Origin of the sequence: Kaistella chaponensis (genome assembly GCF_900156725.1) — a bacterium.
Classification (GTDB): Bacteria; Bacteroidota; Bacteroidia; order Flavobacteriales; family Weeksellaceae; genus Kaistella; species Kaistella chaponensis.
Map to the genome: position 1 here is coordinate 1 of NZ_FTOI01000003.1, position 57671 is coordinate 57671.

The following is a 57671-nucleotide window of genomic DNA, read 5'->3' on the forward strand; positions in this document are numbered from 1 at the left end:
AATAAAATAATCCATCTCATTTTTGCAGTACTCAAATCTGGAAAAAAATATGAAAATAATTACCAAAATAGTTTGGCGGTGTCATAGAAATCAAGCCGGGTCGCAAACTCTGCTCTAAAAAAAAATTAGATATAAATATGAATATTCTTGATAAAATAATTGAACAGAAACACGTAGAAGTTGCCGAATCGAAAAAGAAAATTTCGTTGATCGAATTAAAAGATTCCGCATTTTTTCATCGAAATACCTTTTCCCTCAAAGAAACCCTGAAATCAAAAAGCGGAATCATTGCAGAATTTAAAAGAAAGTCGCCAAGTAAAGGAATCATCAATGATAAAGCTGCTGTTTTAGACGTTGCACAATCTTACGAGAAATTTGGAGCAAGCGGAATTTCAATTTTAACAGATCATCAGTTTTTTGGCGGAAATTTAGAAGATCTCTTGAAAGTACGAAATGAAATATCAATTCCCATTTTAAGGAAAGATTTTATGATTGATGAATACCAATTTTATGAAGCAAAAGCCAACGGAGCCGATATTATTTTATTAATCGCAAGTTGCCTTTCTCCATCGCAGGTTCAGGAATTTACCGATTTGGCGCATCAATTGGGATTAGAGGTTTTGTTAGAAATCCACACCGAAGAAGAATTGAATCATTATAATAAAAACATAGATTTAGTGGGGATTAACAATCGAAATTTGAAAGATTTCAAAGTCGATTTGCAACATTCAGTGAACTTAAAAAACCTTTTACCAAGTGAAACTTTATCTGTTGCAGAAAGTGGAATTTATTCCTTGAAAGATTTTCAATTTCTTAAAGAAAAAGGATTCGACGGATTTTTAATGGGCGAATATTTTATGCGAAATGAAAACCCAATGAACAAGTTCAAAGAATTTATTGATGTGATAATGTGATAATATGATCATGGAAAATCAATCTCAAATCTTAAATCTCAAATCTCCAATTAAACTAAAAGTTTGTGGTCTTACAAAACTCGATCAAATTGTTGAATTAATGCAAATAAACATCGATTTTTTGGGGTTTATTTTTTACGAAAAATCACCACGATATGTTCTAAATGCTCTGACTTTAAATGAAATTAAATCAATTCAGCATCGTGGCAAAGTTGGTGTATTTGTAAACGAAAACATTCCTACAATTCTCGAAATCTCCGAAAAAGCAGGCTTAAATTATATTCAGCTTCACGGTGATGAAACCGATGTTTTTATTTCAGAATTAAAAGAAAAGCTAAATCAAAAAATTAAGATTATCAAAGTTTTTAGAATACCTATTGTCATTCCGAGGAACGAGGAATCTCAGAGATTCTTCACTTCGCTACTCGCCGTTCAGAATGACATTGATTATGTATTATTCGACACCGATTCTAAATCTTTTGGCGGAACCGGAAAAACCTTCGATTGGCAAATTTTGAATGAGTTAGAAATCAACATTCCTTATTTTCTAAGTGGCGGAATTTCAGAAGAAAACATTGAAAATATAAAACAATTAGAACTTCAACCTTTTGCGCTCGACATCAATTCTAAGGTTGAAATTGACCCTGGAAATAAAAACATCAACAAAATTAAAATAGTTAAAAACCTTCTCAATTGAAGCATTGAGAAACGATTAAAAAGATACAATGAAAACATATAAAAACCCTGACAAAAATGGATATTACGGCGAATTTGGTGGCGCTTTTGTGCCAGAAATGCTGTATCCAAATGTGGAAGTATTGCAAGGTCAGTATTTAGACATTATCAATTCAGAAGAATTCCAAACCGAGTTTCGTGATTTGTTGAAAAATTATGTAGGTCGCGCAACGCCACTTTATTTTTCTAAAAATTTAAGCGAGAAATACCAAACGCAGGTTTATTTAAAACGCGAAGATTTAAATCACACCGGAGCGCATAAAATAAACAATGCTTTAGGACAGGTTTTACTCGCTAAAAAACTAGGAAAAAAACGAATCATTGCAGAAACAGGAGCCGGTCAACACGGAGTTGCAACCGCGACTGCGTGCGCTTTGATGAATCTGGAATGCATCGTTTATATGGGCGAAGTAGATATCGCAAGACAAGCGCCAAATGTAGGACGAATGAAAATGTTGGGTGCTACTGTAATTCCTGCAACTTCGGGCTCGAAAACATTGAAAGATGCGGTAAATGAAGCGCTGCGTGATTGGATCAACAATGCTGCGACGACGCATTATATCATCGGAAGTGTGGTCGGTCCACATCCTTTTCCGGATTTGGTAGCACGGTTCCAAAGTGTCATTTCGGAAGAAATAAAATGGCAGTTGAAGGAAAAAATCGGGCGCGAAAATCCCGATTACGTAATCGCGTGTGTTGGTGGAGGAAGCAATGCAGCCGGAACATTTTACCATTTTGTTGATGAACCCAGCGTAAAAATTATTGCCGCAGAAGCAGGAGGTTTTGGTTTGGATTCAGGGAAATCTGCAGCGACCACTTTCCTCGGAACTTTAGGGGTTTTGCACGGAAGCAAAAGTTTGGTGATGCAAACAGAAGACGGACAAGTGATCGAGCCTCATTCGATTTCTGCAGGTTTGGATTATCCAGGAATTGGACCGTTTCATGCCCATTTATTTACGGAAAAAAGAACAGAATTTTTTAGTATTACTGATGATGAAGCCCTCAAATCAGCTTTTGAACTCACCAAAATTGAAGGGATTATTCCCGCGTTGGAATCTGCGCATGCTTTGGCAGTTTTGGAAAAGAAAAAATTTGGAAAAGAAGAAGTCGTCGTGATTTGTTTGAGCGGAAGAGGCGACAAAGATATGGAAACCTACTTGTCAAAATTATCAGTTAATTCATCTCAAATTAAATAGAAAATGAAAAAGAAACTCAACATCTATTTCACCGCCGGAATTCCCAGGTTGAATGATACTCAAGATATTTTAAAACTCATTCAAAATTCGGGGGCAGATTTCATAGAAATCGGAATGCCTTATTCTGATCCAGTTGCTGATGGACCTGTGATTCAGAAAGCTCACGAAATTGCGCTGAAAAACGGAATGACCATCGCAGCACTTTTTCACCAGCTAAAAGAGGTGAAATCTGAAATGAATATTCCGATTATTTTGATGGGATATATTAATCCTGTCCTCAGTTTCGGATTCGAAAATTTCTGCCGAGAATGCAAAGATTCCGGTGTTTCTGGTTTGATAATCCCGGATTTACCTGCCGTGGAATTTGAGAAAAATTACAGAACAATTTTAGAGAAATACCAGCAGAATTTTATCTTTTTGGTAACGCCGGAAACCTCTGATGAAAGAATAAAATATTTAGATTCGCTCTCGTCCGGATTTTTATATGCAGTCTCGAGTTCTTCTACCACAGGAAATGATGCCAAAGAAATCAACAATGAAGAATACCTGAACCGACTTGCAAATCTAGGCTTGAAAAATCCTGTGATGATTGGTTTTGGGATTAAAAATAAATCGGATTTCGATAAAGTAACCGAAAAAGCAGATGGTGGAATTATCGGTACCGCTTTTGTGAATATTTTATTGAACAATGAGAATTGGGAAGCGAAAGCTGAAGGTTTTATTCGAAGCATCATCAATTAATTGTATAAATTTGCGCGGGTAAAAAATGAAAAGCTTCTTTCTTCATTTTTAAAACAAAAGTTAAATAGGATGCTGAGTCTCGCAATAGGGATAGAAGTGGAAATCCTTTTTTGAAAAAAAAGATTGGAACGTATAGCCCGACCCGAGCGGCTGGAAAAGCATTGGAGAGGGGATTGCCCAAAAAGTAAAAATAAAATGACAGGCAGAAAGAACAGAACTTTGCATTTTCAAGAATTAGGTTTGATGGATTATGAACCAGCTTTTGAATTTCAGGAAAAATTGATGAAAGAAATCATCGATTTGAAATTGGAGAATCGCACCCGAACTGATGATGATCAGAAGCAAACCCCGAATTATTTATTGTTTGTTGAGCATCCTCATGTTTATACGATTGGGAAATCTGGGGACGAACACAATATGCTTGCGAATGCTAAAAAGTTAGAGGAAATCAATGCGACTTTTGTGAAAACGAATCGCGGTGGAGATATTACGTATCACGGTTTCGGCCAGATTGTAGGATATCCTATTTTGGATCTCGATAATTATAAATCCGACATTTTTCTCTACATGCGGAATTTGGAGGAAGTGATCATTCGCACCATTGCTGAATATGGTTTGAAAGGCGAAAGAAGTGAAGGCGAAACCGGAGTTTGGCTGGATGTCGGTAAACCTTATGCCCGAAAAATTTGTGCGTTGGGTGTGAAGACTTCAAAATGGGTGACCATGCATGGTTTTGGGTTGAATGTGAATACGGATTTGCGCTATTTCGACTATATTATTGCTTGCGGAATCAAAGATAAAGGGGTGACTTCTTTGAAAAGAGAATTAGAACGGGAATTTTCGCCAAGTGAAATGGCTGAAGTTAAAGAGAAAATTAAAAAACATTTCTGCGATGTTTTTGAAGCATCAATTATTTAAAGGATCAGGTTTTATACGCAAAAGTGCTTTTATAAAAGGAAATTCAAAAGGTTGCAAATCTTATTTTTTGCAACCTTTTGATTTTTTTTTGCCTTAATTTTTTGATTCTTTAGAGACGTTTTCCTGTGGATGTTTAACTTTCTATTTTAGTTCTTTATACGCATCTACTTTTTCGAAAGTCTTCAATTTCTGATTTTTTATTTTGTCAGAAATTAAAATTCCGGAGAGATGATCGATTTCGTGTTGCAGGATTACAGCGGTAAAACCTTCGACAATCTCTACCAATTTCTTTCCATTAAGATCAAAATATTCCAATTGAATAACGTGACTTCTATAGAAATCATCTCTGAAAACTTCGATGGATAAATCACCTTCAGGTCCTAAATGTAATACTTCTGACCGCCAAATAATTTTTGGATTAATAAAATATTCCAAAGGAGTGTTTTCTTTGTCAAATCGTTTTGCCCAAATGATATTTCAATTAATCCCCACTTGTGGCGCTGCAATTCCAACTCCGCCGAATGTTGAAATTAATGCCAATTTCATGCGGTTGACTAAAATTTTGGTGTGTTGATCTTTCGGATTTGCATCAGATGACTGGGTAAGTAAAACATGATGCTGTAAAGAATCTGAGGTTTGAAAAATAGGCAATGCTGAATTGATATTTCCCTCATTAATGCGTGAAATTTCTTGCTTTGTATATCTTTGTGAAAAAGCGAAAACAGAAAATAAGATCAATAACAAGGAAACTTTCTTCATGATTTAGAACGTTTTATATCCTTTATAAACTTGTGCAGATTTCTCCAACATTGATGCAGATTGATTTCTGAAATTCATCAAATGATCACTGCCATTGTGTTGATGATGGTGTTCATCACTTTCCCAAAGCTCCATGATAAAGAAAACACCTTTATTGGTATGGTCTTCGATTAAGTCATATTGCAGACAACCTTCTTCTTTTCGGGTTTCAAAAACTAATTTTTTTAACAATTCTAATGCGTCCATCAAATCATTTTCTTTGAATTGAAAGAGGGCGACGATATACAGGTTTTTCATAATTTTAATTTAAAGGTCAAAGATAGAAACTGTATTTTAAATTTTTGAAAAAAAAGCAATAAAATCCCTTAAAAATTCATTTTTTCCTAATGAGAAAAATTTTTATCTTTGTAAAAATCGAAATAAAAAATGGCAGAATATAAATTACTACTTCCATCGATGGGAGAGGGCGTGATGGAAGCAACGATTATCAGTTGGTTGTTCAATGAAGGAGATTCTGTAAAAGAAGATGACTCCGTTGTAGAAATTGCGACCGACAAAGTAGATTCCGACGTTCCGACCCCGGTTTCGGGGAAAATTATCAAAATCCTGAAACAGAAAGACGAAGTTGCAAAAATTGGTGAAGCAATTGCGATTTTAGAAGTAGCCGGAGCTGGTGACGAAGTGGCAAATCAACCGCAGGAACCAAAATCTGTGGAAGAAATAAAAACGGATCTTCCCCATGCAGATCCAGAAGTTGTAAAAGGCTTGGAGGCTGCAATGGAAAGTTCAAAATCATCCGGTGGTTTCGAAGGTTCTGATTTATATCTATCACCATTAGTAAAATCAATCGCACAAAACGAAAATATTTCTGACAGCGAATTGCAATCCATTAAAGGAAGTGGTTTAGAAGGAAGAATTACCAAAGAAGACATCTTGTCTTTCGTAGCAAATAGAACTGCTCCAACACCGCCACAAGCAGTTGTAGCACAAGTTTCTGTAGCAGCAACTCCTGCTCCTGCTTCTGCTGCGATTAAACTGGCGCAAGGTGACGAAATTATCCAAATGGACAGAGTTCGTAAAATCATCGCAGATGCAATGGTGAATTCCAAAAGAACTTCGCCACATGTAACTTCTTTCATTGAAACCGATGTTACCAATGTAGTAAGATGGAGAACGAAACATAAAGACATTTTCGAAAAAAGAGAAGGCGAGAAATTGACGTATATGCCAATTTTTGTTCACGCAATTGTAAAAGCAATTCAGGATTTTCCGTTGATTAATGTTTCTGTAGACGGCGACAAAATCATCAAAAAGAAAAACATCAATATTGGAATGGCAACTGCACTTCCAGATGGAAACTTGATCGTTCCCGTAATTAAAAATGCAGATCAACTGTCTCTTTCCGGCTTAGCAAAAGCGATTAACGATTTGGCGTACCGTGCAAGAAACAAGAAATTGAGACCAGAAGATACGCAAGGTGCAACCTATACCATTTCAAACGTTGGAGGCTTCGGAAACCTAATGGGAACGCCGATTATTCCACAACCTCAAGTTGCAATTTTGGCAGTTGGTGCAATTGTGAAAAAACCCGCAGTTTTAGAAACCAAAGACGGCGATGTGATTGCGATTCGTAACTTGATGTTCATGTCGCATTCTTACGATCACCGTGTAGTAGACGGTTCTTTGGGCGGAATGTTCCTGAAACACGTTCACGATTATCTACAAAACTGGGACATGAATACTGAGATTTAATTTTTAGAAGTCCACTACATAAAAGCAAACCTTTGAGAATTTCTCAAAGGTTTTTTTTAGGAGCTAAATCCCACTTTCCGCTGTATCTTTTCCTCGTCGTTCCTCCTCAAAAAAGGATGCCGCTGCAATCGGGGCTAGTTACAGCAGGATTTTTGAATAAAATTCTACCAAAATTCTTAACTTTGATTTCTAAAATTTTTACCAATATGTTTACCATCCGAAAAGCAAAACCAGAAGATAGTCCCATCATATTTGATTTGATTAAAAAACTGGCTGTTTATGAAAAATTAGGAGATGAAGTAGTGACTTCTGTAGAAGAACTTCGGGAGCAGATCTTTGAAAAAAAATTTGCACACGTCATTATTGGTGAAGAAAACGGAATTCCAGCTGGATTTGCCCTTTATTTCTATAATTTTTCCACTTTTGTGGGGAAACCTGGATTGTATTTAGAAGATCTTTATGTAGAGCCGGAACACCGCGGAAAAGGCTATGGAAAAACCCTTCTCATCGAACTCACCAAAATTGCCAAAGCAGAAAACTGTGGCAGAATGGAGTGGTCGGTTCTTAACTGGAATACCCCCGCAATAGATTTCTACAAATCATTGCAAGCAAAACCAATGGAGGAATGGTCGGTTTACCGTTTAGATCAAAAAGGAATTGCTGACTTGGCTGAATAAAAAACGACTTTTTACACATAAAAAAAGGGTGGAATTATGTTAATTTCACCCTTTTTGCTTTTGTTTAAATTTTTTTACATAATCTTCGCAACTTCTGCACAAAGCCATTCTAGCATTTCACGATCTTCTGCAGTAAATGGGTCTATCTTGTGAGAATCAATATCAATCTGACCGATATTTTCGCCATCTTTGATTATGGGAACTACGATTTCCGCTTTGGTATCTATGGAACAGCTTAAATAGTTGTCTTGTTCATGAACATCAGGAACTACAAACGTTTCATTAGAAACAGCTACTTGACCGCAAATTCCTTTTCCATAAGGGATGATCGTGTGATCAGTTGCAGCTCCAACATAAGGTCCTAAAATTAATTCTTCTTTGTCGCCGTTTTTAAAGTAAAATCCGGTCCAGTTAAAATAGGAAATTTCTTGATCGAGTAACTGACAGATTTTTTGCAGTTTTACTTCTGTATGATGATTTGGACTTTCTAAAATGGAAGAAAGACGTTTTTTTATTTCTGACATTTTTATATTTTTTAGGAAAATTGTTTTAATTTTAATTCTTCTTTGTATCCGAACATTCCTCGTTCTTTAATCATCATAGCGACATCTTCAGGTACTTGCTTTTCCCAACCACTTTCGTGATTCGCAATTTTATTTAAAATTTCACGGGAGTAAATTTCAGAAAAATTAGGATTGTAATTTTTGATATCTACAATTCTTTCGTTGAGTTTAAAATATTTATATAATTCCTTTAAATTATCGCTCACTTTTAGATTAGATGAAGTCAACATTTCATGATTTTCCGGATCTTTGTAAGGATAAAGATATACGGTCATTCCTTTTCTGAAAAATTTCCCGAAAGCTTCTAAGATTCCACCCGAGAGATTTTTGTAATAATTTTCATCAAACACATCTAAAAGATTGTTAACGCCCATTGCTACACCAATTTCTCCACTTGTATAATTGGCAAAATAATCAATCAATCGGAAATATTCGGAGAAATTAGAGATGATAACAGTATAGCCCAACTTCGCCAAAACATCTACTCTGTCTAGGAAATCGCGTTCATCAATATCTCCGGATGCTCTTAAATTGGAAATAGTAATTTCAAAAAGAACTTCTTTCTCATCGATACTGCACTCAGAATCTTTCATAAACATTTCCAGACCTTTCTCGAACATGTCAATGTTTACAAGGGTTACAGGACGAAAGCTACCACGAACAGCGAATATGTTTTTTTTGTAAAGAATATCTGCAGGTAACATATTATTTCCCTGAGGATTAAAAATTACCGCGTCGGTCATTCCATTTTTCACAAGTTGCAAACTCATCAAGCGGTTATCTACATAGGTAAAAGCTGGTCCGCTGAAATCGATCATATCAATTTCAACATTGTCTGTAGAAATATCGTCGTATAAAGATTCGATTAACCTTCTGGGATTGTCTGCATAATTGAAAGCGCCGTAAATTAAGTTAACACCAAGACCTCCAAGAGTTTCCTGCTGAAGCGTGGTGTCATTCTCATTAAATTTTACGTGAAAGACTATTTCACTATAGTCTTCTTTTTCATCGAGCTGAAATCTTAAACCAACCCAACCATGACCTTTCATGGTTTTATCAAAATTAATGGTGGTTACTGTATTGGCGTAAGAAAAGAATTTTCTTCCAGGATTATTTTCTCTCGATAAGCGTTCTTCGATCAAAGAAACTTCATAACGCAGCATTTTTCTGAGGCGATTCTGGGTTACATATCTGTTTTTGGCTTCTTTCCCATAGATCGCATCGCTAAAATCTTTGTCGTACGCGGACATCGCTTTTGCAATGGTTTGTGAAGCGCCACCTGCTCTGAAAAAATGACGAACCGTTTCCTGACCTGCACCAATCTCGGCAAAAGTTCCATAAATATCGGGATCTAAATTAATAGCTAAAGCTTTCTGTTTAGGAGTTAATTTTGGATTAATCACAAGTAATTCTTATTTTTTTGTAAATTTACCAATAATATACCAACCTCAAAAGAAATGAAGTTGAAATTTTTAGGAACAGGTACTTCACAAGGAGTTCCTGTTATTGGTTGCCACTGCGAGGTTTGCAGATCCACAGATCCAAAAGATAATCGGTTTCGGTCGTCGGCTTTGGTAAGCACAGATAACGGAGAAAAAATCCTAATCGACTGCGGTCCGGATTTTCGTACGCAGATGCTTAATAACAAAGAAGATCATGTAGATGCGGTTTTACTCACTCATGAACACAATGATCACGTTATTGGGTTAGATGATTTGCGTCCCCTTATTTTTCGCAGTAAAAAAAATATGGATTTGTACAGCAACAAAAGAGTAGGAGATGAAGTGAAAAATCGCTTTCCTTATGCTTTTGCAGACGTGAAATATCCGGGAGCACCTTCTTTTAACCTCCATGAAATTGAAGGAAATTTTAAATTATTTGATACAGAAATTATTCCGGTGGAGGTGATGCATTATAAGATTTCTGTCTTTGGATTCCGATTTAAAAACCTTGCGTACATTACCGATGCAAGTTACATTTCAGAAAAAGAAAAAGAAAAGCTAAAAAATCTTGATTATTTGATTTTGAACTGTATTCGAAAAGAAGAACTTCATCCTGCTCACTTCATCTTATCTCAGGTTTTAGAACTGTTTGAGGAACTTCAACCCAAAAAAATGTATCTCACCCATATTTCACATCATCTAGGAATTCATGCAGAAACTGAAACTGAATTGCCAAACAATGTACATTTATCTTATGATGGTTTAGAATTGGAGTTTTGATAATCAATTACTTAAAAATTTATGTGCGAAAAAGCTCCAATAATCCGTAGAATTATGGAAAATAATTTTTCTAAAATAAAAAATAATTCTATATTTGCACACCAATTTAAAAAGCCCGGTTGGCGGAATTGGTAGACGCGCTAGACTCAAACTCTAGTATCGCAAGATGTGCCGGTTCGATTCCGGCACCGGGTACCATAAACCTCTATTAATCAATAGAGGTTTTTTTGTGCTTTCTTTTTTCCACAGGTATTTTCGAATTTATTAATTTCTCACCTCACGAAATCGTTTCGGAGAAAATTGTTGATTTCCGAATATTGATTCATTTGACTTAGTATTGGGGGAAATGTAGGGCATTCAATTCCTCATTTTTGATGCATCGAAAAAATCTGCACAAAACAGAACCAAAGCAACCGCTAAAAATTAAATTTTCGATTTATTTTTTTCGTTGCTCTATACGTGAATCGATTTTTTCAAAAAAAAACCATTTACTTGTAATGCTGAAAAATGCCAAAATCACTAGGTGTCCAAAATGCAGCTTTTTGTCCAGCCACAATTAAACCATTATTTGCCCAAGTGTTGCAGGTATTCAGGAAACTATAACTGCCTTTTGCATCATAGAACGAATCGTTCTTACCATAAACGGCATTTGTTTTTATAAGAATTGTTTTGCCGTTCTGGTCATGATCAAATTTGCTTTGAATAAAATGAATCAAGGCCAAATATTGATTATGCGTTAACATTATTTTTTTACAGTCTTTCCCTTCAGTCATTTTTTCGTAAAAAGTACAGTGCATCGCCGATTCATTGAGCCAAAAAGCAGCTTTAAAAGCCGTAGAAAACTTCAAATCTGCCCAAGTTGGTGTATCCAGATAAAATCCCTTATCGCCCCAACCAATTGATAAATAATTAAAATTGGTGCTTTTAGAAATTGTATTTTCAATAGGGATTTCTTTACTCCAATCTATTTCTGCGCTTTTAATGGGAACTACCAAATCGGTGTGAACGCCATTGGTTAAAATGTACGCGGTAATATTTTTCGGCTCTTGTACCACTTTTGCCGGAACTTCAATATAGGGAATCAAAAATCCAAATATGATATAGATGACGATAAAGCCGATGATAACCCAGATTGATTTCAGAATAAGGAGGATAAATTTCTTCATTTTTCAAAAGTAATAAAATTTGTCATTAAACGCTTCGGAAAGGAAATTCCTATGGGTCTTTTAGAATTGAAGGTGTTTTTATTCCTTATTACTTAAAAATGCAATATTCCTTTCTAGGCCGGCAAATTTTGTTCTTTTTACCGGAGATTTTCGGAATATCTCTGAAAACAATTCCTGAGTGAGTTCTTTCCAGTCTTCTTTTTGGTAAGTTTTAAGAAGAGCATTGGGTTTGAATCTTTCTTGGAGATGAGGAGAAGAAAACCGATTCCAGGGACAAACATCTTGACAAATATCGCAACCGAACATCCAGTCCTCCATTTTGTTTGTAAAAGATTCAGGGATTTCATTTTTCAGTTCGATGGTTGCGTAAGAAATGCATTTGCTACCATCAATTATTTTGTCAGAGATAATCGCATTTGTGGGGCACGCTTCGATACATTTCGTACATGTTCCGCAATGATCAGTGGTTTCGTGATCTTCTATCAATTCCAGATCGCAAATGATTTCTGCCAGAAAATAAAAAGAACCGCTTTGTTTGGTGATCAGGTTTGCATTTTTTCCCACCCAACCAATTCCGGATTTTCTTGCCCAACTTCTTTCTAAAATCGGCGCCGAATCTGTAAAAACTCTACATTCAAAATCTCCGATTTCTTCTTTCAGTTCAGCAACCATTTCTTGCAAAATTTCTTTAATGATTACGTGGTAATCTTCTCCATACGCATATTTTGAAATCTTAAAGGCATTTAAAGAGGGCAATTTTTCGTCTGGAAAATAATTATAAGAAAGGGAAATAACCGATCTTGAACCTTCAACCAATACTGTAGGATCAAGTCTTTTATCAAAATGATTTTCCATGTAAGACATCTTTCCATGATAATCATTTTTAAGCCATTTTTCAAGTGCTGCAGCATCACTTTCTAAAAAGCCTGCTTTAGAAATTCCACAATTTTGAAAACCAAATTTTTTTGCTTTGGCTTTAATAAGAGTTGAATATTTTTCTGTGGTTGATTTCATCTTTGATGTTGCAAAATTAACATTATTTCATAAATTTGCTTCTACGGATTCAGAATATACAAGTTCAAATTTTAATAATTTCCAGATCAATAAATCTTAAAAAAAATAATTTATGTCTATAGAAGAAGTACTAAAAGCAGGAAACTACCATTTAATCGACGTTCGTGAACCAATGGAACTCGAAATGGATGGCAATATCGAGGAAGCGCAAAATATTCCTTTAGCCGAATTGGAAGAAAGAAAACAAGAAATCAGCAATTTAGCGGGAAATATCATTTTCTTTTGCAGAAGCGGAAACAGAAGTGGAAAAGCTGTAGAATATTTCAAATCAGAAGGAATGACCGATGTTTACAATGGCGGCGGTTACAATGACATGGTACAGCAACTAGAAAAAATGTAATATCATTTCAGCAATAGTAAAGAGTCAAATTTTCGAATTTGACTCTTTTTTTGTTAAAATTTTCAGAGCATTCATACAAATACAGTTAAAGATGTGGAAATTATTTAAATGCTTGTTTAATAATTTGTTGAATTTATTTTGTTACTAATCAATTAGTTACGCTGTTTTGGTGTTTTTAAATGGCGTTTATTTTGATTTTTGGCACGATTTTGACAAGTGATACCTCTGTAAAATTAAAAATTAAAATTTAGACATTATGAAATCAATGAAGAAAACAATCCTTGCGTTAGGATTAATGACAGTAGGTTTAGTGAGCGCACAAAATTCAGACATGAGAAATATGCTTAAAGTAGGAGTGAACGGAGGTTTTGCAGTTCCTGCTGAAAATGCATCAGCAAATATCGGTGTTGATCTTTCTTATCAAAATTTGATCACTCCAGGTTTCGGTTTAGGGATCGCAACGGGTTACAGCCACTTTTTTGGGAAAGATAACAATGGAGTCAAAAACAATGATTTCGGTGTGGTTCCTGTAGCTGCATTAATCAGAGTTTATCCAAAACAAATGGGTTTCTATTTAGGAACTGATATTGGTTACGGTTTTATCGTAGGTGATAAAAATGTTGCTTCAAATTCAACAGTAGAAAGACCTGATGGTGGTTTATACATCAAACCAGAAATAGGATACCACAACAAAGACTGGAATTTTGCGGTACAATATCAAAAAACATTTACTGGTGACAAAGGTGAGATTTTGAACCAAAAATACAGCGCAGGAGCAATCGGCGTAGGTGTTGGTTATAATATTCCATTAGGAAAATAATTTACGACTGTAAGTTTTTCAGTTTAAACAATATAGAAAACCTTCTTAAATATTTTAGGAAGGTTTTTTACTTTTTCCTACATTTTTTAAAAACAATTATTATCTTTGGTTATTAACATAAAAGAAATGGAAAACAGAAATAAATTCAAACTTTTTTTACCTGCTCTTTCAGCTGAGTGTAACAATAATATTTCGTTAATTTCTGCTGACATTCGTCGTGTCCAGACTTTTGTGGCACTTTTTGGTACCGAAAACGGAAAAGTAATTTCAAAAAAAGAACGCATTTACAATACCCGTGATTTTGCCTCAATTTCAGAAATTCTTCAACATTTTATTGCGGAAAATGACCTTGTCAATATCCAAAAAATTGCGGTGGCTGTTCCGGGACCGGTTATTGGTGGTAAAAGTGAGCCGCCTCGTTTGCCATGGAAAGTTGATGCCGCTGAAATTAGAAGAGATACGCAAATAGAAAAAGTATATCTAATCAACGATTTGGAGGCTTCTGCTTATGGATTAGAAAATGACGCTAACTCTTACCTTACGCTTCACAATTCTGATGATTTTGCTGAGGGAAATGTAGCACTTTTAGCTCCAGGCGATGGTTTAGGGGAAGCTGGATTATTTTATGATGGACAGTCATTGCGACCATTTGCAACAGAAGGTGGTCATTGTGAATTTTCTCCCCGCACCGCAGATGAGGTAGAATTTTATCAATTTCTTCAGAAAATTTATGGCATTGTAAGTTGGGAATCCGTACTTTCAGCTTCTGGCTTATTCAATATTTATCGATTTTTACGAGATGTTAAGCAACAGAAGCAACCTGAATGGTTAACTCAGGAAATAGATGCAGGCAACTTTACTGAAGCGATTATCAATGGCGCTTTGGAGCAGAGAGATCGCATTTGTAACATGACGATTGATACTTTTATTATTTTCTTAGCGCGAGAAGCAAACAGCCTTGTTTTAAAATTGAAAGCGACCGGAGGTTTGTTTTTAACAGGTGATATCCCAATAATGCTGCAGAAATTTTTGAATAACGATAAATTCTACAAAAACTTCATCATCAGTGATAAAATGGATTCTTTGCTAAAAGATATTCCAATTTATTTGGTGAATGATGTAAAAACAATCATTAATGGAGCTGCAGTTTACGCCGCTTTTTCAGAAGAGTAAACCTTCGATAACATTCTATTAACTTCGGCAATTGCTGAAGTTTTTTTATTTGAATTTTGCAGTTTTTTAAACCGACTTTTACAATGAAAAAATTATTTATTTCCCTTTTATTCTTCCTTAATATCATTCTTTTTGCACAAACTAAAACGGTTACCTTTTCAGAAATTCGGTGGAAAGGCTACAAAACTTTGAAAGCAGAATCACTTTCCCATGACGGAACCATCAAATTAAAGTCGGGAAATCTTCTTTTTAAAGACAATGAAATAACGGGCGGAAATTTTGTGATGGATATGACAACAATGGATGCCGACGATCTGAATAACAATAAAAAGCTGAAAAAAATGTTCGAAAATCACCTCAAAAGTGATGACTTTTTCGACAGTGCAAAATTTCCGGAATCAACTTTTCAAATTAAATCCCTTAAAAAGCTGAAAAATAATGATTACAATTATCAGATCAATGGAATTCTGACCATTAAAGGAATTTCTAAAAACCTTTCTTTTCCAGCTAAAATTTCTCAAGCCAACAATCAAACCACCCTTAAATCTGCAACTTTCACCTTTAATAGAAAAAACTTTGGCTTACAGTATAATATTTTTGAAGATATGCTGATCAGCAATGATGTGGAAATGAATATTACCCTCATTGCAAAGTAACTTCTTATCATACATCAATTCTTTTTTAGCATTATTGGGCTATTTTTGCATCTAATTAATAAATTAAATCAATATGAAAAAATTAGCATTATTAGCTTTGGTAATTGGAAATTTGGCGGTAGCTCAAACGAAAAAAGTAGTAGGATCCGAAGTAAATTGGTGGGGTTACAAAATTGCAAAAACAGAAGCATCTTCTCACAATGGAACCGTAAATTTGAAATCAGGAAACATCGTGATGAAAGGAAATCAAGTTGTTGGTGGTACTTTTGTTTTAGACATGGCTTCGCTTAATGCGACAGATTTAACGGGAGAATATCAAACAAAATTAAATAACCATTTGAAAAACGGTGATTTCTTCGAAGTTGAAAAATATCCAACTGCAACGTATACGATCACTTCTTTGAAAAAAAATAACGACAAAATATACAATTACATCGTTAACGGAAATCTTACCGTAAAAGGAAAAACAAGTCAGGTTTCTTTTCCGGCAAAAATTGCTAACAGCAAAGGTGTGGTAAGTTTGGTTTCCAAAAAATTTACATTTGACAGACAGAAATTTGATGTGGCTTACAAATCTACCATGCAAGACGTTTTGGTAAAAGACGATATTGATATGTTGGTGAAAGTGACCGCGAAATAATATTTCAAATAAGTAATCAAAAAGAGCAGTTTTCCCTGCTCTTTTTTTATTTTTACCAATCAGAATTTTTCTAAGTGATGATTTTTAAATTTAATATTTTCAGGTTTTTTTGATGAAAAATAAAATGAAACTTTACGTAATAAGCGGACTTGCTGCCGATTTCAAAGTTTTGGAAAGAATACAATTTCCCGATCAACTTGAAGTCGTGTTTATAGATTGGTTGATTCCTATGAAAAACGAAATTTTCGCGGATTATGTCAAAAGAATGGCTGAAAAAATTGATGTTTCAGAACCTTTTTCTTTACTCGGATATTCTTTTGGTGGAATTATCGTGCAAGAAATTGACAAAATAAAACCCGCCGAAAAAATTGTCATTCTAGGTAGCATTAAATCGGATAAAGAAAAATCAAGGTTCATTAAATTTGGAGAAATTACCAAAATCCCTCGATTTTTACCGGAAAGAATGTTCAATTTAAAATCGTTGATGATGTATTCTGTCGCGCGAAAATTAGTTGATCCCCGAAATCCAAAATTGATGCAATATGTGAAAGTAACCAATCAGTATTATCTGAAATGGAGCATCGAGCAGGTTTCAGCCTGGAAATCTGAGGTAAACCCAAAAGTGATTCAGATTTTAGGAAGCAAAGACATTGTCTTTCCTGTAAAATATTCAAAACCTGATTATGTAGTTAAAGGCGGAACGCATCTTTTTCCAGCGACGAAATATAAAGAAGTATCCAAGATTTTAAAAGAAATTTTTGATAAATAATCCGAGTTCCCGACAAAATTTCATTCCATTCAAATTTGCAATCAAGCAGAAAACAAAAATTTTTTTTTGGAATGCTTAAACGTAGCGTTTTATTAAAATAGAATTATCTTTGTCATTAATCAAAAAGGGATTTTCCCTCAGTACTCATCATTTTTCATGGAATCAATCAGTGTTTTTGAAATTATTAAGGTAGGAATCGGTCCATCAAGTTCTCATACCATGGGTCCGTGGAATGCGGCGGAAAGTTTTATTAAAAAAATTAAAACCCATCACCAACTTCAGGAGGTCACTGAAGTTTTTGTAGAATTCTTCGGGTCTCTCGCTAAAACCGGAATTGGTCATGGAACCGATATTGCAGGAATGCTCGGACTTTCTGGCGAGAATTTCAAATTAATTGATACGACCAAAATTGAGGAGAAAATTGAAGCCATCAAATCTTCAAACGTCCTTAATTTAGGTGGTGAAAAGGTAATTCCTTTTGTGTACGGTGAACATTTAATTTTAAACAAACAAAAATCTCTAGACTTTCATCCCAATGGAATGATTTTCCGCGCAGTTTTCGAAAATGGGGAAGATTTAATTCAAGATTACTATTCATTGGGTGGTGGATTTATTGCGACCCAAGAAGAAAATTCTTATGAAAAAGATTGCATCAGAACCCTTTATCCATGTCATAGTGGTGCGGCTTTAATAAAAAATATTGAAAAATTAGGTCTAGAAAAAGTCTCAGATCTTATTATTCTCAATGAAGAATCTTGGCGTACAAAGGAAGAAACCCAAAAAGAAGCCCTTTATATTTGGGATCAGATTGTAGAATGCATCTACAAAGGAGTCAATAAAGAGGGAATTCTTCCGGGAGGTTTAAAAGTTACACGTCGTGCAGCCGGTTTGAACCGAAAATTACTCGGCGACAAAATTTATAGAAATAAAGAGGAATGGTTTCAGTTATTGATCGATTCCGAGGAAAGTTTTACCAGCATCAGCAAATGGGTTTCCTGTTTTGCTTTGGCGGTGAATGAAGAAAACGCAAGTTTCGGTCGAATTATTACTGCGCCAACAAATGGTGCAAGTGGCGTGATTCCTGCAGTTTTGATGTATGCACGAGCTTTTACCCAAAATTGTACAGAAGACGATATCATCCGCTTTATTTTAGTAGCAGGCGAAATCGGAACATTGTTTAAAAAAAATGCCACCATTTCTGCAGCGATGGGCGGTTGTCAAGCGGAAGTCGGCGTTTCCTCGGCGATGGCAGCAGCTGGATTGACGGAAATAATGGGCGGAACTCCAGGTCAGGTTTTAATGGCGGCAGAAATCGCTATGGAACATCATTTGGGTCTCACTTGTGATCCGATTGCTGGTTTGGTGCAAATCCCATGTATCGAAAGAAATTCTATGGGAGCCATCAAAGCAATTACTGCCGCAAATATCGCGATCGAATCTGATCCTTTAAAAGCACGGGTTACGCTCGACGAAGTCATCCAGTCGATGTGGGAAACCGCTCAAAGCATGAACGACCGATTCAAAGAAACCTCGGAAGGTGGTTTAGCAATTGCCGTGAATGTGGCTGAATGTTAGTGTTTAAGAGGATATTTTCTGTGTAAATCGTAGGATCCTAAATTCGAGCGGTCTTGTTATGGCAATTCCTATTTCAATGATTAAGTTTCCAGAATCGATATCTTGTTGCGTCATGGTTTCATTTAAACCACATTTTACAAAATAGGCGAGCTCTGGTTTTGGTCCACAAAATGCTCCAGAATTCCATAATCCATAGCAATAATATTCAGTTTTGCTTTTTACTCGAGCGCAAGTTTGGGGCAAATTATTACTGAAAATTTCTTCTTTTAAAAGATTCGCTACTGTATATTCGATCCTGTTCACAAATCTTCTTATTGCGATATATCGATATTCAGGGTCGGTTCCGCCTAAAGTTCTGTTTCCCCAAATCAATGTTCCTCTTTCTTCAAATTTTCTCATGCAGTTAATTGCTTTTCCGCTCGGATGGATGTTGAGGGGTTCCTGTTGACGGTCATTAATAATGATTTCCGGCTGCTTGATTCGTTCTACTTTAAAATTGGCAAGTGGTCTCCAAATTCCTCTGTCCATGTCATTGATATTCGAAGCACCTGCAATCGCAGAACTTGGTGGAAGGTTTACAAAAAATTGCTGCAAACAATCCGTGTATTTTTTATAGAGAAATTCGTCGCTTTCTTTGAGGGATAGGAGTGAAAGTGTTTCACCTGATCTTTTAATTTTTACGGCTGATTCCTGATAAAGATAGTTAAAGTCGGTAACCAAATTTGGGAAAAAAGTTGCGCCAAAGGATAGATAAGGAAAAATTAGCGCTTCACGATAACTGGAAATGATGGCGTTATAGTCGTCTGCTGAAGTTTTTGGAAGATCCAATATTGCAAAACTTCGATGAGCTTTACAAAAAAGGAGTATTTTTTCTTGTAAAATATAGAAATCGGTTTCGGGCAAATTCTGGTTTTCCGGAATCGCAATTAACAGATTGTTATCTTCAGTTTCCAAGGCATCCAAACCTGCCAGTAATTCAATGGCAGAAAGGGGTTCGCCAACATTTTTGAAACTTCCAACAGAAACTATTTTGCAGGATCTACCACCTTGCTCAAAAAATATTTGGATAGCATAGTAGAGATTGTGTAATGATGAACTGCCATTAAAACCAACAGAAATAGCTTCATTTGCCGCATCACTCAAATCTGTAATTTCTATATTTTCTTCGAGTTGGGCTTTACCAAAAAACGTTTCAAAACTTTTTACGGAGTTAACAAGAGTCGGAATGAGATGGAGATTTTGGCCCTCCTGATTTTCATGCATTTCTGTATAACCAATGAAAACTGCGGTGTCGTCCTTACTTTGTGGTAAAAATGAAGAAGAAAGTTCTTGGATGTAAATCCAGGGATATTTATATTTTGCCATGATCATTTGTTTAAAGTAAAAGTAAACTATTTTAACTAAAATACAAAGCATCAATCCTTTACACGAACTTATTGATTAAAAATTTCTCATATAATGGCCATTTTTAATGACTTTCTCCAGAAATTCACAATGATCTTTTTTAAAATAAGATTTGCATTTTCGAACTTTTATTAGAAGTTCATTCAGAACAACGTACTCCGCAAAGTTACCAAATTGGAGTCCGCGCAAAAACCAATGCGTAACATGAAAGACAATTCAACAAAAACATCGTTTCAAATTAAAAGGCTCTTTTTTGTTCTAAAAAATATTTCTTTCGGGAAAAGATGATTAGTGTAAAAACGCTTCCTCAGTTCTAGAAGTCGATCCCGTAGTTGATGAAATGGCATCCGAGGACACTGAAATGGCATCCCTTGGTTCTGAAATGACATCCCTTGGTTCTGAAATGGCATCTCAAGTCGCAGAAATGGCATATCAGGTTGCAGAAATGGCATATCAGGTATCAGAGACGGTATCGCAGGTTGCAGAAATGGTATCGCAGGTCGCAGAAATGGTATCGCAGGTCGCAGAAATGTTATAACAATATTGTTTATTCATTTCTAAAATTGATAATCTATTTATTTACCTTAATGTTTATTAAATAGATAATAAAATGCAAATAATTATACGAATTTCGTGAAATAATGTTTTCTGAATTTGAGCAACTCAACAACAAATGAAAAATAGTACACCCTCATTTTTCTTCTAAAGCTTCAACCGTTTTCTGTACAACTCGAAAAAGAAAACGCGCAAGTCTTACCGAAGAATTCCTCTTATTTTATTGGCATTTCTAATCAGTTCTTCTAATAATTCATCATTGTCTTTTTCCAAAGCGGATTTGAATTTTCGAAGTTGCGAGATGTGTTCATTCAAAACATCCAACACATTTTCTTTGTTTTGTTTAAAAATGGGAACCCACATTTCCGGATGAGATTTCGCCAAACGAACCGTGCTCGAAAAACCCGAACTCGCCAACTGAAAAATGGTGTCTTCTTCTCTTTCCTTTTCCAAAACCGTGTTTGCAAGGGCGTAAGAAGTGATATGCGAAATATGAGAAATATAAGCAGTGTGAATATCGTGATCTGCAGCTTTCATGTAAATGAGGTGCATTTCTAGATTTTCTGCTACCATCTCAACCATTTTTAAAGCATCATCTGCAGAGTTTTCACGGTCGCAAATAACCCCTGCTTTTCCTGCAAAACTTTCTCCAGTTGCAGATTCTGGTCCAGAATTTTCTGTTCCCCACATCGGATGAAATGCTACAAAGCGACTTCTGTTGGGATGGTTATCGATGATAGTTACAATTCCTTCTTTGGTGGAACCTACGTCCATAAAGGTTTTGCCAGGTTCTGCTAAATCCAAAACCTTCGATATCATTTTGCGCGTCGCATCCACCGGAATTGCAATGATAATAAGATCAGAATTTGAAACGGCCACTTCTAAAGTCGCTATTTCGTCGATAATTCCTAATTCTTTTGCTTCTTCTAAATGTTTAAGATTTTGGTCAACCCCATAAATATAGGAAGCAAAACCTTTTGCTTTTAATTTGAGCGCCATAGAGCCCCCAATTAATCCGACACCAATGAGTGTGATTTTCATTTAAATAAATGTATAGGAAAAGTAAATGAGAATTTATCTCAATTTTTTTAAAGTATTAAACGTGGCTTCATCTTTACATTTTTGGAAATGTACTTCGTACCGTGGATTTTTTTCAGGATAAAGCAACACGTATTCTGGGCAAGGTTTTTTTTGCGCTTGACTTCGGTCAAAATCAATTGTTGCGTTTTTGATGATGCTGTCTTTCAAAAATTTTTCGTCTATTTTTTCAACTTCCATTTCTTGCGAAAAAGCAGGAGAATAAACCATTTTTTTAGAAAGTGTTTCTGCAATTACCCGCGAATTCGGAAGATAACCACTGCAACTTGCGCCTTTTTTGTTGAGAATAAAAAATACCAAAAGTAATCCGGGAACCAATCCGATAAAGAAAAATTTGAGCTTCCTCATTTAGAAAATTAAAAGGTTGATGTCGTGGTAAGTAAGATCAAACCGATCGCAGATGATCTTTTTGGTGTGGCGACCTTTGTACATATACAGGGTATGTTTCATTTCGTTTTTGCGAACCAACATGTTGTCGAAACCTCCCTCTTCATCGTAATTTAAGAGATAACTTAAGAAGAAATTAGAAATTGCTTTGGTGGTTGTTCTCGGCATTTTAGACGTTAGATTGGGTAAACCGCAGTGAATTACACCATGTTTGATGATATACGGATTTTCCATATCGGTCAGTTCTGAAGTTTCAATCACTTTTCCGTTGTCGATGGTTACATCAATAATGACGCTGCCTTTTTTCATTTTCGACACCATTTCTTCCGTAACAATTGGTGCTAAACTTATTTTAGAAAGCGCACCGATTACGACATCAGCTCTTTTCAAACATTTCCCCAATTCTTTCGGATCGATGATTGAAGTAGGAACTCTTCCATCTACCATCATGTGTAGGCGACGAAGTTTGGAAAGGGAATTATCAAAAACTTTTACGCTTGCTCCTAAACCAATCGCTGCTTTAGTGGCAAATTCACCTACAATTCCGGCTCCTAAAATAACCACTTCGGTTGGTCGAACTCCTGTAATTCCACCCAACATTAAACCGTTTGAAAGGGCTAAAAGTTCGGCTGCATAAAGCACAGAAATATTTCCTGCAATTTCGCCAATCAATCGTACCAATGAAAGTTGTTTGTATTCATCGACAATAAATTCAAAAGCGATTGCATTGACTTTCTTTTCAGATAATTTTTTGAAATATTCTTTGTCGCGTAAATTAATTTGTAGGGCAGAAACCAAATACGTGCAAGGTTTCAAAAACTCGATCTCGTCGGTCGTTGGTGGATTTATTTTTAGAACCAAATCCTGCCCAAAAGCTTCTTTCGGATCGTAAGTGATTTTTGCACCAGATTCGGAATATTGCAAATCGGTATAAAATGAACCTTCACCGGCACCAGTTTCTACAATTACTTCGTGCCCGTGCGAAACCAAAACTTGCACCGCATCGGGAGTTAGGCAAGTTCGGCGCTCATTGAGACATGTTTCTTTCGGAACTCCGATGCTAAATTGTTTGCCTTTTTTTACAATTTCCAGTTTTTCTTCTTGTGGCATTAATTCCTGTTCAGAAAAAGGAGTGAAAATATTCGTACTGCTCATTATTTATAAATTATTACCTGCCATTACAGGGAGTTTAATTGATTATACAGACTAAAATAAAGGTACAAAGATACAATCATTTCAGTATTAATTACTTTAAATTATCTGAAATTGATGATCCGATCCTCACCACCAACCTCGATTTTTAATTCGTGGTGTGGAAAATCTGCAAGTTCCTTTTCATAGATTTCTGGCCATTCGATAATGCATAGAAAACTGTTGTCTAGATATTCTTCGATCCCGATGTCATAAACTTCATCGATGCTTTTCATTCGGTATAAATCGAAATGGAAAATAATCCCCTTCGGAGAATCATATTCGTTGACAATCGCATAAGTAGGAGAGGATACTTCATCTGTACTCCCTAAATTTCTTAAAAGATGTTGCGTAAAAGTAGTTTTTCCTGCTCCGAGATTTCCCTTTAGTAGTAAGATAGGATGTTGAAATTGGGGCAGAATTTCATCAATGATGGTTTGCCAATCTTCAACTTTATTGATTTTACTTTGCATGTTTATTCTGAATATTTTTTCAAATTTATAACAAAAAATTAGAACCATAGAACCAAGAACCACCCACCGACAACCAAACTTTTTTGTATTTTTACCAAATGATTTCCAAGCAAACGATTGATAAAATATTTTCTACGATTCGAGTAGAAGAAATCATCGGTGAATATGTGCAACTGAAAAGAGCAGGGTCTAACTTTAAAGGTTTGAGCCCTTTTCATGATGAAAAATCGCCAAGTTTTATCGTCTCGCCGAGCAAACAGATCTGGAAAGATTTCTCGAGTGGAAAAGGAGGTACAGCGATTTCTTTTCTGATGGAAATCGAGAGTTTTACGTATCCGGAAGCACTTCGGCATGCCGCGAAAAAATACGGAATCGAAATTGAAGAAGATCTTCGCCAACAAACCCCGGAACAGAAACAATCGCAAACCGACAAGGAACTGCTTTACAAAATTCACGAGGTTGCGAATGATTTTTTTCAGGAACAGATGTTTAACACGGATGAAGGAAAAACCATTGCCTATTCTTACTTTAAAGAAAGAGAATTGCGCGATGAAATTATCCGGAAGTTTCAGCTGGGTTATTCGCCAGAACAGAAAAATTCTTTTACAGAATTCGCTTTAGAAAAGGGATACTCCAAAGAAATTCTGGAAAAATCTGGACTCTCCATCTTCCCCGAAAACTCCCCGAATGGAATTGACCGCTTTCGGGAAAGAGTAATTTTTCCGATTCACAGTTTTTCGGGAAGAGTTTTAGGTTTTGGAGCCAGAATTCTAAAAAATAATGTAAAAACTGCGAAATATTTAAATTCTCCGGAGACGGAAATTTATCATAAATCCCAAGTTCTTTATGGCTTAAATCAGGGAAAACAAGCGATTTCTAAAAATAATCTTTGCCTTTTGGTAGAAGGTTATATGGATGTAATCGCGCTTCACCAAAGCGGAATTGAACATGTAGTTTCAAGTTCCGGTACTGCTTTGACCGTGGAACAGATTAAACTCATCAAACGGCTTACCGAAAACGTAACCATTCTTTTTGATGGTGATGCAGCTGGAATTAAAGCCAGTTTCCGAAGCATCGATATGCTGCTTTCGGAGTCGATGAATATTCGGGTTTTGCTCTTTCCTGATGGTGATGATCCGGATTCTTTTTCCAGAAAGCATCCGCAGGATTATGTAGAAAAATTTATTAAAAATGAAGCGAAGGATTTCATCGATTTTAAAGCTGAAATCTTACTGAAAGACGCAGGAAGTGATCCTATTCGAAAAGCAGAAGCAATTCGCGACATCGTAAAATCGGTAGCTTTTGTTCAAAATGCGTTGAAACAGGAAGTTTATTTGAAGGAAGTTTCTAATAAATTCGGACTTTCGGAACAGTCACTTTTTAATGAGTTGAATGTTCAGAAACAGCTGCAGAAACAGCATGTTTCTCCGCAACAAAGACAGGAAACCCAGATTCAACCCAAGCTTGAAAAAGTGGTTGAATTTTCGCAAAATATTGATCCTCTATTAATTTTAGAGGAAAAATTGGTAGAACTCATGCTAAAGTACGGTGACCTCGTTTTAGACAGGCAAGATGAGGAAAGCAATCAATATCAAATCACAGTCATCGAAGAAATAATCGGTCATTTTCAGGAAGACGATTATGAAATTCAGTCCGAAATCAACAGAAAAATAGTTGAAGAAATAAAGCAGGGAATTACTGAAAACGAACTTCGATCGGGGAATTTTTTCATGACTTTGATGGACGAAAATATTTCAGGAAAGATTGCCGATGCTTTGTTGAATCCCCACGAAAACAGTGATTGGGGAAAACATCAAATTTTTTTCAGTACGGAAGAAGAAGTAGTTCCGAAAATTGTTCAGGATGTAATCTTTCGGCACAAAAGAGAATTTGTGATGAAAATTATCAATATGATGAAAAATGAACTCTCTGCAACTGAAAATAATGATGAAACCTATAAAAAAATCATTAATCTAAACCAATTGAGAAAGGAACTCGACGAGAAATTGTTTCGGGTTTTATAATATGAATAAAAATCGTTTCAATAAAAATTTTATAAATTTGATAAAAATAATAGAATGGATATTTCAAAAGAACTGCCTTTTCAACAACTTTTAGGAATTATAAAAAACCTCAATTCTAAGGAAAAAGAAGAAGTGGCAAAAATTCTTATTGAAGAAACAGAAGTTACAGATGAAATGTGGGATGAAGCCTTAAAAAGAAAAAAGGATTTTGAAAATGGAAAAATACCTACAGAATCTTGGCAAAATCTTAAAAAAAGAATTTTAGGTTGAGTTTTACAATACAATTTCTTTCGGTTGCTTCAGAAGAGTTAGAAGATGCTTTCTTTTGGTATGAAGAAAAAAGAGAAAATCTAGGGGTAGAATTTATGGAAGAGTTAGAATATTACCTCAATTTAATTTCAGAAAATCCCTTTTATTTCGAAGGAAATTCTGAAAAAGAAAATTTAAGAAAAGTTCCTTTATCAAGATTTCCGTATATTGTTTTTTATTGGGTTGATGAAAATTCTAAAACGATTTATTTTGATGCCCTATTTCATGCGAAAAAAAAACCAAAAAAATACTGACACTTTGTCTAATTTTGAATTAGGAATAATTTTTGAGAAATTTTAGAAAGAAATAAACAAAAAATTACAATGGATATAAAAAAAGACTTCAGAGATTTCTCTGTAAAACACATGGGAAACAGCGGATTGGCAACGGATCAATATATGGGAATGTACGGACCAACCAATCTTACTCCTTATATTATGGAAGAAAGACGTTTAAATGTGACCCAAATGGATGTTTTTTCCCGATTAATGATGGACAGAATTATTTTTCTAGGAACAGGAATTGATGATCAGGTTGCAAATATCGTGACGGCACAGTTGCTTTTCTTGGAAAGTTCTGACGCGTCAAAGGATATACAAATTTACATCAATTCTCCAGGAGGAAGTGTTTATGCAGGTTTGGGAATTTATGACACGATGCAAATCATCAAACCAGATGTGGCGACAATTTGTACCGGAATCGCGGCTTCTATGGGAGCTGTTCTTTTGGTTGCTGGTGAAAAAGGAAAACGTTCCGCTTTGAAACATTCGCGAGTGATGATTCATCAACCTTCTGGTGGTGCACAAGGAGTTGCGAGCGATATGGAAATTAACTTGAGAGAAATGTTAAAGCTTAAAAAAGAGCTTTATGACATTATTTCTGAACATTCAGGCCAATCTTACGAATGGGTTGAAAAAGCTTCTGACAGAGATTATTGGATGACTTCCACCGAAGCCAAAGATTTTGGAATGGTAGATGAAGTTTTACAAAGAAAAAAATAAATGAATCTGCTAATTCGATGATGGGTTCATTTGAGAAGTAGCAGTTTATTAATGATTTTAAAAAAGAAGGGATACCGTTTTCATGGTATCCCTTTTTTATGATCAAATTAGCTCATTGCCAAATTTTCGCCTTAATTAAATCCTTCAATAATTTGAGCAAAATCTGCAATTTTCAAAGCAGCGCCTCCAATCAAACCTCCATCAATATCGGGTTGAGAGAAGATTTCTTTTGCATTTTCAGGTTTTACAGAACCACCATATAAAATCGAAATTTCATCGGCAACTTCTTTGCCGTATTTATTTGCAATGGTATTTCTAATATGGGCGTGAATTTCTTGAGCCTGTTCTGGACTTGCTGTTTCGCCAGTTCCAATCGCCCAAACTGGTTCGTAAGCAATGACCACTTTTTTAATTTCTTCTGCTGAAAGGGTAAAAAGGGCAACTTCTGTCTGGTTTTTCACGACTTCTAAATGTTGACCAGCTTTTCTTTGTTCCAAAGTTTCACCATTACAATAAACAGGAATTAAACCTTTGTCTAAAGCCAATTTTATTTTTCTATTGCAGTGAGAATCGGTTTCTCCGTGATATTGTCTTCTTTCAGAATGTCCAATTAATGCACCATCTGCATCAATGGATTCTAACATATCTGCAGAAATTTCGCCCGTATAAGCGCCGCTTTCATGTTCGCTCATGTCTTGCGAAAAAACGCCAATTTCATTGTTTTCATATAGATCTTTTGCCATCATCAAGTACAAAGATGGGGGAGCGATCCAGATTTCACAATTGGACGTATTATTTTTTTTATATTCTAATAATTGAAACATTAATTGTTGTGCTTCAATTACGTTTTTGTTCATTTTCCAGTTTCCTGCTACGATGTTTTTTCTCATAATTTTTAGTCTAAGATTAGAATTGATGGTTTTGATTTTTGAATTAATTCAGGCTCCATTGGTTCTTTAAGATCATATAATAATCATGTTCTTGATCGCTTACTTTATCATCAGCTTTGATCAATGATTTCGCAAATTTCACGAAGTCTTTTCTTTCGTTTTCGGTGGAATCTTCTAGAAAACATTTTGCGTGAAATTCGAAATGATCTTTCCATTCTTCTGGTTGTAAATTGGCAATCACATCGAGTTCATCGTCTAAATTGATTTTGAAGGGAAACTCATCTGCTAAATATTCCTGTAATTTAAGACCTTCTTCTGGCGCAAATTCTCCGTCAACAGACGAAAGTATCATTAAAAGATGGTAACCTGCAATTGATTTATTTGATTTTTGCATATCTAATTTTAATTTATCTTTTTTAATTATTATAAGGTCTTTAAGCTATTTTAAATAATCTTCAGTAGACCTTTTATCGATGATTTTTCCGTTTTGCAAAGTTAAGACAAATGGGTTACTTCTCGCAATTGTTTTAATTGCAGTTCCGTCCATCATTGCATTTTTAATGGTTCTAAACGTGGCTGGATTCGTAGAAACTCCGAAAATTACAGCCTCTTTTATTTCCTTTACTTTTGCTTCTGTTTTTGCCAATAAAACTGGATCCACATTTTCTGGGTGATAAGAAAAAATAAGAACCGCTTTTGGGGCTTTTAATATTTCTTCCGTTAAATCCATTCCTTCCGGACTTTCAGGTTTAAATTTTGCAATTTCTGACTCGTACCCTTGTTTTACGATTTTCGATGTTGTTTTTCCTTCTTCGATTTTCCAAGGCGAACCTTCTTCCCAATATTTTTTATCATTCACATAATCATCCTGATTGACAGCTAAAATTTCCCCAGTTTTAGCGTTTTTTAAAGAATAAAAGGTTTTATATTCAGAAGGGTCTTTTTGAATTTTTAATTTTTCAGCATTTAGATCGGTTCCAATTTTATAATGTCGAAAATCGATCAGCGGTTCATGTGCAATTCCCCAATAGATTACGAAAACCATTGCTATCAAAGCAATTGCAGAAAGGTATTTTTTAAATTTCGATTCTGTTTCATTATGATCATTCCGGTAAAGAATAAATAAAATTCCTAAACCAACGAGTAGAAAAAGATCTTTCCAGAAACTTTGCCAAGGTTTCAGTTTGAGCGCATCGCCAAAGCAACCACAGTCTGTTACAACATTAAAGTAAGCTGAATAAAAGGTGAGAAAGGCAAAGAAAACACATAGTGCGATTAAAAGGGAAATGGTTAACTGAAGACGCGTTTTTAACAATAATAAAAATCCTAAAACGAGTTCCACTACGACCACCATAATTGCCAGAAATAATGCTTGTTTTTCTAAAAATGGAATACTGAAAACGGAAGGAGAAAAGTATTCCTCCATTTTAAAAGAAAATCCCACAATATCTACTGCTTTCACAAATCCGGAAACGATGAAAATCAGAGCAATGACAATTCGGAGTATATTTTTAAACATAGGTTTATATTAATTTGGTTTCAAATTTTTCTTCTTCTTCCGACATTTTTATGAGACAAAAAACGGCGTAATTCAGCATGTCAAAGTAATTGGCATCGATTCCTTCCGAAACTAAGGTTGCACCCGAATTGTCTTCAATTTGCTTGGTGCGCAACACTTTTTGGTAAATCAAATCGGTGATCGAAGCAATTCTCATATCGCGCCAAGCTTCGCCATAATCATGGTTTTTTCGCAACATCAGTTCTTTACCTTCATGCGCAAATTTGTCGTACAGTTCGAGCATTTCGTTTTTATCTTGGTTGAAATCATCTGCAAAACCTTTCTCTAACTGAATTAATCCGATAATAGAGTAGTTTACGATTGCGATAAGATTTTCTTCTGCAGATTCGCCCACTTTTGAGGTGTTTGTAATCTGAAAATTTCTCAAACTTTTAACTTTAATAAGAATTTGGTCTGTTAAAGACGGCGTTCTTAAGACACGAAAAGAAGCACCATAATCCTGAAGTTTTTTACTGAATAAATCCCGACAAATACTGATAATTCCGTCGAATTGTTTCGCTGTTTTCTGCATATAATTTCTAAACTTTTCAAAGATAAGAATTTTGTCGGGAAGAAGGAAGCGCGAGATCAGAACTTATCACCATACTATTTATTAAATTTGCATTTATGAACGCAATCAATCGCACCCCAAATCATTCTTCTTTTTCAATGAACTGCCGCGGAAAACTCACCGATTTATCGACACCGTTAATTATGGGGATTCTGAATCTAACTCCTGATTCTTTTTCAGATGGAGGAAAATTTAATTCCGAAAAAAATGCACTCCTTCAAGTAGAAAAAATGATTTCCGACGGTGCTGCAATCATTGATATCGGTGCTCAATCAACAAGACCAAATGCAGAATTTTTGTCTGCTGAAAGTGAAATTTCAAGATTGGGAAGTTTAATTTCAAAAATTAAAAAACAATTTCCCGAAACGCTCATTTCTTTGGATACTTTTTATGCGGAGGTAGTACAATTTGGTTGTAAAGAAGGAATTGATATCGTGAATGATATTTCGGGTGGAAATTTTGACAAAAAAATGTTTGAAACCGTAGGAAAAAAAGCACTTCCGTATATTTTAATGCATGTGAACCCAACCTACCAATCAATGCACCAAAAATTAATTGATAGTGACATCATTTTAAATCTTAATGAATATTTTTCGGAGAAAATATTGGAACTGGAAGCTTTTGCAATCAATGATTTTATTCTGGATCCTGGGTTCGGATTTGGCAAAACAGTGGAGCAACAACATCAACTTCTGAACGAAATCGAATTCATTAATTTTGGGAAAAACCCACTGTTGATCGGGATATCTCGAAAATCTTTTATTTATAAACCATTGGGTAAAAAACCTACAGAAATCATTGAAGAAACACAAAAACTTCATCTAAAAGTTTTAGAGAAAGGTGCCAAAATTTTGCGCGTTCACGATGTTGCTGAAACGAAGAAAACGATTAATATTTTTCTGAACCGTTAATTCAAAGTGGATAATTTATCTGCATATTCTTTTGAAAATTTTTCCCGGTCCTTATTTAACTGCTCCAAATTATTGGGCAAAATATAATTGAATAAAATCTTATCCTCATCATCGAGGAAAACAATTTCTTTTTCTTTTTCGCCAATCATTTGCGAGAAAACTTCCCACATCGAAGTGTCTTTCATCTTTAATAAATCGAAAAATGCGGAGGCTTTAATTTGTATCATTTCCATTTTTAAAATCCTAAAAAATTGAGTTTAAGTTGTACGGCAAAATTTTCTTTAAAAACTGGTGTTGCATAATAGCCAATTCTATAGAAAAATCCAAGGTTGAAAGGTGATCCCAAAAAGTTATTGCTTTCAAAACCAATTTCCTGATAAAGATGATCTAATTTTTGAAAATCGAATTGATGTTCTTGTGTGTTTTTTAGATCTCCTGTAACGCCTCGAAGGACTGCATCGAAGCTAGAAACATTCTTGCCAAAAGTCTTAAAATACCACGGAATTCGGTGGGTGAAATAGAATCCTACGAATTTGTCATTGTAATATTTTCCTCCTTCCATGGTCGCAAAACCGAGGTAAGAAGTTAAGTTAAAATTTAATTCCCCTTTGTTGCTTCCCAAACCATTCATCCCGAAATGATGCCAAATCGGCGCACTCCCCGTAAGTAATCCTGCGTAAACCCGAAATCCTGTAACGCCGATTTTCGTTTTGAAACTGTGTTGTCCCAAGACATCGAATCGGCCGTAAGTTAATTCGCCACCAAGTATTTTCAATCCCTGTTCATAGTTGGCAAAAAATTCGGGATAATTTTCTTCGTAGGTAAATTTTCCAGAAGGAGTCATGATGTTTTTTGATTTTGGGGAATATTTCAATGTGATTTGGGTGGCGAAATTTTGAAATTTGTTCCCAAGATTCATGAAATTATAATCAAATTTAGCTTCCTCGTTATCTCTTTTGGTAAAAATATTTACCGTTAAAGCATTCGTCAAATCGTTTTGATATGATAATTTAAAACCCTCCAATTTATAAAAACGGTTGTTGTACATGTCGATTCCCGAATTCATAATTCTCTTTTTAAAATTCCAGAGAATCTCATTGAATCTTCCGGCAGCAGAAACATCATTGTAATATTCTGCGCGAAAAAAGGACACTTTTTCCACGGTGGTTTTGATAGTGATTCCAGCTCCGTATTTCCAGGCTTTGTCTTTTATACCGTATGCGAAATAAGCATCGGGAGAAATATATTTATTGAATTTTTCGTTGAGTTTTGCGGCAGCTCCCAATCTTAATCCTTCATAATCATTGTATTGAATGAATCGGATGCCATCAAAATCTACATTTCCAACTCGAAGATCACCTTTGATTAAACCCGTAAAAACATTTAGTTTTTGGTCTAACTTGTATTTTTTGCCAACACTATCAATTTTGTTATAGGTCATTTTTTCCCTCGTTGTTAAGGAATCGGTGCGGAATTGATCAAGCGTACTTCCGTCAGTGTTTTTTACATCGATGGTATAGCCAGAAAAGTCTTTCTTATTCACCTCAATAGGTGTTTTAAAATCAAAATAGTCTGCAGTGATAAAAACGTAGTTTCCGTATTTCTGTTTTTTTAGGTCGTCTTTGTCTTTTGATTGATCTGATTTTTCTGTGTTAAAGGCTGTAGAACCCATTTTCATTTTTAAATTCTCCTTCCGCAAGAACCATTTGTTATCGATTCTTGTCCAGATACTTGTAATTGAACCTTCACTTTTTTTCTTACTGTTGCTTTCAATTTTTTTTAGACCATAAGTTTCGCTGTCGACATAAATATAACCGTTGAATCGCCTTTTTTTAGCAGCCTGTTTGTAATCAACCTGCCGAAAGCGGATGACATAATTTTTACGACCCTCAATATCGATAGAATCGGTTAAAAAGTAGCGATAAAGGCTTCGGTTTTCTTCGCGAATTTCTCTTGGAATTTGATTTCTGTTTGAGCGTAAAGAGATCATTTCATAAATGGGCTGTTTCAGTCCAGAAACCCTGTTGTCGAGAATGTTTATTTTTTCGCCATATTTCTGAGAAAAGAGATACTGCGAAGCTCTCTCCCAGAGAAAAAGTTTACTTGAAGTCATTAATTTCTGCACGTTTACACTTTCAATAGAATCTTTCTTTTTATCCTTGGACTGTTCTTTAATCGGAACTGTTTTTAAAGAATCTAAGCGGTGATTGATAAATTGATCATAATGCTTAATGCTATCTTCATCGATATCTAAAGAAATTTTTTCGTAGGATTTAAACGCGTATGAATCTAAACTTTGAGGAGAATTTATTTTGTAGTTATCGTTTACTTTTCGTAGAATTTCTAAAGCCAAAGGATCACTTTTATCATCAATAATAACGCCTTGAATGGATTGGGTTTTAGGATCTGATCGCGATAAAAGGACCTCCATCACTTTATCTACAACCGCTTCATCTTCGAAAAATCCTGGTGCTTTTACATTCACCTTTTTGCAATTTGTACGAAATTGTAAAAAACCCTGCGCATTAGTCGTACCTAAAAATTTATTATTGCACGATACAGTTGCACCGGTAATTGGTAAGTTGTTTCCAGCACTAAAAACAGTAATTTTTGACTGCGCGGAAATATTTAAAAATAGGAAAGAAAAGACAATAAGGAGAAGCTTTTTCATAGAAACAAATATATTCAAAATATTTAAAAATCTGAGTTTTTGAATCCGAGTTATTTGAGCATTTGTCGCAAGTTAACAGCGTTTTCTAAAGATGATCATTGCAAATCACCGACCAAAAATTTAATTAAAAACCGAAAAAGAGCAAAAAAAAGGAATTATTTACAATTTGCATGTGCAGTCTTTTCAAAAACAAATAAAATTGGTCGTTTTTGATGGATGTTTTATGGCGTTTAAAAAATTGAAACCTGCGTAAATTTTAATTGATCTTCATCAAAAGTTCCAAAGCATTATTGAAATTAATTTATAAAAACGAAAAAACAGAAAATATCCACTAAAAAAAAATCTAGGAAATTCTGCTCCATTTGTTTTTGCCTTTATATTGCTTGATATAATAATTTTTTAAGGCTAAATTTTCCGGGTTTTGGAGATGAGGATCGTTTTTCAGCAACGATTCTACAGCAGATTTGGCCGCTTTAATAATTTTTCCGTCAGCAATTAAGTCGAGTTTCTTAAAATCGACAACACCGCTTTGTTGGGTTCCCAAAATATCTCCTGGACCACGAAGTTGCATATCTACTTCCGAAATTTTGAATCCGTCATTGGTTTCGGTCATGGTTTTTATTCGGGTTCGGCTTTCTTGCGTCAATTTATCAGAGGTCATCAAAATGCAGTAACTTTGTTCTCCGCCGCGACCGACTCTGCCACGAAGCTGATGAAGCTGTGATAAACCAAATCTTTCGGCACTTTCTATAATCATTACGGATGCATTCGGAACATTTACACCTACTTCAATGACCGTTGTAGCCACCATAATTTCACATTTTCCGGAGGCAAAATAATTCATTGCTGCTTCTTTTTCGGCGGGTTTCATTCTTCCGTGCAACATCGTGACATTTTTCCCTTCAAAAAACGCTAAGATGTGATCATAATTTTCGAGTAGATTTTTATAATCCAAAGTTTCAGATTCTTCTATTAAAGGGTAAACAAAATAAACCTGTCGCCCTTTTTCGATTTCCTCTTTTGCAAAACGAAAAACAGTTAATCGGTCTTTTTCCCGCCGATGTGCCGTAATGATTGGTTTTCTTCCGACCGGCATTTCATCAATCACAGAAACGTCGAGATCGCTGTAAAAACTCATCGCTAAAGTTCTTGGGATTGGTGTTGCAGTCATCACAAGAATATGAGGAGGGATTTTGTTTTTCGCCCATAATTTGGCTCGTTGCGCCACTCCAAATCGGTGTTGTTCATCGATGATTGCCAATCCGAGATTGTTGAATTGAACGATATCTTCAAGAACCGCATGAGTTCCTACCAAAATTGAAAGTTCGCCACTGCGCAATTCCTCGTGAATAATTTTTCTTTCCGATTTTTTGGTGGAACCTGTGAGTAATTTTACTTTAACATTTGTTTCTGCCAATAATTCTGAGATTCCTGTAAAATGTTGTTGTGCTAATATTTCTGTGGGCGCCATGATACAACTTTGAAAACCATTGTCCAGTGCAATCAACATAGAAAGTAGCGCAACCATTGTTTTTCCTGAACCCACATCACCTTGTAAAAGTCGATTCATTTGAATGGGTTTTTTCAGGTCGGTGCGAATTTCTTTTAAGACTTTTTTCTGCGCATTTGTTAATTCAAAAGGCAAAACAAAATCGTAAAAATTTTTGAAATTTTCCCCGATTTTTGGGAAAGGATTTCCTATCACCGAAGCTTTGTGATGCTGCTTTTTCAAGCCATAACCTAATTGAAAAAAATAGGCTTCTTCAAATTTGAGTCGTCGGTTTGCATGTTCAAAATGATCCAGATCTTTAGGAAAATGAATGTGGTAAAAAGCATGTATTCTTCCAATCAAACTAAATTGAGTTCTCAAATTTTCCGGGAGATTTTCTTGAATGAGACTGGGAAGATTGCGAAGGATATCGGTTAAAACTGTTTGGAAAAATTTATTGTTTAAACCTCTTTTTGCTAGTTTTTCGCTTCCAGGATATACCGGTAAAAGTGTTCCAGAAAGTGCTTTCTTCTCATCGATTTCAATTTCAGGGTGTGGCATTGAAAAATTTCCATTGAAGTGGTTGATTTTTCCAAAAATAAAAATTTCCTGATGGAGTGGTAGTTGGTCTTTCATCCATTTTGAATACCGAAACCACACCAATTCCAGCATTCCGGTTTCATCGCGGAATTTCGCAGTCATTCTCTTTTGACCTTTCCCGTAACCCACTTCCTGAATATCGGTGATTTTTCCTTTGAGCTGAATTTCAGCGTCGGGTTCTTCCTTTACATCAGCAATTTTGTAAATTTTACTTTTGTCGATATAACGCAAAGGGTAAAAGGTGAGGAAATCTTCCACCACGGTGAATCCCAAAACATTTTTAATGAATTTTGCGCGTTCAGGACCGATTCCTTTTAAGAATTCTATGGAAGTTTCTAAAGTCAATATTTAAATAAAAGATTGTTTTTTGTTAAGGGCGAATTTCGTCAAAATAAAAAGACTTCCAAAATTTAATTGAAAGTCTTGTGTTTTAATCGCTATAATTGATTGTTTAATCTTTAATATTTGATTTGAATTTTTTCTGATAATTCTCCCACTTTTCTCGGGTATCTATTTTTTTGTACTCGTCGTTTGCAATAAACGGAATATAAGGTTCGAGTTCTTTTGCTGTCAATGCGCCTTGTAAAATAGTAATAGGATTGCTTTTTTCATCCAGAAAAACGATGCTCGGAATTGCATTTACGTTCATGTATTTGGTTAATTCATGAAGCGAATTTTTAGTTTTTCCCTCTTTAAAACCAACATTATTGAAGGTTCGACCAAACAACTCGATGCTTTCTTTTCCTTCTGCATTAAATTTAACTGGATAATAATTTTCATTCAGATATTTTGCAATTACTGGGTGATTATAGGTGTTTTTTTCCATGATTTTGCACGGAGCGCACCAATCAGCATAAAAATCGATCATGATTTTCTTTGGAGTTGTTTTTTGTGCATTCACAGCTTGTTCCAATGTCATCCAATTGACTTGTGCAAAACCCAAAACAGTAATTAAAAGCGAAAGTAAGAGCGTTATTTTTTTCATTGCGTGTTTGATTACTAAATTCATACCAAATTAGAGCTTAACGAACTTCATGCATTAATTTTTTGACCAAAGGTGAAATTACAATTAAAACAATCCCTGCAATTACAGCGTACAATCCTAAATCTTTATAACCTGAAGTATAGGTGGTTAATTTTTCAATATTGGAAGCATCTTCTCTTGCTGTAGCCATATTTGCACCAATAAGTCCTGCAACATATTGTCCGTAAGCTGAAGCTAAAAACCACATTCCCATCATCATTCCCTGTAATTTTTGGGTAGAAAGTTTCGTCATGATAGAAAGTCCGATCGGAGAAATGCACATTTCTCCCAAAGTAATAATAAATAATGCAACGGTGAAAATACTTAAAGAGGTTACGCCGGCTGCATTTGCGAAAAATTTTGTAGCGAAAATTGCGTAAAATCCTAGTCCTAAAAATATAAATCCTAAACCAAATTTGATGATTGTATTGGGTTCTAATTTCTTTTTATTTAGCCAAATCCAAAGTAAACCGATGGGAATTGCGACCAATAAAATGAAGAAAGCTCCTCCGGAATTATTCACTCCATTTGGATCTAAACCTAATAAATCCTGATTCAAATTGTGTGCGGCGAAAATACTTAATGAACCACCACTTTGCTCATAAATTCCCCAAAAAACAATAGAGAAGATGATGAAAACCAAAGCAGCAAATAATTTATTTCTTTCGATTTTATCGACCAAAGACATTTCATAAAATAAGTAGATCAACGTCAATGGTCCCACTGTGTACATGAAATAATCGGTGTATTCTGGTTTTGCAACCATGATCATGATCAACGGAACGAAAATCAGAGACAATACATAAACTCCGTATTCTTTCCATTTTGCGATGGCGACTTCTTGACCGTTTTTCAAAATTTGCATCGGTTGTAAACCGATTGGTCCTAATCTTCTTTGGGTAAAAATAAAATTAACCAAGCTGATTACCATCACCACTGCAGCTAAACCGAATGCTACATTCCATCTTTTATCTTCTGGAATCAAGTTCGAAAACATTTCGCCTTTCCCAATTGCTACACAGAAATAACCGCCTAAAAGCGCTCCTAAATTAATTCCGGCATAGAAAAGGGAAAATCCTGCATCGGTTCTGTTGTCTCCATTTTTATAGAGTTTACCAACCATTGTAGAAATATTTGGCTTAAAGAATCCTGTTCCTACAACGGTAAATGAAATTCCGAGGAAAAAATAATCGTGTGGATTTGTCGCTAAAATCATGCTTCCGACAATCATTAATAAACCACCCCAAAACAAGGATTTTCTGAAACCTAAGATTTTATCAGCAAAAATTCCGCCGACAAAAGTGAAGGCATAAACAAAAGCTTGTGTAGCTCCATACTGCAAATTTGCATCGACTTCATTAAATTTTAATTGGGAAATCATAAAGAAAACGAGCATTCCGCGCATTCCGTAGAAGCAGAATCTTTCCCACATTTCGGAAAAGAAAAGAGACCAGATCTGACGTGGATATTTTCCTTTGAAATCTTGTATTTGTTCGAGCGTAAGGTTCATTGTAATTGTCTTTTATTTTAGCCTAACGAAAATATAAAAAACCATCGAATAAATCGATGGTTTTAGAATATATTAAAGTAATGCAGATTAATTTACACCGTGCATCATTTTTTTCAAAATAGGAGATATCATCGCTAAGATTGCACCTGCAATTCCACAAAGGATTACAAACACCATGAAGAATTCAAAGAGATTGTGAATTTCAAATCCAACAAAACTATTGTAAACCGTTGAAATTTGCTCTTTATTCAAAAGAGACAATTGTTCTGCAGTTAAAGTCACTTTTTTATCCAAAACATCCTGAAGATTGATGCCTAATTCTTTCGCTTTTAAGTATTTATCTCCTGTTGCAGGCAAAATAGAACCTAAAGTTCCTGATAAGGCATAACCTGCTGCATTCGCGATAAAAAATACACCGAATAATAAGGAAGCAAATCTTTTTGGCGCTAATTTACCTACCAAAGATAATCCAATTGGAGACAAACAAAGTTCTCCCATTGTCTGAATTAAATACAATAAGATCAACCATTTTACGGCAAGAAGACCAGAGTTTCCTAAATCTTTCACGTTGTAAGCAATGATTAAATAACTCAAAGCGATCAAACCAAGTCCAATTGCTTGTTTCAAAGGAGATACTGGTTCTTTTTTGTTGGCTCTTAATTTATCCCAAAGCATACTGAAAGGAACGGCCAAAACCACGATAAACAAACCATTAAAAATCTGAACCATTGAAGGTGGCATATTCCACCCAAAAATATGTCTGTCTGTTTGGTTGTCTGCGATAAATGTTAGTGATGAACCTGCCTGTTCGAAAGCAGCCCAAAAGAAAATGATGAAAAAGGATACGATATAAATCACCCAAATCCGATCTCTTTCAACTTTATTTTCTGTTGCAGACATAATTAAATAAGCCAAAGCAAGTCCCATTGAATAAATGAATGGATAAATAACTGCTTTCACAAATTCTCCCATACCTACAGATCCGAATCCGATTTTATCAACAAATAAATATTGGAAACCGAAGAACGTTAAAACGAAAACAGACACTGCAATTCCGATTGATTTTCCAGAGAAATTCGCGGTTTGCGATTCTCCTTCTTCAAAATCATCTGCTGTATTTTGACTAGGTAATCCACCGATTGGTCTTCCTTCCGGTGTTACTACATATTTATTTTTAAGTAAAACAAAAGTAAGTGTTCCGATTACCATCGCGATTGAAGCCGCTAAAAAGCCCCATTTGAAAGCGTGAATATCTCGCATTCCACCTGCATCTTTTACATCTCCTAAAAATGGACAAATAAACTGACCTAGAAAAGCGCCTAAGTTGATTCCCATGTAAAAAATGGTAAACGCAGAATCTAATTTTGATTTTTCCTGTTTTGGATAAAGACTTCCAACCATGGAAGAAATATTCGGTTTGAAGAATCCATTACCGAAAATAATTACTCCTAATGCAACCCACATCAGCATTTGTGCCGAACTCAAATTAGAATCGAAGGTAGAAGCACTCATAAACATTAAGAATTGTCCGATTGCCATCAATGTTCCTCCGACAATAATACAATATCTGTTTCCTAAGAAGCGGTCTGCAATAAAACCTCCCAACATTGGAGTTAAATAACAAAGTGCCAAAAATCCACCGTAAATAATGGTCACATCTCCTTCTTTCATTAGAAGAGAGTTCACCATAAAAAGCGTCAATAAAGCGCGCATTCCATAAAAATTGAAACGTTCCCACATTTCTGTACCGAACAATACCCATAAACCTTTCGGGTGTTTTGCCTTTGGTTCGTTTGAAAGTTCGTTAGTTGAGTTTACTGCTTCTAGCTCATCCATATTGATCGTGTTAATTATTTGTTAAGATTAGCAAATATAGTTTTTTTTGTGTTTTTGGCAACATTTTTCAGAGTTACAAGCAAAAAAATCGCAGAATAGTTCTGCGATTTTTAGGTTTAAATATTTGAATCACTTTTTAGTGACCTTTTTCCTTCATAATTCGGTTCAGTCTTTTCAACATTGATAATCCAATTAAGGTAGCGAAAATAAGCAACGCAAAATTTACAAGAAAATAATTGGTTTTGCTTTCGTAGTTGTACCAAGTACTTGCAAGAATTCCGGATAATTTATTTCCCACAGAATTTGCTAAGAAAAATCCACCCATCATCAATGCGGTAATTCTTGGCGGCGATAATTTGGAAACGAATGAAAGTCCCATCGGTGAAAGACAAAGTTCGCCAATGGTGATCACTCCATAACTTGCAACCAACCACAACGGTGAAACTTTGATCGCTCCGTTTTGTCCGGCCTGAACTGCTAAAACCATAACAAGACAAGAAATTGCGGAAATAAACAGTCCTAAAACAATTTTTGAAGGAGTAGAAGGTTCTTTTCTTCTGCTTCGTAAAAGCATCCAAACACCCACGATTACGGGCGTTAACACAATCACCCAAAATGGATTGATGGATTGGAAAAGTTCGGTGTTGTAGAGGAATAATTTGCTATTCGGTGTTGCTTCTAATTTTGCCCTGTTTTCCGGCTTTAAATTAGTGAAATAGACGTCTTTTCCTTGCGTTTTGATGGTTTCTTTATTCTCATTTTTTTGTGCCCGAAACTGATCATCATAAACCGGAACCTCTTTGTTTTCGTAGGATAAACCTTCGACCATATAAATGGATTCCAACGGTTTTTCTAAAGCTGGCGAAACGCTTCTGTCTGTGTAATAATTTGCCCATCTCGTCAATGCAGTTCCGTTTTGTTTGAAAACTGCCCAGAAAAACATAGAAATTAAAAAAATCGAAAGCAAGGCACCAATCGAAGGTTTTTCTTCTGGTTTTGCCTTAAAATAAAGAGAAACATAGAAATAAATCACAGGAATTGTAGCGAAAATAAAGGCATCTGTAGAATCGCTTCCAATTAAATTTCCGGGAATGAACCAACCAATTACTCCTGCGATGATTGCCGGAACGAAAACCTTTAATAATATTTCAGAAAGTTTGGTATCGCCTTCCTGGCTTGGTTTCATGATTGCAGCGTGTCGGTAATGTTTCATCCCAATGCTGAAAATGATTAAACCTAATAACATTCCAACTCCGGCCGTGATAAATGCTTCACCCCAACCAAATTTATTTCGCATAAAAGCGGCGATAATATTACAAATGAAGGCTCCAATATTAATTCCCATATAGAAAATATTGTAACCCGAATCCTTGTTTTCTTTATACGGTTCTTCGCTATAAAGATTTCCTAAAAGCGTTGAAATAGTGGGTTTAAAAAAGCCATTACCAATAATTATTAAAGCTAAAGAACTGTAAAACAAAGTCATGTCTTTGAAAATTCCCATTCCGATATAACCTGCAGCCATTAAAATTCCACCCAGATAAATCGATTTGATGTACCCCAAAACGCGGTCTGCCAAAAATCCACCAATAAAAGGTGTTAAATAAGTTAAGGCAATGTAAGTTCCGAAAATATCATCGGCATTTTTATCAGTAATTCCCAATCCGCCGCCAATTCCTTGTGGTTCGATGAGATATAAAACAAAAATCCCCAATATTAAATAGTATCCGAAACGTTCCCACATTTCCGTAAAAAATAGATATGGCAATCCTTTCGGATGTTTGCTGGTCGATTTTTCCATAAATTTTAATTTTCTCAAAAATAGGATTTTTAATTGAATTAAAAATTTTTATAACTTTGATTAAAATAAATCCAAAAAAGATGGAAATTACCCTAAAAGATATACAGAATAATTTACAAACCCTTCCGAAAGAATTATTTCAGAATGTGAATGATTATATCAGTTCATTAAAATTTCAAAATTCTGCAAAGAAAGAAAATTTATTAAAAGAAGATTGGGCAGATTCTTTGACAAGTGATCAAAAAAAATCTGTTGAAAGAGGTATTGATGATATTAAAAATGGCAGAACTTTGTCGCATGAAGAAGCGAAAAAAAAGATTAGAGAATACATCAAAGAGGCAACAAAATAATGGAAATTGTTTGGTCTTATGAGGTTTTGGGAAGCTATTTTAAAGTGATTGATTATCTTCTGGTAAACTGGACTTCGAAATCAATTGAGAAATTTGAGAATAATTTTGATGAACTGCTTGAAAGACTTTCAAACCATAAAGAAATTTGTCCAAAATCAAAACTTCTTAACTTCAGAAAATGTATAATTGATAAAAATAATTCTTTAATTTATCAAGAAATAAATGACAAGATTTTTCTTGTAACCTTGATCAATAATAGTAGTTCGCATTCTTATTAATTAAGTAAAAAAAATCCATTCAATATTTATGAATGGATTTTTTACGTTTTTTTTACACTTCAAATTTTATAAGTTATCCAAAATAAAATTCGTCATCTTTTCGTACAATTGCGGTCTTGTTTGACCACCGTAAATACCGTGATTTTTATCCGGATAAGCCATAAATTCAAACTGTTTTTTGTTTTGGATCAAAGCTTCAGAAAACTCCATTGAGTTTTGAAAATGTACGTTATCATCGGCTGTTCCGTGAATTAATAAGAATTTACCTTTCATTAATTTTGCAAATTCGGTAGGAGAGTTCTCGTCGTATCCTTTTGGATTTTCCTGCGGTGTTCTCATGAATCTTTCTGTATAAACCGAATCATAATATCTCCAATTGGTAACCGGTGCAACTGCAATTCCTGCTTTGAAAACATCTGCTCCTTTTGTTAACGCCAAACTCGACATATAACCACCAAAACTCCATCCGAAAATTCCGATTCTTGAGGCATCAACGAAAGATTGTTTTCCCAACCATTTTGCCGCCGCAATCTGATCTTCAATTTCGTATTTACCTAAATTCATGTAGGTTGCCTTTTTAAATTTGGTTCCTTTATAACCAGTTCCACGTCCGTCAACGCACACAACAAGGTATCCTTTTTGAACCAGACTTTCAAACCAGATCGCGTTTCCACCATCCCAAGAATTGGAAACCTGTTGCGAACCCGGACCGGAATATTGGTACATAAACACGGGATATTTTTTATTTTTATCGAAATTTTTCGGCTTAATAATCCACGCATTCATCTGATCACCAACTTCATTTGGAATGGTGAAAAATTCTTTTTCGACAAAATTATCTGCTTTTAGTTTCGCTAAAAGATCATTGTTATTTTGAAGTTCTTTCAAAGTTTTTCCGCTGTTATCCTTTAAGGTAAAAGTATATGGTTTGGCTGCAGATGAAGAAGTTTCTATAAAATAATTGAAATTTCCGCTGAAATTTGCACTGTTATTGCCTTCGGAATTTGAAATGATGATTGATTTTCCCGAGTCTATATTAATTTTGGAAACGACTTTGTTGATGCTTCCTTTTTCTGTAGTCTGTACGAAAACTTCTTTTGTTTTTGGGTTAAATCCATAATAATCAGTTACTTCCCAGTTTCCTTTTGTGATTTGCTTTTTTAGTTTTCCATTTTGGTCATACCAATAAAGATGTCTGTTTCCATCCCGTTCTGCACCCCAAATAAAAGAATTATCATCCAGAAATTCTAAAGTCACATTATCTGTATCAATCCATTGATCATCACTTTCTGTAAATAGTTTGGTGATATTTCCGGTTTTCGTATTGACCTTTAAAATATCAGAAGAATTTTGAATTCGTTCCGAAGTGATTAGAATAATTTCGTCCGCTTTTGCAGTTTTATGAACATCCGGAATGTAATAATTTTTAAAGCCGGATAAGTTTAAAGCCATCGTTTTATTGGCATCTAAACGATATAAATGTGCGGAAACTACAGAGTTTTTTTCACCCGCTTTTGGATATTTGAAACGCATTTCAGAAGGGTAGAGCTGTTTTCCATAAATGGGAATATACATTTCAGGAACCTCTGATTCATTGGATTTTACAAAGACAATTGCGTCAGAATTTTTCGTCCAGTCATACAATTTTGCGTGTCCGAATTCTTCTTCATAAACCCAATCAGCAAGACCATTTAAGATCGAGTTTTTCTTACCATCTGTAGTAATCTGCGTGATTTTTCCAGAAGCCAAATCCTGATAAAACATATTATTTTCGGCGATAAAAGCGATTTTGGTTCCATCTGGAGAAAAAGTAGGTTCCAGAACAAAATTTCCGTTATTTAAAGAAAGAATTTTCCCAGATTTCAAATCTTTAACATCAAATTTTCCTAAAAATGAATGTCTATAAATAGGAGTGCTTTCTTTTAAAAGTAAAATTTTTGATTCATCATCATTGAAAATATAGGACTGGAAATTTCCATTCACAATATTTCCTTCTTTAATGGTGGTTTTGTAGGAATATTTGGCAATTCCATCTTTTTCAATAACCGCATAATTTTCGCCATTTTTTAGGGAGGCGATTCCTGAAATTCCTTTGCCGCGATAATAGCCGGAATAAATTTTATCTAAGGTGATTTCCTGTGTAAAATAGTGCGCAGAAACCAAGATAGAAATTGATAAAAAAAACTTTTTCATTGGATAATTTTGATAATAATTCAAAGATAGTAATTTTATTAGACCAAAAAAATTGTAGTTTATGGGGGCAAGGAAAAATAAATAAAAATTTTCTTTCCTTTTTTAAACAAGAAGAATTGTTCTAAAATCACTCCTTATTATAGGGAAAAAGAATTCCCAAAAAGTGAAAGAAAAATTTGGTGAAGCGCTGCTTGAATTCGAAAAAGGAAAATTGAAAACTTCTTCTTGTCATATAATGAATGAGAGAAAGAAGGCAATCGCAATCGAGGTTTTCGGAGCCAAAAAGCATTCCTGAAGATTCCGAAAATCAAAATAAAAGTCATTATTTGGCGGCTCTTTTAAGGTAATTATCTTCTATTTGCAAACCGCTAATTCTCTTTCGGTTGGTCTTCATTATGCTGAAAACCAATCGGCGATCGAGGAGATTCGATGACCTTGTAGTATTCTAATTCTTTTTTCAATTCCTGAATTCTATGGGTGAAATCATCATAATTATTAATCGAAATATCACTGATGAATTGATTGACTTGATCTAAATATTCACCGGTAAGTTTTGCAGAAGCATCTCTTAGCGCAGCATTCAGCAGGTTGCTGTCGATTTTGATTTGATCGGAATTGTTTTTTAAATACTGATTTCTAATCCGTTTTTTTAAGCTTTGGGTAAAATCGACGATCATGGTATTGGAGAAAACCTTCATTTGGTCGGAAATGTCTTTCCAAAAGGGTAGAATATTCGCATCGTTTTTCAACAAAATTTTTATTAATAAGGAATCTTCCCCCAAATTATCTGTAATATGGTGCAAAATCATCTTTAACCTTTCATCTGAATTTGGCGGAAATACGGGAATCATCACATCAAATCTTCCGGGTGCAAGAATTTCTTTATCGATTTCTAGTAATGAATTTGCCGAACCGACCATCAACAAATTTTCATTTTCAAAATGTCCGATATAATGTAAAATAATTTCTTTGGTTTCCTCATCGCCGGAAGATACAGCGTTCTGCTCATTTCGTTGCGCCATCATTTTATCAAAATCTTCCATAAAAAGAAGGACTTTGTCATCTTTCATCATTTGAAGTAAAAAATCATTGAAACTTGTCTTTTTTCCATCGATGAAAGAAGTCCCGTAATAATATCTTTTAACTTGCTCGAAGCGGTACTTTGTAATCTCGGCTATTTTATTTGCCCAAAAGATTTTTCCACTTCCGGGTGGACCGTAAAGAATAATTCCCGCCGTTTTATGAATTCCCCAATCGGTGAGAGGTGACTGATTAATAAATGGTTCTAAAGTTTGCGAAATGTAAGAGAATAAATCATGGTAACCAATCAACTTGTTATGCCTGAAACTTGCTTGCTCCCCAAAATTGTCATCTTCAAATTGCTGATTTCCATGCATTATATGATCGATTCCGAAACCTGAAACGGGAAGTTTAGAATGACCATTGTCAAAAAGGTGAGGTGTTTGTTGTCCATTAGTTTCAGGAGCAATGTCACTCGATTGATTGGTATTTTCGGCGATACTTTCTAGGTAAATATTTTGACCTGAATCCGTTTCATATTTTTTTAGGAATTCAATGTTCGCTCTTGCAAACTTTTCAAAATCTTTTTTAATGTCTAAATTGGTACTTAGGCATTCTGCAAGTTCCAAATCAAAATCGCGCATAAGTTTAATAAAACTCTCGATCGATATTTGTAGTTCTTTTCCAAGTTCGGCCAATTTCATAAAATAAAATTTTGATGATAATCAAAGCTACAAAATTTATAAGAAAAAGTGCAGGTGCTGAAATGGAGAAGTTTTAATAACCAATCAAAAAAAATGAATTATAAGATTAAATATAAATTTTCAGATTTTTGAGAATTTAAGGTTCAAAACTTTCAAATTTTCCATTTTCATAAAACCAAATAATTCTTTTTATTTTAAAAGCTTCATTTTCAACCGGTTGCTTCGGAATCTCGGGTTCAGAAAGTTCTAATCGATGAGAATCAAATATTTCTTTCTTCTTTGGACTTTGTTCAAGAATTTTAGATTCTCGTAGACTTTCGTTTTCAATGGTATCTTCAGATTCGGTGATGCCAAAATTTTCATCATTAATTAAGGAAAATAAATCTGGGAGAGAAGAAGGTTTAGGTTTTTCCACAATTTCTTCTTCATCTTTCTTTTTTACCATTTCACCCAATCCCGTAATGAGCCAATCCCATTGTAATTCGGGAAAACGGTTTTTGATCTTAATAAGAAAATCCAGCGACGGTTTATTTCTGCCAGAAGCGATATGGGAAATATTAGAGCGCTGCACTTCAATTTCATCGGCAAACTCAGAAGCAGTCAATTCTGAATATTCGATAATTTTTGAAATTCGTTCGTTTAAATTCATGATTACAAATGTAATTAAATATTTTACAAATATAAAATACAAAAGTAAACCAATGAAAGGTTTTTTTCTTTACAAAAGTAAAAGCAAGATTTAAATAATTAATTACTAGCTAATTAATCGGTTTACAAATTTAATTAATGACGTAAATGATCATCATTATTGGGGTCAAATTTTAGTGTTCGGTCTTTTTTGCGTTCTGGGAAAATTAAGGAGAAGAAAATGCTTGAACCTAATATCACAACAATTACGATTAAAGAATGAGTGGTAGAAAATCCCCAATCTTCAAGGTAATGATGGAACAACATCTTTAAACCTATGAATGTTAAAAGAATTGCCAATCCAATTTTGAGGAAGCGGAATTTGTCGATAATTCCCGCAAGAATAAAGAACATAGATCGCAAACCAATAATGGCAAAAATATTCGAAAAAAAGACAACATAAGCATCTTTGGTCACCGAAAAAATTGCGGGAATACTATCAATCGCAAAGATTAAATCAGTCGCTTCAATGATAAGTAATACTAAAAATAAGGGCGTAACTTTTTTGACACCTTCTATCGTTACAAAAAATTTGTTTCCGACAAAATGATTGTGAACCTTAAAAAACCGATTCGCAAACTTAACAATAGGATGGTTTTGGGTATCGATCTTCTCATCGTTATCTTTATCCAGGAACATTTTAATTCCTGTAAACACAAGAAACGCTCCGAAAACGTACATAATCCACGCGAACTTAGCAATCAAGGCTGCACCCACAAAGATGAAGATAAAGCGCATGACAATCGCTCCCAAAATACCCCAGAAAAGAACGCGGTGGTAATTTTTCTGTGCCACGCCAAAAGCAGAGAATATCAATACCATGACAAATATATTATCCACAGAAAGTGCATATTCGATCACATAGCCGGTAAGATATTCTAATCCCAAGTTCTGATTATACAATTGAATACTGCTTTCCAGATCGCCCGGAATTATTTTCACCGGATGATGATGCGAAGAAATGACCTGCTGCAGTTTTTCCATACTGTTGATCCCATGGAGTAGGTGACCGTAAGTAATGAGTAAAAGATAGAAACACATCGATAGCGCAACCACGAAAATACTCATTAATCCAGCTTGCTTCATCGAAACAACATCAGATTTCTTATTTAATAGTCCTAAATCTAATGCAAGGATAAAGACAATAAAGACTAAAAATCCCAGTAAAAAAACAATTTCGTTTGTCATAATATAAATATCCGCGAAGATACTGAAAATATCAATTTTACGAAATTTACATTTGTATATAAATGATGAAGGCGATAGGATTTACAAAACAAACATGTTTATTGTTTTTACCTACAAATGGACTTTTCCACAGTGTTTTATACTTAAAGTACAATTAAATAACAACTTAATATAAAAATTATAAAATACTGTTTTACAATTAATTAATTAAAATAATTATAAATAAAGCAATCCACAATTTAATCAACAGACAAATTGGCATTTTGCGATGTTTAACTTATTTACAAAAGTAAATTTTAGAATTCGGTTAAAAAAAATTAAATTTGAAAAATGTAAAATTTTATACAATGACTCAAAGATTGGTGTACCGAAAAAATCCTGATTTCCCAAATCGCTATATTTCCCCCGAAAAATTATTTTTTTACCTACAGACGAATTACAGCGATCATATTCAGAAGGTCGGACAATCGTTTTTGGATAAACCTATTTTTAATCTGAGAATGGGAAATGGTAAAATCAAAGTTTTAGCATGGTCTCAAATGCATGGTAACGAGTCGAACGCAACTCATGCAATGCTTGATTTACTCGAGATATTTAAACATCAACCTGAATTGATGCACCAGCTTTTTTCCAAAATAAGTTTGGATTTTATTTTTATGCTTAATCCAGATGGTTCGGAGAAATGGACCCGAAGAAATGCGTTGGATATTGATATGAACAGAGACTTCTTAAAGCTTTCTAGTAAAGAGTTTCGCGTGTTAAAGAAGATTGCAGAAACTGGAAGTTACAATTACGCTTTAAATCTTCATGAACAGCGAACTATTTTTACAACCGATGGCGAAAATCCCGCGACGCTTTCCTTTTTATCTCCCGCTGCAGATCACGAGAGAACCATCACAGAAACCCGTAAAAAGGCAATGGCTGTAATTTCTAGAATTTATGAAAATTTGAAATCTGAAATTCCGAATCAGATTGCAAGATATTCTGATGAGTTTTATCCCACTTCTACCGGTGATAATTTTACCAGAATGGGGATTCCAACCATTTTGTACGAAGGCGGCCATTTTCCTAATGATTACAAAAGAGAAGGAACCCGGAAATATTACACGATTGCTTTATATGAGGGATTACAAGCAATTTCAGAATTAAATGGATCCACAGAAAACTGGGAAACTTACAAACAGATCCCTGAAAATAAAGAAACTCATTTCGATGTCATCTACAGAAATGTAAAATTGAATACTGATTTTGAATGTATTTTAGATATTGCAGTGCAGTATAAAGAAGAAATTTTGGATGGTGAAGATGAGATTTCGTTTCTTCCAATCGTTGTGGAAGTTGGTGATATCGGAAAAAAGAAAGGCTGGAAAGAAATCGACTGCACAGGAAAGACTTTTGTTTGTGAAAAAAAATTCCCAAAGCTCGACGCTGAAGTCAATTTTGAAATTATATAAAAAAAAAAGCGAAGTCAATAAACTTCGCTTTTATATGGATTAAAAAGTTAAAATATTAATTAACCACTTTAATTCCGCTGGCTACAAATCTGATTTCCTCCTGCGGTTTTGTTATTGCATCAATTTCTGATTGAGGTTTTTTGGCGTCTTCTGCATAATGTTTTTGCTCATCTACAGAAATTATTTTTTTCTCCGCACTTCCCTCTAGAACTACATTTTTACCTTTCAATGCAGTGGGTACGAAAAACGCATAATCTTTCATTTTCACTAAGAATTTGTCATTGTTTTCTGTTTCTACAGTTAACCAACATCCTTTTTTATCGCATACATCGGTTACTTTTCCTTTGATCGCAACATTCGCTACTTTTTTAGATTTTTTTAATTTCTTTTGTAATAAAGCGGGCGAAACTGCGGATTTTTCTATCGCTGCAGAAACTTGTGCACCGTAAAAATCACCTAATGAAGCGTTTCCTGAAGGTGGTCCCATTTTCTGTTCTGCTTCCTGAGCGAAGGTTAAGGTAGAAAATGCGATCGTTAATAAAAAGACTACTTTTTTCATGTTGTAAATTTTTACAAAATTAACAAATTTTATCGAGAAGTTTCTTCGTAAAAATGAAGTTATCCGTCCTATTGATAGAGAAGTCTTACCTAAATGTTTAATTCATTGCAGAAAATTTATATATTTACGTTTTTCAAGACTAAAAAAATTAAACGACCGCTAATTCGATGAAGATCTTCTTAGCCAAAAACTGAAATGAGATAAACGTATGGATAAAAAACTCAAACTGTGGGATGCAACAATGCTCGTAATGGGCTCAATGATTGGCAGCGGAATATTTATCGTGAGTTCCGACATGATGCGGAATTTAGGATCAGGATATTGGTTAATTGTTGTTTGGGTCATTACAGGAATTATGACCATCGCCGCCGCAATTTCTTATGGCGAACTTTCTTCCATGTTTCCAAAAGCAGGTGGTCAATATACGTACATCACCGAAATTTTTGGGAAAATGACCGGCTTTCTCTACGGATGGGGTTTATTTACCGTGATTCAAACCGGTACAATTGCGGCAGTTGCAATGGCGTTCGGGAAATTTACAGCTTATCTGGTTCCTGCGCTCAATGATTCTGCACCGCTATTTCAAAACGGCGGTTTCAAAATTACCTGGATTCAAATTTTGGCAATTTTTATCATTATTTTACTCACATACATCAATACAAAAGGTTTGAAGAACGGAAAAATTCTGCAAGATCTTTTCACGACCTCCAAAATTTTGGCTTTACTCGGAATTATTATTTTCGGGTTTATCCTCGTGAAAAATTCACAATGGTCCGGAAACATGAGTTTCAATTGGAACGCTTTTCAGGATTTTGGTCAAGAAGTAGGCAACGACTTAGTTCCAACCGGTTGGAAATCCATTGGTGGAATGACTCTTTTAGGTGGAATTGCAGCGGCAATGGTTGGTTCAGTGTTCAGTTCTGTCGCTTGGGAAAATGTAACTTTTGTTTCCGGAGAAATCGAAAATCCAAAGAAAAATGTAGTAAAATCAATGGTTTTGGGAACAATCGTGGTGATGGTTTTATATATGCTCGTAAATTTTGTATATCTCCATGCTTTAGATCGAAACGGAATTGCATTTGCAGACAAAAATCGTCCTGCAGTTGCCGCCTCCGAAGTTATTTTTGGAAGCATCGGAACCATCATTATGGCAGTTTTGGTCATGGTTTCTACTTTTGGCTGCATTAACGGATTGGTTTTAGCTGGCGCACGCGTTTTTCAAACCATGGCAAAAGATGGCTTGTTCTTCAAATCAGCCATCGAAAATAATCAAAACAACGTTCCCGGAAAATCCTTGTGGATGCAGGGAATTTGGGCCTCAGTTCTCGCATTAAGCGGACAGTACGGAGATTTGCTCGATATGATTTCCTTTGTGATTGTGCTTTTTTATATGATCACCGTTTTTGGCGTTATTTATTTACGCATCAAAAAACCAAACCTCGAAAGGCCCTATAAAACCTGGCTTTATCCAGTTACTCCAATCTTGTATTTAATCATTGGAACCGCATTTTGCGCATTGCTCATATTTTTTAAACCTCAATATACTTGGCCCGGATTTATCCTGATTTTACTGGGATTACCCGTGTATCTTTTCATCAATAGAAAGAATAAAATAGAATAATTCCGGTTTATTTTTTTTAGGAGCAACCAGATTTACGTCTTTCTCCAAGATCAGTCCCGTTTTCACTACTCGCTTCCCGATCAAATGCATCGGGAGAGCTCAAACAGGCCGTTCAACCGGGGCTAAAACTTCAGGAATTTTTTTTTACCCAAGTTTTCAGGCCGATTGATCTCCATAGAAAACAAACAATTCAAAGAAAAATCCTTCCAAAACAGATCCCAATATCTCAGTCCAGAAAAATCCCAAGTTTGGAAATAAGGCGCATTTTCCCAAAATTTTTTACCGCAAAATACACCTGTTTCCCCCGAATTTTTCAAAAGTAAATCGCAATGAAAAACTCGAAACATTAATTGCTTAATCGAAAAACTTCGTCTTCAGAAAAACTTGCAACATTCCAAAATAGGAGCCATTTTCCTTTTGACTTCACTTTTTATTTTCCCTATCTTTACGCAAAATTTTTAGACAAAATGATCGACTGGAAAACCGTAAAAGAATACGACGATATTACCTATCAAAAATGTGGCGCAGTCGCTAGGATCGCCTTCAACAGACCCGAAGTTCGCAATGCGTTTCGCCCGAAAACCACCTCAGAATTATACGACGCTTTTTATCACGTTTCAGAAGATTCTTCTGTTGGTGTCGTTTTATTAACCGGAGAAGGACCGAGTCCGAAAGACGGTGGTCACGCTTTCTGCAGTGGCGGTGATCAAAAAGCTCGTGGCGAACAAGGTTACGTGGGAGAAGATGGAAGACATCGCTTAAATATTTTAGAAGTTCAGCGACTCATCAGATTTATGCCGAAAGTCGTTATAGCCGTTGTAAACGGTTGGGCAGTAGGAGGAGGTCACTCGTTGCACGTCGTTTGTGATTTGACTTTGGCGAGTGAAGAACATGCAATTTTCAAACAAACCGACGCCGATGTGACTAGTTTTGATGGTGGTTACGGTTCTGCTTATTTGGCAAAAATGGTCGGACAGAAAAAAGCGAGAGAAATTTTCTTTTTAGGTCGAAATTATTCCGCAAAAGAAGCAGAAGAAATGGGAATGGTCAATGCAGTAATTCCGCATGCAAAATTAGAAGAAACAGCTTATGAATGGGCGCAAGAAATTCTTGGAAAATCTCCGTTATCCATCAGAATGTTGAAATTCGCCATGAATTTAACCGACGATGGAATGGTGGGACAACAAGTTTTTGCAGGGGAAGCTACGCGACTTGCTTATATGACCGAAGAAGCAAAAGAGGGTAGAAATGCCTTCTTAGAAAAACGCAAACCCGATTTCGGAGACGATAAATGGATCTCATAATTTGATTGATGGTTTTTGGTTAATAGTGATCAGTTTTCTGAAATAATTTTCCAACAACCGACAACCCACAACTAATAACTAAAATGACAGATTGGATAAAAGCCGCAAGATTGCGCACTTTGCCGCTTTCGATGAGCGGAATTATTTTGGGTTCTTTCATTGCAAAATGGCGAATTACCGAACAAGGCGGAACTTGGGACTGGAAAATTTTTGCTTTGGCAATTTTGGTGACTTTATTGTACCAGATTTTGTCAAATTTCGCAAACGACTACGGTGATGGCATCAAAGGAACAGACAAAAATAGGATCGGAGAAGCTGAACAAAGAGCAGTAGCTTCTGGAAAAATAACCGCAAATCAAATGAAGAATGCCGTTATTTTATTTGCAATTCTTTCATGTATTGCAACTTTTGCGCTGTTGTATTTCGCATTTTTTACCGTTCATTTAATGAAGGAATTTTACATTTTTGTAGGATTAGGAATTGCGTGTATTTTGGCAGCAATTGGTTATACGGTTGGAAAAAAACCCTATGGTTACATGGGATTGGGAGATATTTTCGTCTTTATTTTCTTCGGATTGGTCTCGGTTTGTGGCAGTTATTTTCTGTTTACCAAAAACTTCGATTTGGATATGCTTTTACCCGCAACTGCCGTAGGAATGCTCAGTGCAGCGGTTTTGAATCTGAACAATATGCGCGATATTGAAAGCGATGCATTAAGCGGAAAAAATACCTTGGCTTTGCGATTGGGTTTCAAAAAAGCAATGGTTTACGAAGTGATCTTATTGCAGTTGCCCTTAATTTTAATGTTGGTTTTCATGATGATGAATGGTTTGCATACCCAAAAAAAATATTACGCCTTTATCTTTTTCATCCTCATGTTTCCAATGACGGGAATCAGACGAAAAATTATGGAAGTTAAAAACCCGAAAGAGTTGGATCCGTTTTTAAAGCAAGTAGGAATAATGACTTTAATGATGGCGATTTTGGTAGCTTTTGGGTTGAATTATTTTTAAATAGATAGGAAAGTAAATTTTGCCAATAAAAGAAATGCTCTTATCTTTTTTGTTTTGAATTTTTCGATATCAATAAAACTGATGGAAGTTCTAGCGGAAATACAGATTTAATTTTGCGAATAATTCTCACTGTAAATTATGGATCATTTTAATCAATTTGTATAGGATTTAAAAAAATTGAACCAGACTAAACTTATTTATTCTAGAATAGCTTTGGTACAATCCTAATTTGTTTTGTAATTAATCTCTTTACTTCCATTACAAGCGAAAACTAAATTTAAACTCTAAAAAAATGAAAATACAATACCTCGGACAAAACTGTTTTTTGTTCACGTATAAAGAAAAAAATATTTTAAGCGATCCGTTTTATAATTTTCAAAAGGAAAAATCAGAATTTGATATCGCTGCACAAAAGATTGATTATGTATTGATTACTCACGCTCATGGCGATCATATAGCCGATGTGAAAGAAGTTTTGCAATTTCATCCCGAAGCACAAATTATTGGACAACCGGAAATTTGCGGGTATTTTGGTCATCCGAATTCGATTGATATCAATTTTGGCGGTTCCGCGAAATTTTTGGATCTGAAAATTTCTATGGTTCCGGCAAGTCATACAAGCAGTTTTCCCGATGGAACTTATGGCGGTGAACCTTGCGGATATATTTTTAGATTTGAAGGAAAAACGTGTATTTAGCAGGTGATACCGGAGTCATGGCAGATATGGAACTATTCCCGAAATTATTTGGAAACATCGATTTAGCAATACTTCCTATTGGTTCTCATTATACGATGTGCGCCAGAAAAGCAAGTTTTGCCGCTTCTGAATTATTGAAAACAAAAAAAGTGATCGGTTGTCATTTTGATACTTTTCCACCGATTAAAATAAATCACGATGAAGCAAAAACACGGTTCGATGAAAAAAAGGTGGAATTGATTTTGCCCAAATTGGGAGAAACTTTCGAAATTTAAATCAAAAAAAGAAGTTGAATCGTAGAGAAAAAGAATTTTGGAACGAAGTGCGACACCTCTCAATAAAATCTGAAAATAAGGCACAAAAAATGGCAAGCTACCTAAATCACACCGCTACAACCAATTACCTTTGCTGCGTTCCCACCCTGGAGGATTCTCAGGAGCTGGTTGTTTAGGACTTGCCGTTGCAAAGATAAGCGTTTAATTCAAATTTCAAAATCTGTATTGCTAATTTTTTAAAAAAAGTGTGCGTAAGTCAATAAAAATAACAATAGTAATTCCCTTAATGATTGTTTTTGAAGGGGTTAATAAAATATAAAAATTTTAAGTTTTAATTATGGTAAATACTGTTTATAGAGTAGGTTTAATCCTTTTTGGTGCTACGATGCTGGTTTTTTTTGGGATGTATTTTTTTGGAATGAATACCGAATATTTTAATAATTCATTGCTATTAAATGCTTTTCTTCTTCCTGTCATTTATGTTGCAGGTGCCTATTTTTCAATCTATTCTGTGAAAAAACTCGGAATCGCGATGGGTTTTACAGAAATTTTCGGCCGATCTTTCAAACCAATGTTTGTAGGCGGAATCTTATCTGTGATTACCATGTTTTTGTTTTTGAATTTTGCCGATACCGATGCAAAAGATCTTTTGAATTATCAATACATCGAAAGACAAAAAACCGAGCTCAACAATGAGTACGAAAAAGCTAAAATTGGAATGAAAGATCCAGCGCAGAAACAAGAACTGGATAAAAATTATCAGAACCGGTTGCAAAGTTTTTCTCCAGAGATGATCAAAGGCAAGGATATGTTTTCGTTCCGCCAGTTTACCTATTATTTCGGCGCCATCATGGTTTTCTATGTTATTTTATCTGTATTTTTTGCGAGTTTTTTCCGCAGCAGTATCGAGCAATAATTTAAATAAAAAGTATTACTTATCCTATCTCAAAATCACGAAATAATATTCTAATTTTGAGGTAATAATTTCAAATTCTGAATCTTTAATGAATTTATCCATTATCATTCCTCTTTTAAATGAAGAAGAATCTCTTGAAGAACTTTTTTCAAGAATTAATTCTGTTTGTAAGACCGCAAATCTTTCCTATGAAATTTGGTTCATCGACGACGGAAGCACCGATCTTTCCTGGAGCATTATCGAAAATCTGAAAGTGCAGTTCCCGCAAATTCACGGAATCAAATTTTCTAGAAATTATGGGAAATCACAAGCACTTCATGCAGCTTTCGAAAAAGCAATCGGCGATGTCATCATTACCATGGACGCTGATTTACAAGATTTTCCGGAAGAAATTCCTGAACTTTATGAGATGGTTAAACTAGGAAATTATGATATCGTTTCGGGGTGGAAAAAGAAGCGTTTCGATAATGTAATGACCAAAAATATTCCCTCCAAACTCTTCAATGCTGCTGCAAGAAAATTGTCTGGTGTAGAACTTCACGATTTCAATTGTGGCCTAAAAGCCTATAAAAAACAAGTCGTAAAATCCATCGATGTTTATGGCGATATGCACCGATATATTCCAGTTTTAGCCGCAAATGCAGGTTTCCGAAGAATTACGGAAAAAGAAGTGCAGCATCAAGCTCGACCGTATGGAACTTCAAAATTTGGGACAGAACGTTTTGTGCGTGGATTTTTAGATTTAATAACGCTTTGGTTTGTAAGCCGTTTTGGAGGAAGACCCATGCATTTTTTCGGCGCCGTTGGAACTTTGATGTTTATCGTTGGATTTCTTTCTGCATTTTGGCTCGGAATTTCAAAATTAATCGATGTTTCCCACGGAATTTACGGTCATCTTCTAACCAATAACGCGTGGTTTTTTATCGCTTTGACGATGATGGTTTTAGGAACACTTCTATTTATCGCCGGATTTTTAGGTGAAATGATTATCAGAACCAATAGAGATCACAAAAATTATCACGTGGAAGAAGTGATTTAATGAATTAATAACCAATGAAGAATTTATTTTATTTAATCCTCATTTTTACGCTTTTTTCTTGCGGTAAAATTTCCCCAAAAGGTAAAATCGAAAGCAAAGACCTCAAAGTTGAAGATTTCACCAACCTCAATCTTCAAGGGAAATTTCGTGCATTTTATGTGAAAAGTGACAGCAGTTTTGTAAATGTTGAAACCTATAAAAACATCGCGGATAATCTCAAAATTTCAGTGAAAGATAAAACCCTGAACATTGAAGAAGGCAGCGCAACAAATAGCATCGATTTTTACAATATTACCATTTATTCCAAATACGATTTAGAAAAATTATCACTTTCAGACAGCGTAGAAATGAATATTTCTAGTGAAATTAAGACCGATAAT

At 35.0% G+C, this 57671-nt stretch carries 56 protein-coding genes, 1 tRNA gene, 1 other RNA gene and 2 pseudogenes (1 of these 60 running past the window's edge); 32 read left to right on the top strand and 28 right to left on the bottom strand.

From position 1 onward, the window contains the following. Positions 1 to 137: 137 nt before the first annotated feature. The 5 genes from trpC (at position 138) to lipB (ending at position 4504) form a co-directional block, all read left to right on the top strand. The gene (gene trpC / locus BW932_RS03650; RefSeq protein ID WP_076385496.1) at positions 138 to 914 is read left to right on the top strand and encodes an indole-3-glycerol phosphate synthase TrpC; all 777 of its coding nucleotides are present in this window, start codon (positions 138 to 140) and stop codon (positions 912 to 914) included. Between the two features lie 10 nt (positions 915 to 924). After that, entirely contained in the window at positions 925 to 1611 is a 687-nt protein-coding gene (locus tag BW932_RS03655) for a phosphoribosylanthranilate isomerase (protein ID WP_076385986.1), read from the top strand. A gap of 28 nt (positions 1612 to 1639) precedes the next feature. Next, positions 1640 to 2845 carry a tryptophan synthase subunit beta gene (gene trpB / locus BW932_RS03660; protein WP_076385498.1) on the top strand — a complete coding sequence of 402 codons (1206 nt, stop codon included), beginning with the start codon at positions 1640 to 1642 and terminating at the stop codon, positions 2843 to 2845. 3 nt (positions 2846 to 2848) lie between these two features. Next, the gene (trpA, locus tag BW932_RS03665) at positions 2849 to 3586 is read left to right on the top strand and encodes a tryptophan synthase subunit alpha (RefSeq protein ID WP_076385500.1); all 738 of its coding nucleotides are present in this window, start codon (positions 2849 to 2851) and stop codon (positions 3584 to 3586) included. Between the two features lie 195 nt (positions 3587 to 3781). After that, the gene (lipB, locus tag BW932_RS03675) at positions 3782 to 4504 is read left to right on the top strand and encodes a lipoyl(octanoyl) transferase LipB (RefSeq protein ID WP_076385504.1); all 723 of its coding nucleotides are present in this window, start codon (positions 3782 to 3784) and stop codon (positions 4502 to 4504) included. 141 nt (positions 4505 to 4645) lie between these two features. Here the strand turns inward: lipB and BW932_RS03680 are convergent. Next, a pseudogene (locus tag BW932_RS03680) lies at positions 4646 to 5263 on the bottom strand (peptide deformylase). A 3-nt stretch (positions 5264 to 5266) separates the two neighbouring features. Further along, positions 5267 to 5560 carry a putative quinol monooxygenase gene (locus tag BW932_RS03685; protein WP_076385506.1) on the bottom strand — a complete coding sequence of 98 codons (294 nt, stop codon included), beginning with the start codon at positions 5558 to 5560 and terminating at the stop codon, positions 5267 to 5269. A 129-nt stretch (positions 5561 to 5689) separates the two neighbouring features. Between BW932_RS03685 and BW932_RS03690 the strand changes: the two genes are divergently transcribed. After that, positions 5690 to 7015 carry a dihydrolipoamide acetyltransferase family protein gene (locus BW932_RS03690; RefSeq protein WP_076385508.1) on the top strand — a complete coding sequence of 442 codons (1326 nt, stop codon included), beginning with the start codon at positions 5690 to 5692 and terminating at the stop codon, positions 7013 to 7015. Between the two features lie 206 nt (positions 7016 to 7221). After that, positions 7222 to 7692 (top strand): GNAT family N-acetyltransferase, encoded by a 471-nt coding sequence (locus BW932_RS03695; RefSeq protein ID WP_076385988.1) that lies wholly within the window; start codon positions 7222 to 7224, stop codon positions 7690 to 7692. Between the two features lie 74 nt (positions 7693 to 7766). Here the strand turns inward: BW932_RS03695 and BW932_RS03700 are convergent, their stop codons facing one another. Both BW932_RS03700 and BW932_RS03705 read right to left on the bottom strand, forming a co-directional pair. Beyond that, positions 7767 to 8216, bottom strand: coding sequence for a GAF domain-containing protein (locus tag BW932_RS03700; RefSeq protein ID WP_076385511.1), 450 nt, complete (start codon positions 8214 to 8216; stop codon positions 7767 to 7769). An 11-nt stretch (positions 8217 to 8227) separates the two neighbouring features. Then, on the bottom strand, positions 8228 to 9655 hold the full coding sequence (locus tag BW932_RS03705; protein ID WP_076385990.1) for a nicotinate-nucleotide adenylyltransferase: 1428 nt from the start codon (positions 9653 to 9655) through the stop codon (positions 8228 to 8230). 57 nt (positions 9656 to 9712) lie between these two features. Between BW932_RS03705 and BW932_RS03710 the strand changes: the two genes are divergently transcribed. Both BW932_RS03710 and BW932_RS03715 read left to right on the top strand, forming a co-directional pair. Further along, a complete protein-coding gene (locus BW932_RS03710; RefSeq protein ID WP_076385513.1) occupies positions 9713 to 10477 on the top strand; it encodes an MBL fold metallo-hydrolase in 765 nt (254 codons plus the stop codon). 113 nt (positions 10478 to 10590) lie between these two features. Continuing rightward, positions 10591 to 10675, top strand: a tRNA-Leu gene (locus tag BW932_RS03715). Between the two features lie 290 nt (positions 10676 to 10965). Here BW932_RS03715 and BW932_RS03720 read toward each other — a convergent pair. Beyond that, on the bottom strand, positions 10966 to 11643 hold the full coding sequence (locus tag BW932_RS03720; RefSeq protein WP_076385515.1) for a TIGR02117 family protein: 678 nt from the start codon (positions 11641 to 11643) through the stop codon (positions 10966 to 10968). A 78-nt stretch (positions 11644 to 11721) separates the two neighbouring features. After that, positions 11722 to 12657: a tRNA epoxyqueuosine(34) reductase QueG gene (queG, locus tag BW932_RS03725; protein ID WP_076385517.1), complete on the bottom strand. Its 936-nt coding sequence runs from the start codon at positions 12655 to 12657 to the stop codon at positions 11722 to 11724. Positions 12658 to 12769: 112 nt separating this feature from the next. On the opposite strand from queG, the gene BW932_RS03730 reads away from it, so the two are divergent. The 7 genes from BW932_RS03730 (at position 12770) to BW932_RS03760 (ending at position 18690) form a co-directional block, all read left to right on the top strand. Further along, a complete protein-coding gene (locus tag BW932_RS03730) occupies positions 12770 to 13057 on the top strand; it encodes a rhodanese-like domain-containing protein (RefSeq protein ID WP_076385519.1) in 288 nt (95 codons plus the stop codon). 256 nt (positions 13058 to 13313) lie between these two features. Continuing rightward, positions 13314 to 13877, top strand: a complete 564-nt coding sequence (locus tag BW932_RS03735) for a hypothetical protein (RefSeq protein WP_076385521.1) — start codon at positions 13314 to 13316, stop codon at positions 13875 to 13877. A gap of 126 nt (positions 13878 to 14003) precedes the next feature. Then, entirely contained in the window at positions 14004 to 15050 is a 1047-nt protein-coding gene (locus BW932_RS03740; RefSeq protein WP_076385523.1) for a glucokinase, read from the top strand. An 83-nt stretch (positions 15051 to 15133) separates the two neighbouring features. Beyond that, the gene (locus tag BW932_RS03745) at positions 15134 to 15706 is read left to right on the top strand and encodes a YceI family protein (RefSeq protein ID WP_076385525.1); all 573 of its coding nucleotides are present in this window, start codon (positions 15134 to 15136) and stop codon (positions 15704 to 15706) included. 73 nt (positions 15707 to 15779) lie between these two features. Beyond that, positions 15780 to 16346, top strand: coding sequence for a YceI family protein (locus tag BW932_RS03750; protein WP_076385527.1), 567 nt, complete (start codon positions 15780 to 15782; stop codon positions 16344 to 16346). A gap of 124 nt (positions 16347 to 16470) precedes the next feature. Then, on the top strand, positions 16471 to 17115 hold the full coding sequence (locus tag BW932_RS03755; protein WP_076385992.1) for a hypothetical protein: 645 nt from the start codon (positions 16471 to 16473) through the stop codon (positions 17113 to 17115). A gap of 156 nt (positions 17116 to 17271) precedes the next feature. Beyond that, positions 17272 to 18690: an L-serine ammonia-lyase gene (locus BW932_RS03760; RefSeq protein WP_076385529.1), complete on the top strand. Its 1419-nt coding sequence runs from the start codon at positions 17272 to 17274 to the stop codon at positions 18688 to 18690. Between the two features lie 3 nt (positions 18691 to 18693). On the opposite strand, the gene BW932_RS03765 is transcribed toward BW932_RS03760, so the two are convergent. Beyond that, on the bottom strand, positions 18694 to 20055 hold the full coding sequence (locus tag BW932_RS03765; RefSeq protein ID WP_159436417.1) for a phage tail sheath family protein: 1362 nt from the start codon (positions 20053 to 20055) through the stop codon (positions 18694 to 18696). A gap of 442 nt (positions 20056 to 20497) precedes the next feature. Here BW932_RS03765 and BW932_RS14435 point away from each other — a divergent pair, with 442 nt between their 5' ends. Further along, entirely contained in the window at positions 20498 to 20632 is a 135-nt protein-coding gene (locus BW932_RS14435) for a hypothetical protein (protein WP_262493344.1), read from the top strand. A gap of 215 nt (positions 20633 to 20847) precedes the next feature. On the opposite strand, the gene BW932_RS03775 is transcribed toward BW932_RS14435, so the two are convergent. The 4 genes from BW932_RS03775 to tsaE all read right to left on the bottom strand — a co-directional run bounded on the left by BW932_RS03775 (position 20848) and on the right by tsaE (position 23798). Then, positions 20848 to 21690, bottom strand: a complete 843-nt coding sequence (locus tag BW932_RS03775; protein WP_076385535.1) for a prephenate dehydrogenase — start codon at positions 21688 to 21690, stop codon at positions 20848 to 20850. 33 nt (positions 21691 to 21723) lie between these two features. Beyond that, the gene (locus BW932_RS03780) at positions 21724 to 22095 is read right to left on the bottom strand and encodes a hypothetical protein (protein ID WP_076385537.1); all 372 of its coding nucleotides are present in this window, start codon (positions 22093 to 22095) and stop codon (positions 21724 to 21726) included. After that, on the bottom strand, positions 22096 to 23289 hold the full coding sequence (locus BW932_RS03785; RefSeq protein ID WP_076385539.1) for an alanine dehydrogenase: 1194 nt from the start codon (positions 23287 to 23289) through the stop codon (positions 22096 to 22098). A 101-nt stretch (positions 23290 to 23390) separates the two neighbouring features. Further along, entirely contained in the window at positions 23391 to 23798 is a 408-nt protein-coding gene (gene tsaE, locus BW932_RS03790; protein WP_076385541.1) for a tRNA (adenosine(37)-N6)-threonylcarbamoyltransferase complex ATPase subunit type 1 TsaE, read from the bottom strand. 98 nt (positions 23799 to 23896) lie between these two features. On the opposite strand from tsaE, the gene dnaG reads away from it, so the two are divergent. The 4 genes from dnaG (at position 23897) to clpP (ending at position 27132) form a co-directional block, all read left to right on the top strand. Then, entirely contained in the window at positions 23897 to 25822 is a 1926-nt protein-coding gene (dnaG, locus tag BW932_RS03795) for a DNA primase (RefSeq protein ID WP_076385542.1), read from the top strand. Between the two features lie 54 nt (positions 25823 to 25876). Beyond that, the gene (locus tag BW932_RS03800) at positions 25877 to 26092 is read left to right on the top strand and encodes a hypothetical protein (RefSeq protein WP_076385544.1); all 216 of its coding nucleotides are present in this window, start codon (positions 25877 to 25879) and stop codon (positions 26090 to 26092) included. Then, the gene (locus BW932_RS03805; protein ID WP_076385546.1) at positions 26089 to 26385 is read left to right on the top strand and encodes a type II toxin-antitoxin system RelE/ParE family toxin; all 297 of its coding nucleotides are present in this window, start codon (positions 26089 to 26091) and stop codon (positions 26383 to 26385) included. Before BW932_RS03800 ends, BW932_RS03805 begins: the two co-directional genes overlap by 4 nt. A 69-nt stretch (positions 26386 to 26454) precedes the next feature. Then, entirely contained in the window at positions 26455 to 27132 is a 678-nt protein-coding gene (gene clpP / locus BW932_RS03810; RefSeq protein ID WP_076385547.1) for an ATP-dependent Clp endopeptidase proteolytic subunit ClpP, read from the top strand. 131 nt (positions 27133 to 27263) lie between these two features. Here the strand turns inward: clpP and tpiA are convergent, their stop codons facing one another. The 4 genes from tpiA to BW932_RS03830 are packed head-to-tail and all read right to left on the bottom strand — an operon-like array spanning position 27264 to position 30112. Further along, positions 27264 to 28022, bottom strand: a complete 759-nt coding sequence (gene tpiA, locus BW932_RS03815) for a triose-phosphate isomerase (protein WP_076385549.1) — start codon at positions 28020 to 28022, stop codon at positions 27264 to 27266. 43 nt (positions 28023 to 28065) lie between these two features. Continuing rightward, positions 28066 to 28416, bottom strand: a complete 351-nt coding sequence (locus tag BW932_RS03820) for a tellurite resistance TerB family protein (RefSeq protein WP_076385551.1) — start codon at positions 28414 to 28416, stop codon at positions 28066 to 28068. A gap of 45 nt (positions 28417 to 28461) precedes the next feature. Further along, positions 28462 to 29541, bottom strand: coding sequence for a BT_3928 family protein (locus BW932_RS03825; protein ID WP_076385553.1), 1080 nt, complete (start codon positions 29539 to 29541; stop codon positions 28462 to 28464). 4 nt (positions 29542 to 29545) lie between these two features. Beyond that, a complete protein-coding gene (locus BW932_RS03830; protein WP_076385555.1) occupies positions 29546 to 30112 on the bottom strand; it encodes a DUF1599 domain-containing protein in 567 nt (188 codons plus the stop codon). Positions 30113 to 30207: 95 nt separating this feature from the next. Between BW932_RS03830 and folP the strand changes: the two genes are divergently transcribed. Beyond that, positions 30208 to 31062: a dihydropteroate synthase gene (gene folP / locus BW932_RS03835; protein ID WP_076385557.1), complete on the top strand. Its 855-nt coding sequence runs from the start codon at positions 30208 to 30210 to the stop codon at positions 31060 to 31062. Here folP and BW932_RS03840 read toward each other — a convergent pair. The 7 genes from BW932_RS03840 to BW932_RS03870 form a co-directional block, all read right to left on the bottom strand. Further along, positions 31059 to 31295, bottom strand: a complete 237-nt coding sequence (locus BW932_RS03840) for a hypothetical protein (RefSeq protein WP_076385559.1) — start codon at positions 31293 to 31295, stop codon at positions 31059 to 31061. The genes folP and BW932_RS03840 overlap by 4 nt on opposite strands. Positions 31296 to 31297: 2 nt before the next feature. After that, positions 31298 to 33733 (bottom strand): DUF5686 family protein, encoded by a 2436-nt coding sequence (locus BW932_RS03845; RefSeq protein ID WP_076385561.1) that lies wholly within the window; start codon positions 33731 to 33733, stop codon positions 31298 to 31300. 343 nt (positions 33734 to 34076) lie between these two features. Beyond that, on the bottom strand, positions 34077 to 36167 hold the full coding sequence (recG, locus tag BW932_RS03850; protein ID WP_076385563.1) for an ATP-dependent DNA helicase RecG: 2091 nt from the start codon (positions 36165 to 36167) through the stop codon (positions 34077 to 34079). 106 nt (positions 36168 to 36273) lie between these two features. Further along, positions 36274 to 36807, bottom strand: coding sequence for a thioredoxin family protein (locus tag BW932_RS03855; RefSeq protein ID WP_076385994.1), 534 nt, complete (start codon positions 36805 to 36807; stop codon positions 36274 to 36276). 37 nt (positions 36808 to 36844) lie between these two features. Continuing rightward, positions 36845 to 38356, bottom strand: a complete 1512-nt coding sequence (locus BW932_RS03860) for a peptide MFS transporter (protein WP_076385565.1) — start codon at positions 38354 to 38356, stop codon at positions 36845 to 36847. A gap of 87 nt (positions 38357 to 38443) precedes the next feature. Then, positions 38444 to 40192 (bottom strand): peptide MFS transporter, encoded by a 1749-nt coding sequence (locus tag BW932_RS03865; protein ID WP_076385567.1) that lies wholly within the window; start codon positions 40190 to 40192, stop codon positions 38444 to 38446. A 136-nt stretch (positions 40193 to 40328) separates the two neighbouring features. After that, positions 40329 to 41993, bottom strand: coding sequence for a peptide MFS transporter (locus tag BW932_RS03870; RefSeq protein WP_076385569.1), 1665 nt, complete (start codon positions 41991 to 41993; stop codon positions 40329 to 40331). Positions 41994 to 42073: 80 nt separating this feature from the next. On the opposite strand from BW932_RS03870, the gene BW932_RS03875 reads away from it, so the two are divergent. Then, positions 42074 to 42343 (top strand): hypothetical protein, encoded by a 270-nt coding sequence (locus tag BW932_RS03875; protein WP_076385571.1) that lies wholly within the window; start codon positions 42074 to 42076, stop codon positions 42341 to 42343. After that, positions 42343 to 42621 carry a type II toxin-antitoxin system RelE/ParE family toxin gene (locus BW932_RS03880; protein WP_076385573.1) on the top strand — a complete coding sequence of 93 codons (279 nt, stop codon included), beginning with the start codon at positions 42343 to 42345 and terminating at the stop codon, positions 42619 to 42621. The genes BW932_RS03875 and BW932_RS03880 overlap by 1 nt, the downstream gene beginning before the upstream one ends. A 66-nt stretch (positions 42622 to 42687) precedes the next feature. Here BW932_RS03880 and BW932_RS03885 read toward each other — a convergent pair whose 3' ends face one another. The 4 genes from BW932_RS03885 to BW932_RS03900 all read right to left on the bottom strand — a co-directional run bounded on the left by BW932_RS03885 (position 42688) and on the right by BW932_RS03900 (position 48413). Continuing rightward, on the bottom strand, positions 42688 to 44814 hold the full coding sequence (locus BW932_RS03885; protein WP_076385575.1) for a S9 family peptidase: 2127 nt from the start codon (positions 44812 to 44814) through the stop codon (positions 42688 to 42690). 368 nt (positions 44815 to 45182) lie between these two features. Further along, a complete protein-coding gene (locus tag BW932_RS03890; RefSeq protein WP_076385577.1) occupies positions 45183 to 46538 on the bottom strand; it encodes an AAA family ATPase in 1356 nt (451 codons plus the stop codon). Between the two features lie 136 nt (positions 46539 to 46674). Beyond that, positions 46675 to 47187 carry a helix-turn-helix domain-containing protein gene (locus tag BW932_RS03895; RefSeq protein WP_076385579.1) on the bottom strand — a complete coding sequence of 171 codons (513 nt, stop codon included), beginning with the start codon at positions 47185 to 47187 and terminating at the stop codon, positions 46675 to 46677. Positions 47188 to 47321: 134 nt separating this feature from the next. Beyond that, positions 47322 to 48413, bottom strand: coding sequence for a TerC/Alx family metal homeostasis membrane protein (locus BW932_RS03900; RefSeq protein WP_076385581.1), 1092 nt, complete (start codon positions 48411 to 48413; stop codon positions 47322 to 47324). A gap of 347 nt (positions 48414 to 48760) precedes the next feature. On the opposite strand from BW932_RS03900, the gene BW932_RS03905 reads away from it, so the two are divergent. Further along, positions 48761 to 49867 carry a M14 family zinc carboxypeptidase gene (locus BW932_RS03905; RefSeq protein ID WP_076385583.1) on the top strand — a complete coding sequence of 369 codons (1107 nt, stop codon included), beginning with the start codon at positions 48761 to 48763 and terminating at the stop codon, positions 49865 to 49867. 55 nt (positions 49868 to 49922) lie between these two features. On the opposite strand, the gene BW932_RS03910 is transcribed toward BW932_RS03905, so the two are convergent. Beyond that, complete coding sequence (locus BW932_RS03910) at positions 49923 to 50426, bottom strand: DUF4920 domain-containing protein (protein WP_076385585.1); 504 nt, start codon at positions 50424 to 50426, stop codon at positions 49923 to 49925. A gap of 208 nt (positions 50427 to 50634) precedes the next feature. Here BW932_RS03910 and BW932_RS03915 point away from each other — a divergent pair, with 208 nt between their 5' ends. The 4 genes and pseudogenes from BW932_RS03915 (at position 50635) to BW932_RS03935 (ending at position 55336) form a co-directional block, all read left to right on the top strand. Then, positions 50635 to 52047 (top strand): APC family permease, encoded by a 1413-nt coding sequence (locus tag BW932_RS03915; protein ID WP_076385587.1) that lies wholly within the window; start codon positions 50635 to 50637, stop codon positions 52045 to 52047. Between the two features lie 467 nt (positions 52048 to 52514). Next, entirely contained in the window at positions 52515 to 53351 is an 837-nt protein-coding gene (locus BW932_RS03925; RefSeq protein WP_076385996.1) for a 1,4-dihydroxy-2-naphthoyl-CoA synthase, read from the top strand. 83 nt (positions 53352 to 53434) lie between these two features. Beyond that, positions 53435 to 54364, top strand: coding sequence for a 1,4-dihydroxy-2-naphthoate octaprenyltransferase (gene menA, locus BW932_RS03930; protein ID WP_076385591.1), 930 nt, complete (start codon positions 53435 to 53437; stop codon positions 54362 to 54364). Positions 54365 to 54656: 292 nt separating this feature from the next. Continuing rightward, positions 54657 to 55336: pseudogene (locus BW932_RS03935) on the top strand (metal-dependent hydrolase). 87 nt (positions 55337 to 55423) lie between these two features. On the opposite strand, the gene ffs reads toward BW932_RS03935, so the two are convergent. After that, positions 55424 to 55521, bottom strand: an RNA gene (gene ffs / locus BW932_RS03940) — signal recognition particle sRNA small type. Between the two features lie 152 nt (positions 55522 to 55673). Here ffs and BW932_RS03945 point away from each other — a divergent pair. The 3 genes from BW932_RS03945 to BW932_RS03955 form a co-directional block, all read left to right on the top strand. Continuing rightward, positions 55674 to 56252, top strand: coding sequence for a DUF4199 family protein (locus BW932_RS03945; protein ID WP_076385593.1), 579 nt, complete (start codon positions 55674 to 55676; stop codon positions 56250 to 56252). A gap of 88 nt (positions 56253 to 56340) precedes the next feature. Continuing rightward, positions 56341 to 57291 carry a glycosyltransferase family 2 protein gene (locus tag BW932_RS03950; RefSeq protein ID WP_076385595.1) on the top strand — a complete coding sequence of 317 codons (951 nt, stop codon included), beginning with the start codon at positions 56341 to 56343 and terminating at the stop codon, positions 57289 to 57291. Positions 57292 to 57305: 14 nt separating this feature from the next. Further along, positions 57306 to 57671 carry the 5' portion of a GIN domain-containing protein gene (locus BW932_RS03955; RefSeq protein WP_076385597.1) on the top strand. 336 nt of this gene lie beyond the right edge of the window, so only the first 366 of its 702 coding nucleotides appear in the window; the start codon lies at positions 57306 to 57308; its stop codon lies off the right edge, out of view.

Bases quoted from the DNA above. Each gene is read 5' to 3' on its own strand.
- trpC (WP_076385496.1), top strand. From the start codon at position 138: ATGAATATTCTTGATAAAATAATTGAACAGAAACACGTAGAAGTTGCC.
- BW932_RS03655 (WP_076385986.1), top strand. From the start codon at position 925: ATGGAAAATCAATCTCAAATCTTAAATCTCAAATCTCCAATTAAACTA.
- trpB (WP_076385498.1), top strand. From the start codon at position 1,640: ATGAAAACATATAAAAACCCTGACAAAAATGGATATTACGGCGAATTT.
- trpA (WP_076385500.1), top strand. From the start codon at position 2,849: ATGAAAAAGAAACTCAACATCTATTTCACCGCCGGAATTCCCAGGTTG.
- lipB (WP_076385504.1), top strand. From the start codon at position 3,782: ATGACAGGCAGAAAGAACAGAACTTTGCATTTTCAAGAATTAGGTTTG.
- BW932_RS03685 (WP_076385506.1), bottom strand. From the start codon at position 5,560: ATGAAAAACCTGTATATCGTCGCCCTCTTTCAATTCAAAGAAAATGAT.
- BW932_RS03690 (WP_076385508.1), top strand. From the start codon at position 5,690: ATGGCAGAATATAAATTACTACTTCCATCGATGGGAGAGGGCGTGATG.
- BW932_RS03695 (WP_076385988.1), top strand. From the start codon at position 7,222: ATGTTTACCATCCGAAAAGCAAAACCAGAAGATAGTCCCATCATATTT.
- BW932_RS03700 (WP_076385511.1), bottom strand. From the start codon at position 8,216: ATGTCAGAAATAAAAAAACGTCTTTCTTCCATTTTAGAAAGTCCAAAT.
- BW932_RS03710 (WP_076385513.1), top strand. From the start codon at position 9,713: ATGAAGTTGAAATTTTTAGGAACAGGTACTTCACAAGGAGTTCCTGTT.
- BW932_RS03720 (WP_076385515.1), bottom strand. From the start codon at position 11,643: ATGAAGAAATTTATCCTCCTTATTCTGAAATCAATCTGGGTTATCATC.
- queG (WP_076385517.1), bottom strand. From the start codon at position 12,657: ATGAAATCAACCACAGAAAAATATTCAACTCTTATTAAAGCCAAAGCA.
- BW932_RS03730 (WP_076385519.1), top strand. From the start codon at position 12,770: ATGTCTATAGAAGAAGTACTAAAAGCAGGAAACTACCATTTAATCGAC.
- BW932_RS03735 (WP_076385521.1), top strand. From the start codon at position 13,314: ATGAAATCAATGAAGAAAACAATCCTTGCGTTAGGATTAATGACAGTA.
- BW932_RS03740 (WP_076385523.1), top strand. From the start codon at position 14,004: ATGGAAAACAGAAATAAATTCAAACTTTTTTTACCTGCTCTTTCAGCT.
- BW932_RS03745 (WP_076385525.1), top strand. From the start codon at position 15,134: ATGAAAAAATTATTTATTTCCCTTTTATTCTTCCTTAATATCATTCTT.
- BW932_RS03750 (WP_076385527.1), top strand. From the start codon at position 15,780: ATGAAAAAATTAGCATTATTAGCTTTGGTAATTGGAAATTTGGCGGTA.
- BW932_RS03755 (WP_076385992.1), top strand. From the start codon at position 16,471: ATGAAACTTTACGTAATAAGCGGACTTGCTGCCGATTTCAAAGTTTTG.
- BW932_RS03760 (WP_076385529.1), top strand. From the start codon at position 17,272: ATGGAATCAATCAGTGTTTTTGAAATTATTAAGGTAGGAATCGGTCCA.
- BW932_RS03765 (WP_159436417.1), bottom strand. From the start codon at position 20,055: ATGGCAAAATATAAATATCCCTGGATTTACATCCAAGAACTTTCTTCT.
- BW932_RS14435 (WP_262493344.1), top strand. From the start codon at position 20,498: ATGGCATCTCAAGTCGCAGAAATGGCATATCAGGTTGCAGAAATGGCA.
- BW932_RS03775 (WP_076385535.1), bottom strand. From the start codon at position 21,690: ATGAAAATCACACTCATTGGTGTCGGATTAATTGGGGGCTCTATGGCG.
- BW932_RS03780 (WP_076385537.1), bottom strand. From the start codon at position 22,095: ATGAGGAAGCTCAAATTTTTCTTTATCGGATTGGTTCCCGGATTACTT.
- BW932_RS03785 (WP_076385539.1), bottom strand. From the start codon at position 23,289: ATGAGCAGTACGAATATTTTCACTCCTTTTTCTGAACAGGAATTAATG.
- tsaE (WP_076385541.1), bottom strand. From the start codon at position 23,798: ATGCAAAGTAAAATCAATAAAGTTGAAGATTGGCAAACCATCATTGAT.
- dnaG (WP_076385542.1), top strand. From the start codon at position 23,897: ATGATTTCCAAGCAAACGATTGATAAAATATTTTCTACGATTCGAGTA.
- BW932_RS03800 (WP_076385544.1), top strand. From the start codon at position 25,877: ATGGATATTTCAAAAGAACTGCCTTTTCAACAACTTTTAGGAATTATA.
- clpP (WP_076385547.1), top strand. From the start codon at position 26,455: ATGGATATAAAAAAAGACTTCAGAGATTTCTCTGTAAAACACATGGGA.
- tpiA (WP_076385549.1), bottom strand. From the start codon at position 28,022: ATGAGAAAAAACATCGTAGCAGGAAACTGGAAAATGAACAAAAACGTA.
- BW932_RS03820 (WP_076385551.1), bottom strand. From the start codon at position 28,416: ATGCAAAAATCAAATAAATCAATTGCAGGTTACCATCTTTTAATGATA.
- BW932_RS03825 (WP_076385553.1), bottom strand. From the start codon at position 29,541: ATGTTTAAAAATATACTCCGAATTGTCATTGCTCTGATTTTCATCGTT.
- BW932_RS03830 (WP_076385555.1), bottom strand. From the start codon at position 30,112: ATGCAGAAAACAGCGAAACAATTCGACGGAATTATCAGTATTTGTCGG.
- folP (WP_076385557.1), top strand. From the start codon at position 30,208: ATGAACGCAATCAATCGCACCCCAAATCATTCTTCTTTTTCAATGAAC.
- BW932_RS03840 (WP_076385559.1), bottom strand. From the start codon at position 31,295: ATGGAAATGATACAAATTAAAGCCTCCGCATTTTTCGATTTATTAAAG.
- BW932_RS03845 (WP_076385561.1), bottom strand. From the start codon at position 33,733: ATGAAAAAGCTTCTCCTTATTGTCTTTTCTTTCCTATTTTTAAATATT.
- BW932_RS03855 (WP_076385994.1), bottom strand. From the start codon at position 36,807: ATGAAAAAAATAACGCTCTTACTTTCGCTTTTAATTACTGTTTTGGGT.
- BW932_RS03860 (WP_076385565.1), bottom strand. From the start codon at position 38,356: ATGAACCTTACGCTCGAACAAATACAAGATTTCAAAGGAAAATATCCA.
- BW932_RS03865 (WP_076385567.1), bottom strand. From the start codon at position 40,192: ATGGATGAGCTAGAAGCAGTAAACTCAACTAACGAACTTTCAAACGAA.
- BW932_RS03870 (WP_076385569.1), bottom strand. From the start codon at position 41,993: ATGGAAAAATCGACCAGCAAACATCCGAAAGGATTGCCATATCTATTT.
- BW932_RS03875 (WP_076385571.1), top strand. From the start codon at position 42,074: ATGGAAATTACCCTAAAAGATATACAGAATAATTTACAAACCCTTCCG.
- BW932_RS03880 (WP_076385573.1), top strand. From the start codon at position 42,343: ATGGAAATTGTTTGGTCTTATGAGGTTTTGGGAAGCTATTTTAAAGTG.
- BW932_RS03885 (WP_076385575.1), bottom strand. From the start codon at position 44,814: ATGAAAAAGTTTTTTTTATCAATTTCTATCTTGGTTTCTGCGCACTAT.
- BW932_RS03890 (WP_076385577.1), bottom strand. From the start codon at position 46,538: ATGAAATTGGCCGAACTTGGAAAAGAACTACAAATATCGATCGAGAGT.
- BW932_RS03895 (WP_076385579.1), bottom strand. From the start codon at position 47,187: ATGAATTTAAACGAACGAATTTCAAAAATTATCGAATATTCAGAATTG.
- BW932_RS03900 (WP_076385581.1), bottom strand. From the start codon at position 48,413: ATGACAAACGAAATTGTTTTTTTACTGGGATTTTTAGTCTTTATTGTC.
- BW932_RS03905 (WP_076385583.1), top strand. From the start codon at position 48,761: ATGACTCAAAGATTGGTGTACCGAAAAAATCCTGATTTCCCAAATCGC.
- BW932_RS03910 (WP_076385585.1), bottom strand. From the start codon at position 50,426: ATGAAAAAAGTAGTCTTTTTATTAACGATCGCATTTTCTACCTTAACC.
- BW932_RS03915 (WP_076385587.1), top strand. From the start codon at position 50,635: ATGGATAAAAAACTCAAACTGTGGGATGCAACAATGCTCGTAATGGGC.
- BW932_RS03925 (WP_076385996.1), top strand. From the start codon at position 52,515: ATGATCGACTGGAAAACCGTAAAAGAATACGACGATATTACCTATCAA.
- menA (WP_076385591.1), top strand. From the start codon at position 53,435: ATGACAGATTGGATAAAAGCCGCAAGATTGCGCACTTTGCCGCTTTCG.
- BW932_RS03945 (WP_076385593.1), top strand. From the start codon at position 55,674: ATGGTAAATACTGTTTATAGAGTAGGTTTAATCCTTTTTGGTGCTACG.
- BW932_RS03950 (WP_076385595.1), top strand. From the start codon at position 56,341: ATGAATTTATCCATTATCATTCCTCTTTTAAATGAAGAAGAATCTCTT.